The sequence below is a fragment of the Pseudonocardia sp. CA-107938 genome, assembly GCF_050936315.1.
Classification (GTDB): Bacteria; Actinomycetota; Actinomycetes; order Mycobacteriales; family Pseudonocardiaceae; genus Pseudonocardia.
Window position 1 is genome coordinate 438083 of sequence record NZ_JBNJNA010000002.1, and the last position, 57671, is coordinate 495753.

Consider the following 57671-nt stretch of genomic DNA (forward strand, 5'->3'; position numbering starts at 1 on the left):
CTGGTTGGACAGGTACCAGATCGTGGCCTCGCCGGCCTTGGCCTGGCCGGGGCCTGCGGTCCCGCACGCGGCCAGCGCGCTCAACCCGACGGGCGCAGCGGCGGCCATCGCCAGGAAGGACCGACGGGAAACTCGACGCTGAGTCACATCTCTCTCCGTTTCGCCCGCAGCCGCGACGGGGCGCGCGGCTTTCGAAAAGTTTCGAAAGAACTGGGTTGTGCTGACCCTATGAGCGCTGTCACAGGGACGTCAAGGTTCCGTCTTTCGGGTGGCCTGATGATCGAAACTTCTCGACATCGGCGCCGCCGCGACGTGGCAGGCTACGCTCGAACGCAGGTCCAGCGGAGGAGGCGCCCTGTCCGGATCGGGACGGCCCGCCGGGGTGCGGCGGCCGGCATCTGTCACCCTCGCCCACATCGCGGCTTCGGCCGGGGTGTCGGTGCCGACCGTCTCGAAGGTGGTCAACGGTCGCGGCGACGTCGCGCCCGACACGCGCGCCCTCATCGAGGACCTGCTGCGCCAGCACCAGTACGTGCCGCGCTCGACGCGGCGGGCGCTCAGCACGTCGACCGTCGAGCTGCTGATCCGCGGCGTGTTCGGCGGGTACGTCACCGCCGTCATCGAGGGCGCCGTGCACGCTGCGGCCGAGACCGGGGTGTCAGTGGTGGTCAACTCGCTCGACGCCCAGCGCACGGACGACCCGACGCCCACCGAGTGGGCCAACCGGTTCACCGTCACGGGCCGCACCGGGGTCGTCGTGGTGAGCGGTGACCTGACCCGCGCGCACATCGACGCGATGACCCGAGCCGCGGTGCCGCTCGTGCTGATCGACCCGTTGAACACGCCCGGTGCCGAGGTACCGAGCGTCGGGTCGACGAACTTCGCCGGCGGGATGAGCGCCACCCAGCACCTCGTCGAGCTCGGCCACCGGCGCATCGCCTACATCGGCGGCCCGGCGACGTCCGGGTGCAACCAGGCCCGCGCGCACGGCTACCGCGCCGCGCTCGAGAGCGCCGGCATCCCCAACCGCCCCGAGTACGTGCTCAACGACGACTTCCACTACGACGTCGGGCGCCGGCACGGCGGCCACCTGCTGGACCTGCCCGAGCCGCCGACCGCCATCGTCGGCGGCTGCGACACGATCGCCATCGGGATCATGGAGGCCGCGCGCGTCCGTGGCCTGCGGATCCCCGAGGACCTCAGCATCACCGGCTTCGACGACGTCGAGGTCGCCACGGTCGCGTCGCCCCCGCTCACCGTCATCCGGCAGCCGCTGCGGGAGATGGGCCGCGTCGCGCTGCGCTCGGTGCTGCAACTGGCGGCCGGCGCCACGCTGGACTCGCACCACGTCGAGCTGGCCACCGAGCTGGTCGTGCGCGGCACGACCGCGCCACCCAGCCGTCCCTAGCCCTGCAGCGCGGCGCGCAGCTCCGTGGCGAGCTGTGCCGCGACGTCGCGCAGCCGCTCCACGAACTCCTCGACCGGGGCCTCGGGGCGCGTGACGACGCCGACGCGCCGGACGGCGGCGGGATGGTCGATGCGCGCCACGGCCACGCCGCCGGGCAGGCCGGCCAGCGCCAGGCCGGGCACCGTGGTGATGCCGTGCCCGGCGGCCACGAGCCCGAGCTTCGCGGTCCAGTCCCGCACCACGTGCGCGACGACCGGGCGCGCGGCCCACGCCCCGAGCAGCGAGCTGTGCGGCTCGGTGCTGCCGACGACCCAGCGCTCACCGGCGAGCTCGCGGGGATGGACGCTGCGCCTGCGCCCCAGCGGGTGCTCGCGGGGGAACGCCACCAGCAGCGGGTCGTCGAGCAGCGGCTCGCCGAGGTCGCCGCTCACCACCGCCACGTCCAGGCGGCCGCGGGCGACCCGGTCGGCCAACCGCTCGGACAGGCCCTCGTGCAACCGGACGTCGGCGTCGCCGAGCGCGCGGGGGACGAGCGCGGCCAGCGCGCTGGAGAACGCGCCCACGCGCAGCCGGGTCGGCGCTCGGGTGGGCAGCTCCCGCAGCTCGTGCCGGGCCGCCTGCACCTCGCCGAGCACGGTCTCGGCGCGGCGGGCCAGCAGGTCGCCGGCCGCGGTGAGCCGCACGCCGCGCGCGTGCCGCTCGAACAGCCGCCTCCCGACGGCCTGCTCGACGATCGCGACCTGCCGGGACACGGCCGACTGCGTGTAGCCCAACCGCTCGGCCGCGGCCGAGAACGAACCGTGCACCGCGACCTCGCGGACCACGGACAACCCCAGCAGCGACAGCTCGGCCATGCGTCCACCTTATGCCTGCCATGAGAGATCTTCGCTGGTCGCATGGCTGGGTCGCTCGTACCGTCGACGGCATGGAACTGCACACCGAAGCCGCGACGTTCGTCCAGGACGTGTTCGACCGGGTCGCCGTGGGCGACGTTCCGGCGCTCAGCGCGGCCATGTCCGACGACGTGCGTTGGGTCTTCCCCGGCACGTGGAGCTGGTCGGGCACCTGGTCGGGCCGCGAGCAGGTCGTCCACGGCCTGCTGCGCCCGCTGATGACCCAGTTCGCGAGCTACCGGCTGGACGGGCAGGTCGTGCTCGCCGAGGGGGACCGGGTCGCCGTCCGCGCCCAGGCCACGGCCACGACCGTGACCGGCCAGGACTACCCGCAGCTCTACCTGCTGCTCATCACGGTGCGCGACCGGCAGATCGTCGAGATCGTGGAGCACTGCGACACCGGGCTGGTGGAGCGGGTGCTGGAGCCGATGGTCCCGCCCGCGGCGGCGTGAGCGGGACACCCCCCGTCCGGTCGCTGCACGTCAGCGAGCGGTGCCGGTGCGTGACCGAATCGCCCGTTCGGGTAGTAGGGTCGATCGTGATCACACGAAGCACAAACCTTGGGGGGTTCGTGTCCGACGCTCTCGCGCCCGACTGGTCACGGGTCGGCGACCTGCCGGCCGACTACTTCGACGTGCCGTCGCCGGCACGCGTCTGGAACTACTGGCTGGGCGGCAAGGACCACTACGACCCGGACAAGGAGGTCGGTGACGTCGTCGCCGGCATCTACCCGGGCATCCGCACGATGGCGATCCAGTCGCGCGGGTTCCTCATGCGCACCGTGCGCCACCTGGCGCAGGAGGCCGGGATCCGGCAGTTCCTCGACCTGGGCGCCGGCCTGCCCGAGCCGCGCGGCCACAACACCCACACCGTCGCGCAGAGCGTGGCGCCCGACGCGAAGGTCGTCTACGTCGACAGCGACCCGGTGGTGCTGGCGCACGCGCGGGTCCTGCTGTCGAGCAGCACCCCGGACGGGGTCGCCGACTTCGTCGACCGCGACTACCGCGACACCGACGGGGTGATGGAGCACGCCGGGAAGGTGCTCGACCTGTCCCAGCCGGTGTCGGTGATGTTCATGGGGGTGTTCGGCTACCTCCCGCCCTACGACGAGCTGCGCGCGATCGTCGACCGCACGATGGCCGCCGTCCCGTCCGGCAGCTACCTCACGTTCTGGGACGGCACCGACACCAGCGACGCCATCCGCGAGTCGCACAAGCTGCAGGCCCGGATGGGCCACCCGTACACGCTGCGCACGGTCGAGGAGATCGAGCAGGTCTTCACCGGCCTGGAGCTCGTCGACCCGGGCGTGGTGCAGCTGTCGCAGTGGCGGATGACCGACAACGACATCGCCCGCCGGGCCCCGGAGAAGGTCGACGCCTACGGCGGCGTCGCCCGCAAGCCCTGAACCTGCGCACCGGTCGACCGGGCCACAGTCGGCTGCGGCCCGGTCGACCGGGTTCCCCTCCCGGCCGCGACCTGCGTCAACCCGGCGGCGCCGGAGGGCGCGACCGCGCCTCCAGCGCCGTCTGCAGTGCCGCGGCGAGCTCGACCCATCCGGAGAACCGCCAGCGCCGGGTGCCGTCGCCCAGCCAGCCGCTGATCGGTCGGCTGTCCGAATCGACGTCCAGGGTGAGGCGGGTGGCGGGGTCGGCCGGCGGGCCTGTCATGGGTCGAGCATGAGCTTTCCGGCGCCGCGTCGACACCCGGCGGCACCGCAGGATCGACCGAAGAGTTAGGCGAGCGCCGACCCGGCGTTCGCTGCTGGCAGGGCGTCGGTGCCGGTGGAGGCGCGGCGGCGGATGCGGTGGCTGATGCTGCGCAGCTTGGTCGCGGTGCGTGTCAGCTCGTCACTGGCGTCGATCATCACGCTGCTCGGCGACATCCTCGGCTCGGCCGGCGGCCTCGGCATCCAGCTGGAGATCCGCTCCGCGAGCTTCGACGCGGCCGGGCGTGGGGGCTGCCGCTCGTCGTGGGGGCGATGGGTCGCCGACGTCCGGAGGCCGACTTGGCGGCAGCTGAAATATTGGATATCGTGTGCTGCATGCCAGTACCTTCCCGTGCGGCGGGCGCGGAGCGTGCACTGCTGCGTGACCAGGCGTTCCGGGCGCTGCGCGCCGCCATCGTCGACGGCACGCTGCAACCGGGGGAGCGGCTCGTCGACGCCGAGCTCTGCGAGTGGCTCGGCGTCTCCCGCACTCCGGTGCGGGAGGCGATCGCCCGGCTGGAGCAGATCGGCCTGGTGCAGGTGCGCGCCGCGAGCTCGACGACGGTCAGCCCGCTCGACGTCCGCGCCACCGCCGAGGCGCAGGCCGTCGCGGCGGCGATGCACGAGCTGGCCGCCCGCGAGGCCGTCCCCGCGCTGGTCGCGGGGGACCTCGACACGATGACGGCCGCCAACACCACCTTCGCCGCGGCTCTCGCCGCCGGCGACGTGGACGCGGCGATCGCCGCCGACGACGCGTTCCACGGTGTGTTCGTGCGGGTCTGCGGCAACCGCAGGCTGAGCGGTCTGCTGGAGGACGTCACCCCGCTGCTGCGCCGGGCGGAACGCGCCCGGTTCGGCTCGCTCACCGGCCGGGCGTCGGTGGCGCAGCACGCCCGCATCGTCGAGCTCGCCCGCGCCGGTGACGCCGAGGGCGCGGCCCGCGCCAACCGCGAGAACTGGCTGACCCTCCGACCCTAGGAGCCCCATGTCCCTGGACGACTTCGAGCGCTACCCGCTGCTCTTCGGCCCGAGTCCCGTGCACCCGCTGGAACGGCTGACGGCGCACCTCGGTGGCGCGTCGATCTGGGCCAAGCGCGAGGACTGCAACTCGGGCCTGGCCTACGGCGGCAACAAGACCCGCAAGCTGGAGTACATCGTCCCGGACGCGCTGGCGTCCGGCGCCGACACGCTGGTGTCGATCGGCGGCTACCAGTCCAACCACACGCGCCAGGTCGCCGCCGTCGCCGCCAAGCTCGGGCTGAAGGCGCGACTCGTGCAGGAGAAGTGGGTCGACTGGCCCGACTCCGTCAACGACAAGGTCGGCAACATCCTGCTGTCCCGGATCATGGGCGCGGACGTGCGGCTCGACCCGGCCGGCTTCGACATCGGCGTCCGCGACTCGTGGGAGCGCGCGATGGAGGACGTCCGCGCCGCGGGCGGCGTGCCGTACGGGATCCCGGCCGGCGCCTCCGAGCACCCCCTCGGCGGTCTCGGGTTCGCCAACTGGGCCCGCGAGGTGGCGCAGCAGGAGGCCGAGCTGGGGGTCTTCTTCGACACGATCGTCGTCTGCACCGTCACCGGCTCGACGCACGCCGGCATGATCGCCGGGTTCGCCGCGCAGGACCGGCCGCGGCGCGTCATCGGCATCGACGCGTCCGCCACCCTGGACAAGACCCGCGAGCAGGTGGCCCGCATCGCGAAGAACACGGCCGCGCTCATCGGGCTCGGCCGCGACCTGCGCGACGACGAGATCACCGTGCTGGAGGGCTGGGCCGGCGACCGGTACGGCATCCCCGTGCAGTCGACGATCGACGCGATCCGGCTGACCGGCAGCCTCGAGGGCGTCATCCTCGACACCGTCTACGAGGGCAAGTCGATGGCCGGGCTGATCGACCTGGTGCGCTCCGGCGAGATCGCACCCGACTCCACCGTCCTCTACGCGCACCTGGGCGGGCAGCCCGCGCTCAACGCGTACTCCGGCGCGTTCGCCTGACTCAGGCCGCCCGGACGCGTACGGCCAGCTCGGCGGCCTCGGCGCGGACGGCGTCGAGGTCGTGGCCGACGAGCCGGCCGTCGCGCTTGACGACGTGCCCGTCGACCAGGACGGTGCGCACCTGCGCCGGCCCGGCGGTGGCGACCACGGCCCCGGCCGCGGTGCCCGGTTCGACGTGCGAGAGCCCGTCGACCAGCAGGAGATCGGCGCGCTTGCCAGGGGCGATCGTGCCGATCCGGTCGGCCATCCCGAGCGCGGCGGCCCCGTGCTCGGTGGCCGCCGCGAGCAGGGACGCGGCCGGCACCATCCGGCCCGTGCGGACGCGTTCGGCGCGCAGGACGTCGCGCATCGGCTCGAACAGGTCGGGTGCGGCGTTGATGACGACGTCGACGGCGAGCGCGACGCGTCCGCCGGCGTCGGTGAACCGGCCGTACGGGGCGGTGCCGTGGCCCATCAGCGGCTCCACGCACGGGCTCACCGCGACGCCCACCCCGGCCGCGACCAGCAGCTGCACGTCCTCGTCGGTGGCGGCGTTCAGGTGCACGAGCAGCAGGTCGGGCCCGAGGAGGCCGGCGGCGTGCAGCCGCGGGACGACCGGGTCGGCGCCGCCGCCCTGGGCATGGATCGTGACCGGCACACCGAGCTCGCGGGCGAGCTCGATGTCGTGCACGGCCTGCTCCCACGTGCCCCACTCCGGGCCGAGCGACGCGACGGCGCCGGTGACCAGTCCGGTGCGGGCGGCCAGCCGGCGGACGTCGTCCTCGTCGCCGGGGGCGGTGTGCCCGACGACGGCGCGGATGCCGGCGGCCGTGAGCCCGGCGACGACGGCGTCGGTGTGCTCGGGTGTCTTCGTGGGCTCCGCCCAGTCGAGGACGGTGGTGATGCCGGCGTCGAGGCTCTCCAGCGCGCCGAGCAGGGTCGCGAGCCGCACGTCCTGCGGCCGGTACGCGGGCAGGTAGCGGCCGATCACGGTGTCGAGGTAGGCGGGCAGCGTGAGATCGGCACCCGTGCCGCGCAGGGGTGCCTGCGCGACGTGGTGGTGGGTGTCCACGAGGCCGGGCACGACGACCAGGCCGGTCGCATCGATCACCTCCCCCGCGCTGCCCGTCGCCGCGCCCGCCCCGACGGCGACGATCACGCCGTCCTCCACCAGCACGTCGGCCGCGGGGAGCTCGGGCGCGCCCGCGCCAGGGACGACGTGACCGTTGGTGATCGCAACCTGCATGGTGCCCTCCTGGAAAGCTTTTCATAAAGCTATACGGAAAGCTTTTCGCGGCGCAAGGGGCGACTAGGATCGGCGCGGTGGGCAGGGACACGGTGGACGCCATCAGCGCAGCGTGGGCGCACGAGCTCCCCGGCGTCGTCGGCGCGGAGCTGGCGCTCGGCAAGCGCGCCGCCCGACTCTCGGGGATGCTCGCCGCGCGCGTCGACGCCGAGCTGGCGCGGCTCGGCCTGACCAAGGCCGAGTACGAGATGCTCGCGACCCTGCGCGCATCCGGCGCCCCCTACCGGCTGCGCCCCACCGACCTCGCCGCCCGTCTGCTGCTGACCTCCGGCGGCACCAGCAACGTGCTGCGGCGGCTCACGGACTCCGGGCTCGTCGAGCGCGACGCCGACCCGTCGGACGCCCGCAGCTCGTGGGTGCGGCTGAGCAAGCGCGGCATCGAGGTCGCGGAGGACGCCGTCCGCGCGGCCAGCACAGCCCAGGCTGCGCTGCTGCGCGGCGTCCCTGCGGACGCCGTCGACGCGGCCGTCGACGCGCTGCGGCGGATGCTCGTCGCGCTCGGCGACACGCCGTAGCGCCGATCCCGGCACACGGGTCTACCGGGTCGCGCCCGGGCGCGTTGGCGCGTGCCGGCCTGTCGGCGTGCCGCCGGTTCGGTGATCAAGGGGCCAAGGTCGCTGCCCATGAGCGACCTTGGACCCTTGATCCCCCCAGTCCGGGCCGGCCGGCGTCAGTCGAGGTCGACCGAGCGGAACGAGCGCGGGCAACAGCCCGACGCGGACCGCACGCAACGCAGCTTGCGCTCCTCGCTGGTCTCGCTCGCCTCCTCGACGACCTCCAGGTCCAGATCCAGGTCCAGTTCGGCAGGGGCGGCGACAGGGCTCATGTGCCCATGGGAGCACGCACGGTGAGAGTGCCCGCAGATGTTTCCGGGATCGTGGAACTGTCCGCGCGGCGGGCGGCGCAGGCGCCGATCATGGCGGGGTGCTGCGCGCCCTTCCCGCGGCCGTGCTGCGGATGTCCGCGTTGCCCGCCGACCGGGCAAGGCTGACGTGGCGCGACCTCGATCTCGCCGATCTCGACGTCGTCGCCGTCACCGCGTACCTGACGGAGACCGCCGCGGACCCGCAGGTCCGGGAGGCGATCGCGGTCTCCAGCCCGTCTCTGACCCACACCCTCGACGCCGTGCTCGCGGGACGGCCCGTCGAGCGGAAGAAGCTGCGGCGGGCCGCGCTCGCCGTGACCCGGTACGTGCTGCGGGCCACGACCCGTGCCACCCCGTTCGGGACGCTGGCCGGCGTGGCACCCGTCGCGTTCGGCGATGCCACGCAGGTGCGGGTGGGCGCGGCGCACCGCAAGGTGGTGCGCCCGGACGCCGGGTGGCTCGCCGAGCTCGTCCGCCGCCGGGAGCGCGATCTCGATGTGCTGGTGCGGCTGCGGGTCGTGCGCAACGCGCTCGCCGTCGACCGCGGTGACCGGGTGGTGCTGCGCTACGTGCCGTCCGCGGCAGACGGGACCGACCGCGCGGCGCGCGAGGTGTCGGTGCGCCGTTCCGCCGTCGTCGCGACCGCGCTGGAGCTGGCCGGCCGGCCGATCGTCGTCGCGGACCTGGTGGCGGCGCTCGCCGAGCGCTTCCCGGCCGCACCTGCTGCGCTGCAGAAGCTGGTGGCCGGGCTCGTCGAGCAGCGGTTGCTGCTCACGGAGCTGGCTCCGCCGCCGAGCGCGCCGGACCCGCTGGCGCACGTGCTCGCGCTGCTGCCCGGCGATCCCGAGCTGATCGAGGCCGGGATCGCGATGGCCGACTACGCCGAGGCCGCGCCCGACGAGGCCATGGCGCGGTGGCGGGTCGCGGCCCGCGGCGACCGGCACGATCCCCACGTCGACCTCGCTGTGGACGCCGAGGTGACGCTGCCCCGCGAGGTCGCCGCCGAGCTGGAGCGGGCGGTTGCGGCGCTGGTGCGGATGACGCCGGCCGACACGGTCACCGCCAACCTGCACCACTACCGCCTGGACTTCCTCGAGCGCTACGGCGACGCGCAGCTCGTCCCGCTCCTGGAGCTCCTCGACCCGATGCGGGGCCTGGACGCGCCCGCGGGGTACACGGTGCCGCGCAGCACCCGGGAGGTGCAGCGGGAGGCGCGGGTGCGGCGCAACGTCGAGCACGACCGGCTGCGCGGGGCACTGGCGCAGCAGGCCCTGCTGGACGGGTCGGGCGAGGTGGTGCTCGACGACGCCGTCGTCGACCGACTCGCCCTCGACGACGACGTGCCGCCGCCCGCCATCGACCTGGGCGTCGAGGTGCAGGCGCGGTCGGTCGCCGCGCTCGATCGCGGCGACTTCCGGCTGGTCATGTGGTCGTCGCTGATGGCGGTGCAGGCCGGGGCGCTGTCCGGACGGTTCGCGCACCTCGTCGGGGGCACCGCCGGGCCGGTGCCGGAGGGGGCGATCGCGGCCCAGCTGGAGTTCACGCCGGCGTTCTCCCGCTCGGCGAACCTGTCGCGGGTGCCGCGGCTCCTGGAGCACCGCATCCCCGTCGGGCTGTTCGCGGACGGGGACGACCCGGGCGTGATCGGTCTGGACGACCTCGCGGTCGGTGCGGACCGGTACGGCCTCTACCTGTGGTCGCTGCGCCACGACACCGAGGTCGTGCCGCAGGCGCTGCACATGCTGGACATGCGCACGCAGGCCCCGAACGTCGTGCGGTTCCTGTGCGCGATCGCGGCCACCCGCCAGCGCGGGGTCCGGCCGTGGGACTGGGGTGCGGCCGGTGACCAGCTCGCCCACCTCCCGCGGGTGCGCTACGGGCGCACGGTCCTCAGCGCCGCGAGCTGGCGGGTGGATCGCGGTCTGGCCGCGGAGCCGGCAGCGTTCGACGAACGGCTGGACGCGTGGCGGAAGCTGTGGCGGGTGCCGGACCAGGTCGCGCTCGCCATCGCCGACAGCCGGGTCGGCGTCGACCTCGACCGGCCGCTGCACCGCGCCCTGCTGCGCCACGAGCTGGGCCGCGGCGAGGAGACGTTCCTCGTGGAGCGCTCGCCGGAGGACACCGGCTGGCTGGACGGGCACGCGGCGGAGCTGGTCGTGTCCCTGCGTTCCGGCGGGTCGGCAGTGGGTGTGCGGCAACGGCCGGAGCTGCGGCCGCCGCGGCTGCGGTACCCGCCGGGCAGCGAGTGGGTCTACGTGAAGGTGTACGCGCCGGAGGAGCGGCACCGCCGGCTCGTCACGGAGGCGCTGGAGGATCTGCGCAGCCGACTGCCCGCCGCCGTCGACCGCTGGTTCTTCCTCCGCTACGCCGACCCGCTGCCGCACCTGCGCGTCCGCGTGCACGGGCCGGCCCGCGAGCTGGTGGAGGAGTGGGCCGACGCGCTGTGCGCAGGCGATCTCGCGCAGACGTTCGTGCTCGACACCTACGAGCCCGAGGTCGCCCGCTACGGCGGGATCGAGCTGCTGGAGGCGGCCGAGCGCGCGTTCCACGCCGACAGCGAGGCCGCGGTCGCGCAGCTCCGGCTCGCGCCGGACCTGCCGTCGGACCTGCTCGTCGCCGCCAACCTCGCGGACGTCGCGGCCGCGTTCGGCGGCCCCGGCTGGCGGGAGTGGTTCCTCGCGGCGGTCGACCGGGACCGCCGCGACGCGTTCCGCGCCGTGCGCGAGCGCGCGGTCGCCGTCATCGCCGACGGGCAGGTCGACCCCCGGCTCCGGGAGATCTGGGCGGCGCGGGAGCCCGCGGTGCGGGCGTACGGCGACGCGGTGCGCGCCCGCGGCGTCCGCACGCCGCTGGGCGGCCTGCTGCACATGACGCACATCCGCCTGGCCGGCATCTCCCCGCCGGCGGAGGAGCGGGCCAACGCGATCGCCCGCGGCGCGGTCGAGGTGGCGGTGCAACGGGAGCGGCACCGGCCCCGGTGACGGACAGCTTGCCCGCCCTAAATAGAACCTGTTCTACTGTGACGCCACACTCTGTCGATCGTGGAGTCACCGTTGACGACCAGCAGCTACCAGCTTCCCCACCTGCGCACGCTGGAGGCGGAGTCGGTGCACGTGTTCCGCGAGGTGGCGGCCACGTTCGAACGTCCGGTGCTGCTGTTCTCGGGCGGCAAGGACTCGGTGGTGATGCTGGACCTGGCGCTGCGCGCGTTCTGGCCGGCGCCGCTGCCGTTCCCGGTGCTCCACGTGGACACCGGCCACAACTTCGACGAGGTGCTGGAGTTCCGCGACCGCACGGTGGCCGAGCACGGTGTCCGGCTCGAGGTGGCGTCGGTGCAGGACGACATCGACGCCGGCCGCGTCGTCGACGAACCGAGCCGCAACCGGCTGCAGACCACGACCCTGCTGCGTGCGATCGCCGAGCACCGCTTCGACGCCGTGTTCGGCGGTGCCCGCCGCGACGAGGAGAAGGCCCGCGCGAAGGAGCGGGTGTTCAGCTTCCGCGACGAGTTCGGCCAGTGGGACCCGCGCAACCAGCGGCCCGAGCTGTGGCAGCTCTACAACGGCCGGCACCGCCGGGGCGAGCACATCCGGGTCTTCCCGCTGTCCAACTGGACCGAGCTGGACGTGTGGCAGTTCGTCCTCGACGAAGGCATCGAGCTGCCGTCGCTGTACTACGCGCACCGGCGCGAGGTCTTCCAGCGCGACGGCATGGTGCTCGCCGTCAACCCGTACCTGACGCCGGCGCCCGACGAGGAGGTGTACCCGGCCACCGTCCGGTTCCGCACGATCGGCGACGCCACCTGCACCGGCTGCGTGGAATCGACGGCGGACGGCCCCGCTGCCGTCGTCGCCGAGGTCGCGGCCAGCCGGATCACCGAGCGCGGCGCCACCCGTGCCGACGACCGGATCTCGGAGGCGGGCATGGAGGACCGGAAGCGGGAGGGGTACTTCTGATGGCTCCGGAAACGAACACCGAGTTGCTCCGGATCGCCACCGCAGGCAGCGTCGACGACGGCAAGTCCACGCTGATCGGCCGTCTGCTCTACGACTCCAAGAGCCTGTTCTCCGACCAGTTGGCGGCGGTCGAGCGGGCCAGCCGCGACCGCGGTGAGCCGTACCCGAACCTCGCGCTGCTCACCGACGGGCTTCGCGCCGAGCGCGAGCAGGGCATCACGATCGACGTGGCGCACCGCTACTTCGCCACGCCGCGGCGGAAGTTCATCATCGCCGACACCCCGGGCCACGTGCAGTACACGCGCAACATGGTCACCGGCGCGTCCACCGCCGACCTCGCGCTGATCCTCGTCGACGCCAGCAAGGGGCTGCTGGAGCAGTCGCGCCGGCACGCGTTCCTCGCGTCCCTGCTCGGCGTGCCGCACCTGGTGCTGTGCGTGAACAAGATGGACCTGGTCGGGTTCTCCCAGGAACGGTTCGAGGAGATCCGCACCGAGTTCACCCGGTTCGCCGCCCGGCTCGACGTGCGCGACCTGAGCTTCGTCCCGATGTCCGCGCTGACCGGCGACAACGTGGTGCACCGCGGCGACGGGATGCCGTGGTACTCGGGCAGCTCGCTGCTGCATCAGCTGGAGGAGGTGCACGTCGCGTCGGACCGCAACCTGATCGACGCGCGCCTGCCCGTCCAGTACGTGATCCGCACGCCGAAGGAGGGCGGGTACTTCCGCGGCTACGCCGGCACGGTCGCGGGCGGGGTGTTCAAGCCGGGCGACGAGGTGCTCGTGCTCCCGTCGCGGGCGCGCACCACGATATTGGCCATCACCGGCCCCGGCGGCACGCCGCTGGCCGAGGCGTTCCCGCCGCAGGCCGTCACCGTGCAGCTCGACGGCGAGCACGACGTCGGCCGCGGCGACCTGATCTGCCGGCCGCGCAACCAGCCCCGCGCCGTCCGCGAGCTCGACGCGATGGTGTGCTGGCTGACCGACCGCAGCGAGCTCACCGTGAGCGCCCGGTACCTGTTGCTGCACACCACGCGGGCGACCAGGGCGCTGGTGCGGTCGGTGGAGTACCGCCTCGACATCAACACGCTGCACCGCGACGAGCAGGCGGCCGGGTTGGCGCTCAACGAGATCGGCCGGGTGAGCCTGCAGACGCAGGACGCGCTGTTCGTCGACGAGTACCGCCGCAACCGCGTGACCGGCGGGTTCATCCTGGTCGACGAGCAGACGAACAACACCGTGGCCGCCGGCACGGTGCTGGCCGAGCCGGCCAGGGCGGAGGTGGTCTGGCACGCCACCGCGGTGCGCCGCAGCGAGCGGATCTCGCACGGCGGCACCGTGTGGTTGACCGGGCTGTCCGGCTCCGGCAAGTCCAGCATCGCCGTCGAGCTGGAGCGGATGCTGATCGCGGCGGGCCGCCCCGCCTACCTGCTCGACGGCGACAACCTGCGCCACGGCATCAACGCCGGCCTCGGGTTCGACGCGGCCGCCCGCGCGGAGAACGTGCGGCGGGCCGGCGAGGTGGCCAAGTTGTTCGCCGACGCCGGCCTCGTCGCCGTGGTGTCGCTGATCAGCCCGTACGCGGCCGACCGGGCGAAGGTCCGGGCCGCGCACGACCTCGCCGGCCTGCCGTTCGTCGAGGTCTTCGTCGACACCCCGCTCCAGGTGTGCGAGGCCCGCGACCCGAAGGGCATGTACGCCAAGGCCCGCGCGGGCGAGATCACCGGCTTCACCGGCATCGACGACCCGTACGAGGCCCCCGAGTCACCGGAGCTGGTGCTGCGCCCCGAGGACGGCGACCCCGCGGCGATGGCCGCGCTGGTGCTGAGGTTGCTCGGCGGTCAGTAGGGGTCGCGGACGGCGATCAGCTCGCCCTTGCCGACGGTGGCGATCGTGGTGGTGACGCCCGGTTCGGCGCGGAGCAGCGCGGCGAAGGGGGCGATCTCGTCGGGGTGGGAGGTGGCGTTGTCGGCGACGAGGAGGCCGCCGGGGCGCAGGACGCGCAGGGGGTGCGGCCACCAGCCGGGGTACTCGGTGCGCTCCGCGTCGAGGAACAGCAGGTCGATCGCGGCGTCGGGCATCCTGGCCAGGTACGAGCCGCCGTCGACCGCCGTGAACGTGACGTGGTCGGCGAGGCCCGCCCGCGCCACGTTCTCGGCGGCCGCCGCCTGCGCCGCGGCGTCCGGGTCGAGGCTCACGACCCGGCCGCCGGTGGCGCGGACGGCGTCGGCGAGCCACAGCGTCGACACCCCGCGCGAGGTGCCCACCTCGACGACCTCATGGGCCCCGGTCGCCCGCACCAGCACGGCGAGGAGCTGCCCGGCGTCCTCCTCCAGCACCCGCCAGCGCAGCAGCCGGTCCGCGATGCCCGCATCGTGCTGCGCCGCGGCGGTCGCCACCTCGTCCAGCACCGCCCGTACCCGGGTGTCCATGCGGTGGATCAGATCAGTACCTCGCGATGGCCGCGTCGCGCAGCACCGTGTTCTCCATCTCCATCTCGGCCACCCGGTGCTTGACCAGGTCACCGATGCTGACGACCCCGATGAGCTTGCCGTTGTCCAGCACGGGCAGGTGGCGGTGGCGCAGCTTCGTCATCATGGCCATGGCCTTGGCCACGGTCACGTCCGGTCCCACGGTGGTGACGTTGCGGGTCATCACCTCGCTGACCGGCACCGACATCAGGTCCGTGCTGTGCGAACGCAGCGCCCGGACGATGTCGCGTTCCGACACGATGCCGCGGATCTCCCCGGCACGGCCCATCACGATGAGCGCACCGGTTCCGGTCGCCCCCAGCTCCTCCACGACGTCCCTGATCGTCTGCCATTCGAGCACCGAGTAGACCGTGTGACCCTTGCGGTTGAGGATGTCTGCGATCTGCATGGCAGGTGTCCTTCCGGCGCGCTCGTTCGGAAGCACCATGGTGGGCCGACGCGTGCCGGCGCGCCAGACGTGCGTGGCGGTGCGACCGGCTTGCCCCATTGATCCCACCGGTAGGCGGAACGGACGCCGGCGACGGTTCGTTCGGTCAATCGGCGGGCAGCGCGATCTTCACGTCCAGCACGGGCGTGCCGTCGAGCGCCTCCAGGTCCTGCACCCGCAGCCGGAGCCCGTCCACCGCGACGACGTGCACGCGGTGCAGGCCGACGGGGTTCGGCCGATCCGGTGAGCGGGTGGCGAACACCCCGGTCAGCGGTTGTGCGGGGTCGTCGCGGGGGTGGACGGCGAGCACATCGCGGCGCGCCCGGTCGAGCCAGGTGAGCAGCACGAGGTCGGCACCGGCGTGGACGTCGGCGACCGCGCGGGCGTACTCGGCGGCGATCACCACCGTGGCCTCCGGTGCGCCTTCGGTGCCCTGCTTGGGCGCGGTCGCCGCGTCGGTCAGCGGCGACTCGACGTGCCCGACGGGGGTCAGCTCGATCATCGATGCCTCCGGTCGTCTGCTCGTCCATCGTCCACCCGGGGGAGGGGCGCTGGGGCGCGGTCACGATCGCACGTGTTCGGGTCGGTGTCCGCGTGAACGCGGCCGGGTCGATGGCACAGTTCACGAACCACTTGAACTTAGGCTTGCCTCATAGAAGGCTAGCCACACATTCGCAAACGGTTCGGGAAGGGACACATGTCTCAGGCGTGGGTGGGACCGGTGCACGACCTCGTCGGGATCGGGTTCGGGCCGTCGAACCTCGGTCTGGCGATCGCGCTGGAGGAGCAGGCGGCACCGCTCTCGGTCCGGTTCGTCGAGCGGCAGGAGGCCTTCGGCTGGCATCGCGGGATGCTCCTCGAGGACGCGACGATGCAGATCTCGTTCCTCAAGGACCTGGTCACGCTGCGCGACCCCACCAGCTCGTTCAGCTTCCTGTCCTACCTGAAGGACCGGGGCCGGCTGGTCGACTTCATCAACTACGGCAGCGCCTTCCCGACCCGGCTGGAGTTCCACGACTACCTGGAGTGGTCCGCAGCGCGGTTCGCCGACCGCGTCGACTACGCGACGTCCGTCGAGCGCGTCGCCGCCGTGCCGGACGACCCGTCGGTCGTCGACGTGCACACCTCCGCGGGCACCGTGCTGCGCACCCGCAACGTCGTGCTCGCCACCGGCCTGCAGCCGCACCTGCCCGACGGCGTGCGGACGGGGGAGCGCGTGTGGCACAGCCGCGACCTGCTCACCCGCATCGGCAGCGTCACCGACCCGCGCCGGGTGATCGTCGTCGGTGCCGGGCAGAGCGCGGCCGAGACCGTCGACCACCTGCATCGGACGTTCCCCGACGCCGAGGTCTGCGCCGTCTTCAGCCGCTACGGCTACAGCCCCGCCGACGACAGCTCGTTCGCCAACCGGGTCTTCGATCCCGACGCCGTCGACGACTTCTTCGACGCGCCGGCCGACGTCAAGGACCTGATCCTCGGCTACCACGCCAACACCAACTACTCGGTGGTCGACCCGGAGCTGATCGAGTCGCTGTACCGCCGGCACTACCACGAGAAGGTCAGCGGGCACGAGCGGCTGCGCTTCCTCAACGTCAGCCGCGTCGCCGACGCGGTGCCGGTGGGCGACGCGACCGGCGAGCCGGTCGTCGACCTGGTGATCGAGTCGCTGCTCGACGGACGCCGCGAAGTGGTGACCGCCGATCTCGTCGTCTACGCCACCGGCTACCGGCCGTCGGACCCGCGGCAGCTGCTCGGCGGGCTGGTTGACAGCTGCGTCCGCGACGAGGCCGGCCGGCTCGACATCGGCCGCGACTACCGCGTCCGCACCGCGGCGGAGCTGACCGCCGGCATCTACCTGCAGGGACCGACCGAGCGCACGCACGGGCTCTCCTCGACGCTGCTGTCCAACGTCGCCGTCCGCGCGGGCGAGATCGCCGCGTCGATCGTCGCCCGTTCCGGGGCGGCTGCGGCGCGCCCGGCCTCGCTCGTCTGAGCACCTCACCTCCGGATCAGGGAGACGACTGTGTCCACCAACCCCTTCGACGACCCCGACGGCGAGTTCCACGCGCTCGTCAACGACGAGGGCCAGTACTCGCTGTGGCCCACGTTCGTGCCCGTCCCCGCGGGCTGGACGGTGACCCACGGGCCGGCCGGCCGGCAGGAGTGCCTCGACCACATCGAGGCCAACTGGACCGACATGCGGCCGCGGAGCCTCGTCGAGGCGATGGAGCGCGGGTGATCTTCATCGGGGACGGCTCGCTGCTCTGGCGGGCCGTCCACCACGCCAGGGACGCCGGCTTCGCGGTCGACCTGGTCTGCACGGGCGGGCGCACGCCGGTCCCGCCGGCGGAGCAGGTCCCCGTCCGGTTGGTGACCCGAGCCGACGTCCCGGGTGCTGAGCTGCGCGCTCTCGCCACCGACGGGGTGGTCTGGTCGATCGACAACCCGTTCATCCTCGATGCGCCGCTGCTGCGCTCCGGGCTGCGCGTCTACAACATCCACGGCGGCCCGCTGCCCGCGTACCGCGGCATCCCGATGGCCACCGTCGCCTACGCCATCCTCAACGGCGAGACCGAGTTCGCCGCCACGCTGCACGAGGTCGACGAGCGGATCGACACCGGCCCGGTGCTGGCCGAGCGGCGGTTCCCCATCGGGCCGGACGACGTCTTCGAGGACGTCATGGTCGAGCTCGTCGAGGCCTGCCACCAGCTCTTCGTCGAGCACCTCGAGGCCGCGGTCGCCGGGACGCTGACCGGCCGTCCCCAGCCGGCGGAGCCGAGCGGCTACTACGGCGCTGCGGCCATGCGCGGCCTCAGCGCGCACCGCGACCACCCGCGCTACGCGCGCGCCACCGATCTCGGCCTCTTCGAGGACTTCTACCCCGACCTGGCCGAGGCGTGGAGCTGAGTCCCCCGTTCGTTCCCCCGAGGAGTGCTGTGTGAGAACCCCAACGTCGATCCCCGTCAGACGTCGATGGCTCGTCGCGGCGGCTGCCGCGCTGGCCTTGGCCACCGCGTGCGGCGCCCCCGCGCCGGCCCCGGCCGCCCCACCGCAGGGGGGCGCGGGCACCGGGTTCCCGGTCACGATCGAGCACGCCCTCGGCTCCACGACGATCAACGCGGCGCCGCAGCGCGTCGTCACGGTCGGGTGGAGCGACCAGGACGCCGTCCTGGCGCTGGGGGTGCAGCCGGTCGGCACGACCGAGTGGTTCAACGCGCAGCCGGGCGCGATCTTCCCCTGGGCGAAGTCGGCGGCGACGGGCCAGACCCCGGAGATCGTCTCGAACGCCGGTGAGATCAACTTCGAGAAGGTCGCCGCGCTCAAGCCGGACCTGATCCTCGCGCTCTACGAGGGCCTCGACCGCTCCGAGTACGACAAGCTCTCGGCGATCGCCCCGACCGTCGCGCACTCGGCGAAGTACGACCCGTTCGGCGCCCCGTGGCAGGACATGACCCTGACCACCGGGAAGGCGCTGGGCCGTGAGCAGCAGGCCAAGGACCTGGTGGCCGGGGTGGAGCAGAAGCTCGCCGCGGTCAAGACCGCCCACCCGCAGTGGCACGACAAGACCCTGCTGGTGATGGCCTCCGCCACCAGCGGCACGTACCAGGTCTTCTCCCCGCAGGACCCGAAGCCGCGCTTCTTCGCCGCGCTCGGGTTCACGACGCAGCCGCCGTGGATCGGGGAGCGGGTGAAGGAGAACGTCGCGACGGTCAGCGCCGAGGAGGTCCGCTTGCTCGACGTCGACCGGCTGGCCTGGACCTCCGACCCCGACACGCTGAAGGTCCTGCAGGCCGACCAGCTCTACAACCGGCTGGGCGTCGTCAGCTCCGGCCGGGTCGGCTACTTCGACTACACGACGGCGCCGTTCCCGGGTGCCGCGATCACCTTCAACACCGTGCTGAGCATCCCGTACGCCCTGGACCTGGTCGTGCCCGAACTGGAGAGGATGGACGCGGCCAAGTGACCGCACTGAGCATCGACGAGCTGACGCCGTGGGCCCGCACTCCGGTGCGGGTGGTCGAGGAGCAGCCCTGGTCCCGCCTGTTCGAGGCCCGGGCCGCGGAGCGACCGGCGGCGACCGCCGTGATCTGCGAGGACGACTCGCTGAGCTACCAGGAGCTCGACGAGCGCGCCAACCGGATGGCCCGGCTGCTGCGGGCGCGCGGGGTGGGGGCCGAGGACGTCGTCGGCCTCGCGCTGCCCCGCGCACCCGAGCTGGTGGTGATGGTGCTCGCGGTGCTCAAGGCGGGAGCTGCGTTCCTCCCGCTCGATCTGGACCACCCGGCCGAGCGGATCGGCTACCTGCTGGCCGACTCCGGCGCCGGGCTGGTGATCAGCACGGCCGAGCTGGCCGGTGAGCTGCCGGCGTCCACGACCACGCTGGTCGTGGACGCCGCGGCGACCGTGGCCGAGCTGGCCGCCCTGCCCGGCACGACCCTCGACGACGCCGAGGTCGGCGGCCCGATCACGCTCGACCGGGCCGCCTACCTCATCTACACGTCCGGCTCGACGGGCCGGCCGAAGGGTGCGGTGCTCACCCACGAGGGCATCGGCAGCCTCGTCGCGACGGCGGTCGACCGGCTCGGGGTGCACGCCGGCAGCCGGGTCGCGCAGTTCGCGTCCATCGGGTTCGACGTCGCGGTCTGGGACCTCACCATGTCGCTGTGCGTCGGCGGGACGGTCGTGCTGGTGCCCGCGCACCGGCGGGTGGCCGGGCCCGACCTCACCGAGTACCTGGTCGAACACCAGGTCACGCACATGATCCTGCCGCCGTCGCTGGTGGCGGCCCTGCCGGCGGACGCGCGGCTGCCCGACGGCGCGGTGCTGGTGGTGGGCACCGAGACGGTGCCGCCGGAGGTGCTGCGGCGCTGGACCGGCCCGCTGCGGGTGGTGACCGCGTACGGCCTCACCGAGGCCACGGTGAACTCCACGCTGTGGACGGCCGAGCCCGGCTGGACGCGGCCGGCGCCGATCGGTCGGCCCGACCCCAACACGCACGCCTACGTGCTCGACGATGCGTTGCGCCCGGTCGGCGTCGACGAGGTCGGCGAGCTGTACATCGCCGGTCGCGGGCTGGCCCGCGGCTACCGCGGGCGGCACGCGCTGACGGCGTCCCGCTTCATCGCGGACCCGTTCGCCGGGGACGGCGCCCGGATGTACCGCACCGGCGACCGCGTCCGGTGGCGCGCCGACGGCACCCTGGACTTCCTCGGCCGCGCCGACCAGCAGGTGAAGCTGCGCGGCTACCGGATCGAGCCGGGGGAGATCGAGGCCGCCCTGCTGGTGCAGCCCGGCGTCACGCAGGCCGCGGTCGTGGTCCGCGAGGACGAACCGGGCCGGAAGATGCTGGTCGGGTACGTGGTGCTCGACGGGACGGGCCCCGAGTCCGCGCAAGTGCCGGCGCAGGTGCGCGACGCGCTGGCCGGCACGCTGCCCGACTACATGGTCCCGACCGTGCTGGTGCCGCTGGCCACGCTGCCGATGACGCCGAACGGGAAGCTGGACCGGGCGGCGCTGCCCGCCCCGGTGATCGCGGCCGGCGGCGGCCGGGCACCCGCGACCGACGCGGAGCGGCTGTGGTGCCGGCGGCTCGCCGAGGTGCTCGACCTGCCCGAGGTGGGGGCGGAGGACGATTTCTTCGCCCTGGGCGGCGACAGCATCTCGGCGGTGCAGGTGATCCGCGCCGTGCGCAAGGACGGGCTGCGGGTGCGGGTGCGCGAGCTGATGGAGCTGCGCACCCCGGAGGCGCTGGCCGCCCGGTTCCCCGCGGCCGAACCGGAGGAGGCTTCCGAGGTCGCCGCCGTCCCGCTGGTCGATCCGAAGGTCGCGGAGCAGGTCGCCGCCCGCTACGGCGTGGCGCCCGACGCCGTCCTCCCGGCGACGCCCCTGCAGGCCGGGATGTACGTCCAGTCGGTCTTCGACGGGGACGCTGATCCCTACACCGGCCAGCACACGTTCGAGCTGGACCATCCGCTCGACGCGGCGCGGCTGCGCCGGGCGTGCGCGACGCTGCTGGAGCGGCACCCCGTCCTGCGCGCCGGGCTGGTCGGCGACGGCACCCCGTACCCGGTGCAGGTCGTGCACCCGGTGGCCGAGGTGCCGATCGAGGAGGTCACCCTCGATTCGCCCGACCGGCTGGCCGAGCTGTGCGCGGAGCAGCGCGCCCGCCGCTTCGACCTCGCCGCCCCGCCGCGGTTCCGGCTGCTCGTCGCGCACCTGCCGGGCGAGCGGACGCGGCTGGTGCTCACCCAGCACCTGACGGCGTGGGACGGCTGGTCGCAGGCCGTCGTCCTGGAGGAGCTGTTCACGTTCCTCGCGCACGACGGGGCCGATCCGGGCCTGCCCGCCCCGCCGTCGCACCTCGACCACGCGCGCTGGCTGGCCGGGCGCGACCGGGAGGCCGACCTCGCCGCGTGGCGCGACGCGCTGGCGGGGCTCGACGGGGGCACGCTGGTCGCCGGCTCGCAGCAGAGCGCCCCGGTCCTGCCGTCGGCCGCCCGGCTGGAGCTCTCGGCCGAGGCCGACGCGGCGCTGCACGCTGGCGTCCGCGCGCTCGGGGTCACCGTCAACACCGTGCTGAACGCCGCCTGGGCGATCACGCTGGGCGCCCTGGCCGGGCGCACCGACGTGGTGTTCGGCACCACCGTGGCCGGCCGCCCGCCGGACCTGCCGGGCAGCGACCGGGCGATCGGCATGTTCCTGAACACGGTGCCGGCCAGGGTCCGCCTCGACCACACCGAGACCGTGGCCGCCCTGCTGCGCCGCATCCAGCAGGAGCGGGCCGCGGTGGTCGAGCACGACCACGTCGGGCTGGCCGAGATCCAGCGCGTCGCCGGGGGCGACACGCTGTTCGACACGCTGTTCGCGCTGCAGACGTTCCCGAAGCTGGATCCGGCGGTGCTCACCGCCGTCAGGGCGCGCTACGTCGACTACGACGACGCCACGCACTTCCCGCTGATCCTCGTGGTCAACCCCGAGCCGACGATGCACGTCACGCTGCAGTACCGGCCGGACGTGCTGGAGCCCGCCACAGCGACCGCCGTGCTCGACCGGTTCGCGGCGACCGTCGAGCGCCTGCTCGCCGCGCCGGACGAGCTGGTCGGCCGGCTGGACGTGCTCGCCGGCGACGAGGCCGCGGCGCTGCGGGCCGGCTGGTCGGCGGCCGAGCGCGAGCTGGCCGACACCACGGTGGCCGAGCAACTCGCGGACCTCGCCCTGACGGCCCCGGACGACACCGCTCTCGTCTGCGGGGACGAGCGGCTCACCTTCGGCGAGCTGGACGCGCGGATCGACCGGATCGCCCGGCTGCTGCGCGCGCGCGGCGCCGGCCCGGAGCAGGTCGTCGCGCTGGCCCTGCCGCGCACGGCCGACCTCGTGGCGGCCCTGTTCGCGGTGCTGCGCACCGGCGCCGCGTACCTGCCGCTGGACCTGGAGCTGCCGGCCGCGCGGCTGGCGGCGATGGTCGCCGACGCCCGCCCGGTCTGCGTCGTGGCGCTCGCCGATCCGGACCTCGGTGTGCCGGTGGTCCACCCCGACGACCCTGCGCCGTCGGACGCCGTGCCGCCGCGCACCACCGGGCTGGACCACCCGGCCTACCTGATGTACACGTCCGGCTCGACCGGCACGCCGAAGGGCGTGCTGACCCCGTACCGCGGCCTCACCAACATGCTCGCGCACTACCGCGCCGAGATCATCTCCCGCGCGGTGGACGCCGTCGGCGGCCGGCGCCTGCGCGTCGCGCACACCACGTCGTTCTCCTTCGACATGTCGTGGGACGAGCTGCTGTGGATGGTGGCCGGCCACGAGCTGCACCTGTGCGACGAGGAGCTGCGCCGCGACGCGCACCGGCTCGTCGAGCACTGCCGTGTCCAGCGCGTCGACGTGATCAACGTGACGCCCACCTACGCCCGTGCCCTGCTCGACGGGGGGCTCCTCGACGGCGAGCACGTGCCCGCGTTCGTGGTGCTCGGCGGCGAGGCCGTCACCGACTCGATCTGGGCCGCGCTGCGCACCGCGCCGCGCACCGACGGCCACAACCTGTACGGGCCCACCGAGTTCACGATCAACGCGCTGGGCGCCGGCGTCACCGACAGCGTCACCCCCACCGTCGGCCGGCCGGTGCACAACACCCGCGTCTACCTCCTGGACACCGCGCTGCGCCCGGTGCTCGACGGTGCCCCGGGTGAGCTGTACCTGGCCGGCGCGGGGCTGGCGCGCGGCTACCACGGCCGGCCCGACCTGACCGCGGAGCGGTTCGTCGCCGACCCGTTCGTCGCGGGTGGGCGCATGTACCGCACCGGCGACCTGGCCCGGCGCCGGCCCGACGGGAGCATCGACTTCCTGGGCCGCACCGACCACCAGGTGAAGGTCCGCGGCTACCGGATCGAGCTGGGCGAGATCGTGGCGGCGCTGGAGGCGCACCCGTTGGTCACGCAGGCCGCCGTCGTCGTCGACACGGAAGGCGTGACCCGGCTGGCCGCCTACGTGGTGCCTGCCGACCCCGACGCCGGGGCCCCGGTCGCCGCGCTGCGCAGCCACCTCGCCACCGTCCTGCCGGCGCACATGGTCCCGTCCGCGATCGCCGCGGTGCCCGAGCTGCCGCTCACCGTGAACGGCAAGCTGGACACCGGTGCGCTCCCGGCGCCCGTCTACACCGGCGGGGGGAGTCGCAGCCCGCGCACCGAGCCCGAGCGGGTGCTCTGCGCCCTGTTCACCGAGCTGCTCGGGGCCACCGACATCGGCATCGACGACGACTTCTTCCTGCTCGGCGGCGACAGCATCAGCTCCGTCACGCTCGTCGGCCGCGCGCGCGAGCGTGGGCTGGTGCTGACCCCGCGGCAGGTGTTCACCAGCCGTACCCCGGAGGCGCTCGCCCTGGTCGCCGGGGTCGACGACCGGGGACCGGCCCGGCCACCGGTGGCGCCGTTCGAGCTGGTCGAGCTCGACCCGGCCACGGTGCGAGAGCGCTTCGGCGACGTCGAGGACGTCTGGCCACTGTCGCCGCTGCAGTCCGGCCTGTACTTCCAGTCCGTCTTCGACGACAGTGGCGCGCTCGACCTCTACACCGGGCAGACCGCGTTCGAGCTGGACCACCGGGCCGACGCGGCTCGCCTGCGCGCCGCGGTGCACACCCTGCAGCTGCGGCACCCCACGCTGCGGTGCGCGTTCGTCGACGTCGGGGACGGCTCGGTCTGCCAGGTCGTGCGGTCCGCCGCAGCCGATCCCGTGACCGAGCACGACCTCTCCGGCCTGGCGCCGGACGCGGCCGCCGAGCGGGCCGCCGCGATCGCGCACGCCGACCGGACCCGCCGGTTCGACCTCACCGACCCGCCCCTGTTCCGCGTGTCGCTGCTGCGCCTGCCGGACGGCACCGACCGGCTGCTGGTCACGTACCACCTGCTCGCCTGGGACGGCTGGTCGCACAGCACGCTGTTCGGCCAGCTCTTCGACCTCTACGCGGGAACGGCGCCGGAGGCGCTGCCGCCCGCCGGCAGCTACCCGGAGTACCTGCGCTGGCTGGCCGAGCGCGACGCCGACGCGGCCCGCGAGGCGTGGGCCGGCGCCCTCGCCGGTCTGGACGGTCCGACGCTCGTCGGGGGCACCCGCTCCACCGTGGTGCCGGAGCGCACGGCGATCACGCTGCCGGCAGCGGTCAGCGAGGCGGTGCGCGACGGCGCGCGCCGCTGCGGCGTCACGCTGAACACGGTGCTGAACGCGGCCTGGGCGCTCGTGCTGGGCGGCCTCACCGGCCGCGACGAGGTGGTGTTCGGCACCACCGTCGCCGGCCGGCCGCCGGAGCTCGCCGGTGCCGAGCACGTCGTCGGGCAGTTCCTCAACACCGTGCCGACGCCAGTGCGCACCGACCCGGCCGAGGCCGTCGGAGCGTTCCTGCGCAGGCTGCAGGACGAGCGGCTCGCGCTGGGCGAGCACGAGTTCCTCGGGCTCGGTGCGATCCAGCGCGCGGCGGGCCAGCCGGTCCTGTTCGACACGCTGTTCGTGCTGCAGAACTTCGCCGACATCCCGGCCGCGACGATGGCCGCCGCGGGTGTGGTCGGGCGGCGCCACGTCGACGCCACCCACTACCCGCTGGTGATCATCGCGACGCCGGGCGAGCAGCTCGGGCTCACGCTGGAGCACGCGATGCCCGACGCGGACGCCGTCGCGCTGCTGGAGCGGACGGCCGCGGTCGCGGCGGCGCTGGCCGCCGACCCGGACCGGCTGCTCAGCCGGCTCGACCTGCTCGCGCCCGGGGAGCGCGCCGCGCTGGAGCGGGACTGGGCGTCGGCGGAGCGGCCACTGGACACCGCGTCGGTGGCGGAGACGCTGGCCGACGGCACCACCTTGGTCTGCGGTGCCGAGCGCCTCACGGCCACCGAGCTCGACGAGCGGATCAACCGGATGGCCCGCCTGCTGCTGGCGCGCGGGGCCGGGCCGGAGCGCGTGGTCGGGCTCGCCCTGCCGCGCGGCATCGACATGGTGGTCGCGCTGTTCGCGACGCTGCGCACCGGCGCCGCCTACCTGCCCCTGGACCTGGAGTACCCGGCGCAGCGGCTGGCGGTGATGCTGGCCGACGCCGAGCCCGTCTGCGTGCTGTCGACCGGCGCCGATCTCCCGCCGGACGCGCCCGTGGTGCGGCTGGACGACCCCGCGGTCCGCGCCGAGCTGGCCGCGGCCCCGGCCGGGCCGCTCGCCGACGCGGAGCGGCCCGGGTTCGCCGCGACCGACCCGCACCGGCTGGAGCACCCGGCGTACCTGATCTACACCTCGGGTTCCACCGGGCTGCCCAAGGGCGTGCTCACCCCGTACCGCGGCCTGACGAACATGCTGGCCAACCACCGCGCGGAGATCTTCGGCCCGGTCGTGGCCAGCGCAAGATCCACCGGTGCCGGGCGGCGGCTGCGGATCGCGCACACGGTGTCGTTCTCGTTCGACATGTCGTGGGAGGAGCTGCTCTGGCTCGTCGAGGGCCACGAGGTGCACGTGTGCGACGAGGAGCTGCGCCGCGACGCGCGCAAGCTCGTCGAGTACTGCCGTGACCAGCGGATCGACGTGATCAACGTGACGCCCACGTTCGCGCGGGCGCTGCTCGACGAGGGCCTGCTGGAGGGGGAGCACCGGCCGGCGCTGGTGCTGCTCGGCGGCGAGGCCGTCACCGACTCCGTGTGGGCCGCGCTGCGCGACGCCGACGGGGTGCTCGGCTACAACCTGTACGGGCCCACCGAGTACACGATCAACACCCTCGGCGGCGGCACCGCCGACAGCGCCACGCCGACGGTGGGGCGGCCGATCCACAACACCCGCGGCTACGTGCTGGACCGGGCGCTGCGCCCCGTCCCCGTCGGCTGCCCGGGCGAGCTGTACATCGCCGGCACCGGGCTGGCCCGCGGCTACCACCGGCGGGCCGCGCTGACGGCGGAGCGGTTCGTCGCGGATCCCTTCACGGGCGGGCGGATGTACCGCACCGGCGACCTCGTCCGGCAGCGGGCCGACGGGAACATCGACTTCCTCGGCCGCACCGACGACCAGGTGAAGATCCGCGGCTTCCGCATCGAGCCGGGCGAGATCGTCGCCGCGCTGGAGGCGCTCGACGAGGTCACCCAGGCCGCCGTTGTCGTGCACACCCACCAGCCGTCCGGCCTCAAGCGGCTGGCCGGGTACCTGGTGCCCGTCGGGAACCCCGACGTCGCTGCTGTGCGCGCGCAGCTCGCCGAGCGGCTCCCGGCGCACATGGTGCCCGCGGCGTTGATCCCGGTGCCCGAGCTGCCGCTGACCGTGAACGGCAAGCTCGACACCGCCGCGCTGCCCGCGCCGGAGTTCACCTCCAACCGGCCGCGGCGGGCCCCGCGCACGGACCGCGAGCGGGTGCTCTGTGCACTGTTCGAGCAGGTGCTGGGCGTGGCCGAGGTCGGCGTCGACGACGACTTCTTCGAGCTCGGCGGCGACAGCATCATCTCCATCGGCCTGGTCGGCCAGGCGCGGCGGCGCGGCATCGGGATCAGCCCGCGGCTGGTGTTCGAGCGGCGCACGCCCGAGGCGCTGGCGCTGGCCGCCGAGATCGCCCCGGTCGCCGAGCGGGCCCCCGACTCCGGGATCGGCCGGGTGCTCCCCGTACCGATCCTCGCCGGGCTGCGGGACGAGTCCGTCGGCATCACCGGGTTCTTCCAGTCGCTGTGCCTGCAGACTCCCGCCGGCATCGACCGGGCTGCGCTCGTCGAGCTGCTGCAGGCACTGCTGGACCGGCACGACCTGCTGCGGGCCCGGCTCGACCGGGCCGACGGCTGGGCGCTGCACGTGCCCGAGCCGGGCACGGTCGCGGCGGCGGACCTGCTGACCGTCGTCGCTGCCGAGGACGACCTGGCGGCGCTGCTCGGCACCTGCGAGGACGCGGCGGTGCGCCGGCTCGACCCCGACGCCGGGGTGATGGTGCAGGCGGTGTTCGTCGACGCCGGACCGGCGCGGCGGGGGCGGCTGCTGCTCGTGGCCCACCACATCGTGGTCGACGGGGTGGCGTGGCGGATCCTCGGCGAGGACCTCGCCGAGATGTGGCGGGACGGGCGGCCGCCCGCCCCCGTGCCCACCTCCTTCCGTCGCTGGACGGAGGCGCTGCACGAGGAAGCCGAGCAGCGGCTCGCCGAGCTGCCCCGCTGGCGGGCCGAGCTGGCGCCACAAGGCCTGTGCCCGATCGGGGAGCGGCCGCTGGACCCGGCGCGCGACACCATCGGCACCACCCGTTCGCACACGGTGACGGTGCCGGCCGCGGTCACCGCCCGGCTGCTCGGCGCCGTGCCGGCCGCGTTCGGCGGCACCGTGAACGACGTCCTGCTCACCGCGCTCGCACTCGCGCTGCGCGGCGACCGGGACGGCGCCGTGCTCGTCGATCTGGAGGGCCACGGTCGGGAGAGCGCCGCGGTCGACGAGGCGCTGGACCTGTCGCGCACGGTGGGCTGGTTCACCACCATCGCCCCGGTGCGGCTCGACCCCGGGCCCGTCGCGTGGGCCGACTTCCTGGCCGGCGGTGCCGCGATGGCCGCCGTCGCGAAGCGGGTGCGCACCCAGATCGAGTCGCGGCCCGACCGCGGCATCGGCTACGCGGCGCTGCGCCGGCTGCACCCCGACCGGGCCACCGCCTGGACGGGTACCGCCGTGCCGCCCGTGCTGTTCAACTACCTGGGCCGGTTCGGCATCGGGGACACCCAGGACTGGGCGCCGGCCCCGGAACGGCCCGAACTGGGCGAGCGGGCCGACCCGGAGACCGCCGCCGGGTACCCACTGGAGATCAACGCCGGGGTCGCCGGAGACGCGCTCTCGGCCACGTTCAGCTGGCCCGCCGCGGTGCTGGCCGAGGCCGAGGTGGCGGGCATCGCCGACCGCTGGGTGGCCGCGCTGGCGGCGCTGGCGGCGCACGCCCCCGAACCGGGTGCGTGGGGCCCGTCGCCCGTCGACTTCCCGCTGGTCACACTGACCCAGCAGGACGTCGACGCGCTGGAGGTGCCCGGCGGGCTGGCCGACGTCTGGCCGCTGACCCCGCTGCAGCAGGGCATGTACTTCCACTCCCGCTACCACGCGCACACCGCCGCCGACCCCGACGGCTACATCGTGCAGTACGTGCTGGAGCTGGAGGGGCCGCTGACGGCGGAGCAGCTGCGCCCCGCGCTGGCCGCGCTCACCGCGCGGCACCCGGCGCTGCGCGCGTCGTTCCACGAGACCGCCGACGGCGGGCTCGTGCAGGCGGTGGCGCGCACCGTCGACGTGCCGCTGCGGGTGCTGCCCGCCGGTGACGCGGAGCGGGTTGCCCGTGAGGAGCGCGCGCGGGCGTTCGACCTGGAACGGGCCCCGCTGCTGCGCCTCGCGCTGCTCACCGGTGGGCAGCCCGACCGGCACTGCCTGATCGTCACGCTGCACCACCTCGTGGCCGACGGGTGGTCGCTGCCGGTGCTGTTCGACGACCTGCTCGCGCTGGTGGAGGCGCAGCGCACCGGGCGGGAACTGGCGCCGCTGCCGTCCTACCGGGAGTACCTGCGCTGGCTCACCGCCCAGGACACCGCCCGCACTCGGGCGGCCTGGCAGCAGGCGCTGGCCGGGCTCGCCGAACCCACGATGCTCGGCACCGCCCTGCCGGACGAGGCCGCCCCGGTGGCCCCGGCCGCGATCACGGGCACGGTGTCCGAGGAGCTGACCGGTGCGCTGGCCGCGGCCGCCCGCGACCGGGGGCTGACGCTGAACACGCTGGTCAGCGGCGCGTGGGCGGTCGCGCTCGGCGCCATGACCGGGCGCGACGACGTGGTGTTCGGGGCGGTGGTGTCGGGCCGTGACGCCGACGTGCCCGGCATCGACGCGCAGGTCGGGCTGTTCATCAACACGGTGCCGGTGCGGGTGCGCTGGTCACCGGCCGACCGGGCGGCCGACGCGCTGCTGCGGCACCAGGGGGAGCAGGCCGAGCTGCTCGGCCACCAGTACCTCGGCCTGGCCGAGGTGCAGTCCCTGGCCGGGGCCGAGCAGCTGTTCGACGTGCTCTTCGTGTTCGAGAACTTCCCGCCGGGCGCAGGCGAGGAAGGCGCCCTGCGGATCACCGGCACGGGCGAGTCGGTGGAGGCGCGCACGCACTTCGCCGCGTCCCTGCAGGTCTTCCCCGGCGAGCAGCTCGCGCTGCGGCTGCAGTACGACGACCGGCGGGTCAGCCCCGAGCGCGCGGAGCGGCTGCACGAGGTCTTCCTGTCCGTCCTGCGCCAGCTCGCGGCCGACCCGGACCGGCCGGTCGGCCGGCTCGAGCTGATCGGGGCCGCGGACCGGGCGGCGCTGGAGGCCGGCTGGGCGGGCACCACGTGCCCGGTGCCGCCGCTGACGGTGGCCGAGCTGCTCGCGGAGCGGGCCGCGGCGCAGCCCGACGTCGTCGCGCTGGTCTGCGACGGCGAGCAGCTCACGTTCGCCGAGTTCGACGCCCGGATCAACCAGCTTGCCCGGCTGTTGCTGGCGCACGGGGCCGGACCGGAGCGGATCGTCGCGCTGGCCCTGCCGCGGTCGCTGGACATGGTGGTGGCGCTGTTCGCGGTGCTGCGCACCGGCGCCGCGTACCTGCCGCTGGACCTCGACCACCCGGCCGAGCGCTGGTCGGTGATGCTCGCCGACGCGCGCCCGGTGTGCGTGGTGGCCGCCGGACCCGCACTGGACCGGCTGCCCGCCGACGTCGTCACGCCGGCGGAGGCGGCCACGTACCCGTCGGGGCCGCTGAGCGCCGCCGAGCTGGGTCGCTTCGCCCCCGGCACGCCGGGACGACTGGAGCACCCGGCGTACCTGATCTACACCTCGGGCTCCACCGGGCTGCCCAAGGGCGTGGTCACCCCGTACCGCGGGTTGACGAACATGCTGGTCAACCACCGGTCGGAGATCTTCGAGCCGACCCTTTCTCGGACCGGCGGGCGCCGCCTGCGGATCGCGCACACGGTGTCGTTCTCGTTCGACATGTCGTGGGAGGAGCTGCTCTGGCTCGTCGAGGGCCACGAGGTGCACGTGTGCGACGAGGAGCTGCGCCGCGACGCCCAGCAGCTCGTCGCGTACTGCGCCGAGCAACGCATCGACGTGGTCAACGTGACGCCCACCTACGCGCGGACCCTGCTGGACGGCGGCCTGCTCGACGGCGGGCTGCCGCTGGTGCTGCTGGGCGGTGAGGCGGTGAGCGAGTCGGTGTGGTCGCAGCTGGCCGGCACCGAGGGCGTGGTCGGCTACAACCTGTACGGGCCCACCGAGTACACGATCAACACCCTGGGCGGGGGCACGGAGGACAGCGCCACCCCGACCGTCGGCACGGCGATCACCAACACCCGCGCGTACATCCTCGACACCGCGCTGCGGCCGGTGCCCGTCGGCTCGCCGGGGGAGCTGTACATCGCCGGGACCGGGCTGGCGCGGGGCTACCACCGCCGCGCTGCGCTCACCGCGGAGCGGTTCGTCGCGGACCCGTTCGCGGCAGGGCGGATGTACCGCACCGGCGACCTCGTCGTGCAGCGGCCGGACGGGAACATCGACTTCCTGGGCCGCACCGACGACCAGGTGAAGATCCGCGGGTACCGGGTGGAGCCGGGCGAGATCGTCGCGACCCTGGAACGGCACCCGGCGGTGGCGCAGGCCGCGGTCACCGTGCACCGGCGCGGCGAGGCCGGGGTCGCGCACCTGGCCGGGTACCTGGTGCCGGCGGTCGACCTGGAGCCGGTGGAGCTGGTCGCCACGGTCCGGGCCGGCTTGGCCGAGCAGCTGCCGCCGCACATGATCCCCACCACGCTCGACGTGCTGGCGGAGCTGCCGCTGAACGTCAACGGCAAGCTCGACACGGCGGCGCTGCCCGCCCCGGCGCTGACGGGGCAGCGGGAGCACCGCCCCGCCCGGACGGACGCGGAGCGCACGCTGTGCGCGGTGGTCGGCAGGCTGCTCGGGGTGGCCGAGGTCGGCATCGACGACGACTTCTTCGAGTTGGGCGGCGACAGCATCAGCTCGATCGCGCTCGTCTCGCAGGCCCGCCGGCACGGCATCCAGTTCCGGCCGCGCGACGTGCGCGCCGCCCGCACCGTCGAGGCGCTGGCGGCGCTGGGCTCCGGCCCCGCCGACGCGCCGCAGCAGGACCGCGACGGGATCGGGCGGCTGCCCGCCACGCCGATCATCGGCTGGCTCGCCGAGCTCACGGACGAGATCGGCGCGTTCCACCAGGCGGTGACCGTGCAGACCCCGGCCGACGCCGCCGCCCTGCTCCCGCTGCTCCAGGCAGTGCTCGACCACCACGACCTGCTGCGCGCCCGGCTGCACCGGGGATCGCAGTGGGAGCTGGAGGTGCCCGAGCCCGGCGCGGTGCGGGCCGACGACCTGCTGACCGTGGTCCCGGCCGGCGCGGACGCGGCGGAGGTCGTCAACGAGCAGCGGATCCAGGCCGCGCAGCGCCTCGACCCGGACCGTGGCGTCATGCTGCAGGCGGTGCTGCTCGACCCCGGCATCCTGCTGCTCGTGGCGCACCACCTCGTGGTCGACGGGGTGTCCTGGCGAATCCTCGTCGACGACCTGGCCGAGGCGTGGGCCCAGCAGCAGGCGGGCGAGCCGATCGCGCTGCCCGCCGTCGGGACGTCGTTCCGCACCTGGTCCCGGGCGCTGGCCGAGGCCGGGCGGACCGGGGCCAGGACGTCGGAGCTGCCGGCCTGGCGGGCCACGGCCCGGGCTGCCGCGGGCCGGTTCGCCCGCGACCCGCTCGACCCGGTCCGCGACACCGCGGCCACGGTCCGCGAGCACGCGCTGGTGCTGCCGGCCGAGTGGGGCGGTCCACTGCTGTCGTCGGTGCCCGCCGCGCTCGGCGCGACGATCAACGACGTCCTGCTGGGCGGGCTGGCGCTGGCCGCGGCGGAGTGGCGCCGGCGCAGCGGGCGCGACCCGGGCGACGGCACGCTCGTGGCGCTGGAGGGGCACGGCCGGGAGGAGCACGTCGGGGATGTGGATCTGACGCGCACCGTCGGCTGGTTCACCACCGCGTTCCCGGTGCACCTGCCCGGCGGTGCGTGGTCCGACCTCGCCGATCCCGACGCGGTGCGCCGGCTCACCGCCGGCGTCGGCGAGCGGTTGTGCGCGGTGGCCGACGGCGGGCTGGGCTACGGGGTGCTGCGCCACCTCGACCCGGCGGCGCGCGCCGAGCTGGCGACCGTCCCGCCCGAGCTGCAGTTCAACTACCTCGGCCGGTACGGCGACGGCGAGACCGGCGGCGACTGGCAGACACCACCCGGGCTCAGCCCGCTGTACGGCGGGCGGGGCGACAGCATGCCCGTTGGCTACCCGCTGGTGGTCGACGTGCTCGCGGTGGACGACGAGCTGCACGCCTCGTGGGAGTGGCCGTCCGCGATGTTCGCCGAGGAGGAGGTGGCGGCGCTGGCCGAGCTGTGGTTCGAGGCCCTGCGGGGCATGGTGATGGCTACTCGAGCCACTCGGTGACGAAGTGGTCGTTCTCGTGGATGTGCACGGCCTCGTACACGTCGGGGCCGAGGACGGCGAACTTGTGCGGCGTGTTCGCCGGCACCACCAGCACGTCGCCGCCGGTGCCCTCGCGCTGCTCGTCGCCGATCGTGAACAGCGCCCGGCCGCGGATGATCACGAAGGTCTCGACGTAGGGGTGCTGGTGCAGGCGCGGGCCGGCGCCGACGACGTCGGTGCTCTCCCGGATGACCGACACGCCCGAGCCGACGTCGCGGCCCTCGAAGCTGGAGTCACTCATGCCTCGCGAAGCTACTGGCCCGCAGACCAGGGTGACCACAGCGGCGGCGTGCGGGGCGGCGGCGGTGATCATGGGCAGAACGTGGCTCTCGGAGATCAACTGACCGCGTTCTGCCCATGATCGACGGGCAGACCCGCCGGCTGCGCCGGGGCCGACGGACCGCTGCTCGGTCCGGGGTCGGCGGGCGGGGGCGGGGCGACGGTCGGGCCTCCACCGCCGGCCGGGGGCGGGGGTTCGTTCCCGGAGCCACCGGCGTTCGGCGGGTCGGCGGGTGGCGCGACGGTCGGCGCGGGAGACGCGACGCTCGGGGGCGCGCTGGTCGGCGCGGCGGCAGTGGTCGGCGCGACGGTGCGGGCCGCCGGCTTCGGCGCGCCGCCCACGCGCGGGGCGACCACGGCGCGGCGGACCGGGGCCGCGGCGTGCACGGGTTCGGGCGCGGCCGCGGGCGGGTCGGCAGGCGGCGCGACCTCCGGGACCACGGCCGGCGCAGCCGGTGCCGGCTCGACCAGCGCCGCCGGCACCTCGCCCGACAGGAGCGTCGGGTCCAGCGTGTACGCGGTCGCCGCGGCGGCGAGCGCGATGCCGGTGGTCGCCACAGCCGCGACGAGCACGCCGCGGAAGCGGGCGGACCGGCGACGGGCCGGTGGCCAGACCGGGGCAGCGCTGCGGAGGGTCGGGACGGCGGGCCGGTCCGGGGGTTGCAGCGCCGCCGGCGCCGCGACGACGGTGGCCCGCCGGTGCGCGGAGATCGCGGCGCCGCGGGCGGCGGTGGTGCACGGGTCCGCGTCGACGGTGACCGGCCGGCCGAGCCCGGCCGACACCATCTGCGGGACGAGCGGGATCCGCGCCGACCCGCCGACCAGCAGCACCGTGTCCGGGCTGGTCGAGAGCGCCTGCTGCAGCGCCGCGACGGTCGCGGCGACGTCGGGGCGGATGCGGTCCTCGAAGTCGGCCCGCCCGATCCGCACGCGGGTGTGCAGCTCGGGCAGCATCACCGTGACGGTGGCGTCGACGTCGGCGGAGAGCGCCTGCTTGGCCTCGGCGCAGTCGCGCCGCAGCGCCGCCACCGCGGCCAGCACGGAGGGATCGGCGGCGTCTAGGGCGTCCCAGGCGGTGCCGAGTGCGTCCCGAACGTGGTCGAGCACGTGCTCGTCGAATCCGCGGCCGCCGATGCCGGGGAGCCGGACGGGCTCGCCCACCAGCGCCGGGGTGCCGTCCGTGCAGCTGAGGACGGAGGCGGTGCACGAGTCGCCGCCCAGGTCGTAGACGGCGACCGTGCCCGTCGAGGCTCCGTGGCCCAGCGCGGCGGCGACCGGCTCGGCCACCAGGTGCAGGTCGACGATGCCGCGCGTCGCCAGCGCGCTGAGCAGCGTGGCCCGGCGGTGCGCACCCCATCCGACGGGGTGGGTCAGCGCGATGCTCGCCGGCGCGGCTCCCTCCCGGGCGGTGACGAGCTCGACGACGGAGCCGACGAAGCGCGCCGCGATGTCGGCGGCGGGCACCACCTCGTCGCCGAGGACGAGCGGGATGTCGTCCCCGATGCGCTGGGTGAAGCCGCGGGCAACCCGGTGCGGCTCTGTCGCCGCGCGGCGCTGCGCCGCTTCGCCGACGAGCAGCTCACCGTCGGCGGTGCGGAGGGCCACGGTGGGGATGCTGATGCCCGACGCGCCCAGCGTGACCGGCTCGGGTCGGCCGCCGCGGCAGACCGCGGCGGTCGTGCACGTCGAGCCCAGGTCGATACCGAGGTGGTACCGCTCGTGTGACGCCTCCATACCGCATCGATCGGGGCCATCTGGACCCTCGTTAGCGTCCGATCGGAGGAGCACTCCCTCGGGTGAACCGCGCAGTGGCCCGGTTGACGGAGAGCGATCGCCGGCCGGGCGGGTCTCACCGCAACGGTCGAACCCGCGGGTCGTCAGTGGCTGTCGCGCGGGATCCCCATCTGCTGGGCGACCCGCTGGTAGGCGACGGCGGGACGCAGCACCATCCCGTCGCCGAGCTGGTCGACCATGCCGCGCTGGATCTCCTGCCACGGTGTCTGCGACGGCGGCGACGGGTAGCCGCCGGCCGCCTCCAGCTCCGCGCGGCGACGTTCCAGCTCGTCGTCGGGCACCAGCATGTCGGCGGTGGCGTTGGTGAGGTCGATGCGCACCCGGTCGCCGGTGCGCAGCAGCGCCAGCCCGCCGCCTGCGGCCGCCTCCGGGGAGGCGTTGAGGATCGACGGTGACCCGGACGTGCCGGACTGCCGCCCGTCACCGATGCACGGCAGCGTGTGCACGCCCTTCTTGATCAGGGCGGCGGGCGGTTGCATGTTCACGACCTCGGCGCTGCCCGGGTAGCCGAGCGGGCCGGCGCCGCGGATGAACAGCAGGCAGTCCTCGTCGATGTTCAGGTCGGGGTCGTCGATGCGCTTGTGGTAGTCCTCCGGGCCGTCGAAGACGATGGCGCGGCCCTCGAACGCGTTCGGGTCGGCGGGATCGGACAGGTAGCGCTCCCGGAACTCCGCCGAGATCACGCTGGTCTTCATGATCGCGTTGTCGAACAGGTTGCCGGAGAGCACGACGAAACCGGCCTCCTGCTGCAGCGCGTCCGCGAAGGGGCGGATCACGTCCGGGTCCGTGGAAGGGTGGGCGCGGCAGTTCTCGCCGATCGTGGCGCCGTTGACGGTGCGGGCGTCCTCGTGGATCAGGCCGTGCTGCATCAGCTCGTGGACGATGGCGGGCACCCCGCCTGCGCGGTGGAACTCCTCGCCCAGGTACTTCCCGGCCGGCTGCATGTCGAGCACCAGCGGCACGTGCAGGCCGAGGCGCTGCCAGTCCATCAGCGGCAGGTCGACGCCCATGTGCCGGGCGATGGCCGTGATGTGCACGGGCGCGTTGGTGGAGCCGCCGATCGCCGAGTTGACGACGATCGCGTTCTCGAACGCCTCGCGCGTGAGGATGTCGGACGGCTTCAGGTCCTCGTGCACCATCTCGACGATCCGCCGGCCGGTCAGGTAGGCCATGCGGGCGCGGTCGCGGTGCGGTGCGGGGATCGCGGCGCAGCCGGGCAGGCTCATGCCGAGCGCCTCGGCCAGCGCGTTCATCGTCGACGCGGTGCCCATCACGTTGCAGTGGCCCGGCGACGGCGCCGCCGATGCCACCAGCTCGACGAACTCGGCCTCGTCGATCTCGCCGGCCGCGAGCAGCTCCCTGGCCTGCCACACGATGGTGCCCGACCCGGTGCGCTCGCCGTTGTACCAGCCGTTCAGCATCGGGCCGCCGGACAGCACGATCGCCGGGATGTTCACCGTCGCGGCCGCCATGAGGCAGGCGGGCGTGGTCTTGTCGCAGCCCGTGGTGAGCACGACCCCGTCGAGCGGGTAGCCGTGCAGCACCTCGACCAGGCCCAGGTAGGCGAGGTTGCGGTCGAGTGCGGCGGTCGGCCGCTTGCCCGTCTCCTGGATCGGGTGCACCGGGAACTCCAGCGCCAGCCCACCGTTCTCGCGGATGCCCTCGCGGACCCGTTCGGCCAGCTGGAGGTGGTGCCGGTTGCACGGCGACAGGTCGGAGCCGGTCTGGGCGATGCCGATGATCGGCCGCCCCGACTGCAGCTCCTCCCTGGTCAGCCCCCAGTTCATGTAGCGCTCGATGTAGAGCGCGGTCATCCCGGGGTTCTCGGGGTTCGAGAACCAGCTCTGGCTGCGCAACACGCGATGTGTCCCCTCGGTGGTGGTGCCTCGATCACACCACGAACCAGGCTCAGCCGGCAGCCGCGTCCACGGGGTAGGACGCCTGGCGAACCCGGAGCCGGCTCAGCCCTCTCGCCTCCGCGACGTGCATCGCCTCCGCATCGAGCGCGTCCGCCGGCGGGCGGGTGCTGCCCGGGAAGTGCGACACCACCAGCTCGTCGTCGCTGATCTCCCACACGCCGGCGATCCGGCCGTCCACCACGACGACGGGTGAGATCCAGCCGGACGCACGGCTCACCGCAGCGCGATGGGGTGCCGGGAGCAGCGCGTCGTCGTTGGTGCCGGGGCCGAGCACGTACTGGTCGAAGCCGCCGAGCAGCCGGACCCCGCTGGCTGGAGGCGTTGCGATCAGCTCCTCGACGTGCTCGGCGAGCATCCATGCTCGGCGCCCGTCGACGTCGACCTCGCTCAGCTGGTCGCCCATGTCGGCGAACCATCGACGCAGCCTGAGCCGGCTCGTGGCGTTGAGCGACAGCCACCGGTCGAAGGCCTCGGGGGTCGCCGGTCCATATGCCCCGAGGTACGCCGCGATGACCACGGGTGCCGCGGCGTCGGCCGTCGGGATCGGCTCCCAGGTGGGGAACCGGCTCGCCGGCCGGGTGAACGTGATCGCGTTGTCCTGGTCCGGCCCGTGGCACAGGACGCCCCGCCAGGCCAGGGGCTTGAGCACCTGGCCCCATCCCGATCGCAACGGTCCTTCGATGGCGGCGAACCGTCCGTCGGCGACGAGCTCCGTGACGAGCTGGTCCCGTGTGCGGACGACGCCGTCGAGGATCGACGCAACCGCTTCGGTCAGCTCGTCGATCTGTCGTGGGGTGACCCCGGAGACCCGCTGCCACGACGGGCGCAGCCAGAAGCCCGTGGTCTGCATGAGGGCCAGGTAGGCGCCTGCCTCGTGCGGGGGCAGCAGGTGCAGTGTGCCGCGCATCGCCCAGGTCTTCATCAGCGAGAGGTCGGCGAGGCCGTCGTCGACCGCGCCCGGAGCGGCAGGCGACCGCCGGAGGGCGACGGCCAGGTCCGCGGCACTGCGGACCTGAGCCTGCACGCCGCAGAGCCGGCTCGCGACCTGGGCCGCCGTGCGCGTGGTCCGCGGGTCGAGATGCTGCCGTCGCAACCGCCAGGCAGCGACCTGTCCCCATGCGAGCTCCGGTGGCGACGTCATGACTCCGGCGCCCGTCTGGCCCGTCGGGCGCGCAGCTTGTGCCGGTTCCCGCAGCGCTCCATCGCGCACCAGCGCCGGGCCCCGGGGCGGGACGAGTCGACGAACACCATCGGGCAGGTGTCGCTCGCGCACTCGCGGATGCGCCCGGCCCATGGCCCGGACAGCAGCTCGATCATCTCCCGCGCCATGCTCGACAACGCCTGCGTGGCGCGCACCGGCGGCACCCAGACGGCGGTGGCGCCGTCGTCCGCGAGCCCCGGCAGCAGCGGCGGCTTCGCTGCGGCCCGGTTGATGGCCGCGATCCCGTCGAGGGGGAGGGGGCGGCCCGCGGCCCTGGCGTGCGCCACCTCCCAGATCGCCTGGCGCAGGGTCTTCGCCGCCGCCAAGTCGCCGGCCGACACGGGCACCGTCGGCGCCGCGCCCAGCGAGGGGTGGGCCAGCCACTCGGCCAGGTCGGCGGGTTCGTGGAGGCTCTCGAACACGGCATAGCGGTCTTCGCCGCCCGTGTGCGCGAAGTCCAGGCATACGGCGCCCGCGTCGAACCAGAACGACCCGCCCCTGGGGTCGACGAGCATCCGCCCGGTTGCGCCGCTTCGCATGACACCACTATAACTGGTGTCGCAACACTCCTCATACCGGTTCCGCGGAGGCCGCCTCATGCCCGTGCGCCACATCAACCCGGAAGGGCTGCACCGCAGCCCCGCGTTCAGCCAGGCCGTCGTGGTCGAGCAGCCGGCGAAGACGATCTACATCGGCGGCCAGAACGGCGTCGACGCCGACGGGAAGGTCGTCGGCCCCACCGTCGGCGAACAGTCCCGGCAGGCGTTCGCCAACATCGCCACCATCCTGGCCGGCGAAGGCGCGACCCTCGCCGACGTCGTGCACTGGCGGATCGCCACCGTCGAAGGCACCTCGTTCGACGAGGGAGTGGCCGCGTTCCAGGAGGTGTGGAACCGCGCCGACCCGCCGCCGGCGATCACCGTCCACGTCGTCTCCGCGCTGGGCCCCGGTCTGCTCGTCGAGATCGACGCCGTCGCCGCGGTCTGAGGCGATCCACGTTAGGTCGTCGAACTCGCCGGCCAGGACGCGCCCCGCACCCGCGCGCCTCGGCGGGGGGTTTGGCAGGTGATCAAGGGCAGAATGTCGCTGTTTGATCTTGGCCAGCGACCTTTTGCCCTTGATCACGGCTGTGCGGCCGGCTGCCCGGTGGTGGGGCTGCCGTGCGGGAAGCGGTGGGGGTTCGAGTGGTGATCATGGGCAAACCGTCGCTGTTCGATCTTGGTCGACGACGTTTTGCCCATGATCACCTCAACCCCCGGCCGGCCGCGGCCGCAGAGATTCCGTCGCCCCGGGGTGTGGCGGGGTCCGGGCGGCGATCAAGGGCAGAATGTCGCTGTTTGATCTTGACCAGCGACGTTTTGCCCTTGATCACCGCTACCCGACCTGCTGCCCGACCCGCTGCTCGGCGGCGGGCCGTCGCGCCGGACGCGGCGAGGGTCTCGACCGACTGTCCGCCCGAAGAGCCCGCGCTGGACTGTCCGGCCAGTCCCGCTACAGCAACGTGCGGAGGAACGCCGCTGTGTCCTCGGGAGACATGGCCTTCTCCCGAAGTCGCTCATGGGTGACCTGGTACATGCTCACTTCGCGCAGTCCCTCGCGATAGAGCGAGGTCACGAGCGAGTCCAGGTAGACGACGCGGGGATCGTCCTCGTCTGCGAATTCGAGCAGGGTGAACGAGCCGTTGGTGGCCGGGTGGGCGCCTGCCGAGAACGGCAGCAGGCGGATCGTGACGTTCGGTAGACGAGCCATGGCGAGAAGGCGTTCGAGCTGCTCCCGCATGACGCCGTCGTCACCGATCCTCCGCCGAACGACGGCTTCGTTGATCACCGCATCGAACTCCAGCGGCGGCCTTTCCCCGGACAGGCGAGCCTGCCGAGCCACCCGCAACCGCGCGGCCTGCTGGATCTCGTAGGGCATCACGGTCACGGGGTGCTGGCCCAGAACCTCGCGCGCGTAGGCATCGGTCTGCAACAGGCCCGGCACGACCTCGCTCTCGTAGGTCAAGATCCGCGACGCATCGGACTCCAGGCTGAGGAACCGCGCGAAGTTCTGGGGCAACACATCGGAGTACTGCCGCCACCACGCCGGCTGCTGATCCTCCATGGCCAGCTTGACCAGACCCGCGACCTCGTCGGACGCGGCGCCGTACAGCTCCAGCAAGGTGCGGACGTCGTCCGGGGTGACGGACGTGGCGGCCGTCTCGATGCGGCTGACCTTGGCCTGGGACCAGCCGAGCGCGGCGGCCGCGCTGTCGGCGCTGTGACCCGCTTCCTCACGGAGACGCCGGAGCGCTGCTCCGACCGCGTGGGGGACGTCGATGAATGAGTTCTCGCAGCTCCTGGCCGGCCTGCCGGGAGTGGTGGAGACCCTGCTGCAGCTGCACCGCCCCGACGATCAGGGCCGGTGCCGTGCCTGCACGAAGGCGGGCACCGGCCTGCCCGAGAAGGCCTGGCCCTGCGCGCTGTACTGGTTCGCCGACGGTGCGACGCCTGCCTCGCCCCGGTCGAGTTCTCGGTGACCCGCCGCGACTACCGCCACCGGCAGCCGACCACCTGCACCGGCATCGACGGCATCGTGCTGGGTGTCCTCGCCTCGACGTGGGCGGAGGCCGGGACCGTCACGCCACCACCCGGAGGGCCTGCTTCCCCGGCCGCGGGAAGGTGACGGTGGCGCCGACGCCGGGTCCGTGGAGCGCCCACGGTTCGGTCCGCCCGGTGCGGTAGTTGCAGTAGAACGTGACGCCGCCGCCGTACGCCTCGATGATCTTCGCGAGGGCGGCGTCGTCGGGGTGGGCGAAGTTGTCGCCGTTGGTGGAGACGAGGAAGCGGCGGCAGTCGATCAGGTCCAGCAGTGCCGTGGAGATGTTGGCGTTGCTGCCGTGGTGGGCGAGTTTGACCAGGTCGAAGCGGGGTCGCGGCTCGCCGACGCGCGCCGCGTAGCGCTGCAGCCCCCCAGCCAGGACGGGTGCGTGCGCGTCGGCGCCCATGAGCACCCGCTTGCCGCCGTGCTCGACGACGAACGCGATGGACGAGCCGTTCGCCTCCGAGCTGTCGGCGGCGTTCTTCGCGGCGAGGCAGGTGATCGCGGCGTGGTCGAGCGGGTTCGGCAGCGGCGGGACGTGCTTGACGTGCGGTCGCGGGCTGCCGGTGTGCCCGGGCGCGCCGGCACCGGCGACGAGGTGGGCCGCGACGACGACCCGTTGCCACACGGGGGCGAGCCGCTTCAGCTGCGCGCCGGTGGGGGAGAGCAGGACGGCGCAGGCGCCGCCGGGCAGGTTCACGGCGGGCAGCGGGCCGTTCCGCGGCACCCCGACCGGCCCGCCCACCCCGGCGGACGCGCGCGGCGTGAAGCCCTCGTTCCAGTGGAAGCCGCCGGTGACGATGCGCCGGGTGAGCTGCTCGCCGTTGACCGGGCCGAGCACGTTGCCGCCCGACGCGCAGTGCACGTAGCCGTTGAACCACACGTGGTCGACGCGGTGGCGCAGATCCGGGTCGTCGAGGAGGGCGAGCGCGCCGCCGATGTGGTCCTCGTCGACGTGCGTGATCACGAAGACCTCGTAGCGATCGTTGCGCCGCCGCAGCAGCTCGGCGCGCACCCCGTCCCAGGCGTGGAACGTGCCGGCGTCGACGAGGATCCGGTGCGGGTCGGCCGCGGTCCCGTACTCGACGACGAGCGCGTCGCCGTGCCCCGCCGGCAGCATCTCGACGGCCAGCATCAGGTGACCACGGTGGTGTCCAGCTCGCCGTGGGCGACGAGCACGAGGCCGATCGGGCTGCCCGCGGCGAGCAGTGAGCGGCGGGCCGCGGCCACGACGTCGCCGACGGTCGCGTCACTGCCGGCGAGGCCGTGCATCGCCTGCAGGAGGTGGTTGGCCGCGGCGGCGCCCTGCGGGCCGACGATCTTCGACAGCGTCGCGACGACGGCTCCCGCCCCGCGGGCGGTGAGTGTGCCGGGCAGGGTGCCGAACGCGTCGCCCACCGTCGCGGTCGCGCACGCGACGAGCAGGACGAGCGGTCGCGGTGCCCCGGCGGCGCGGAGCTCCGACGCGGAGATGCGGAACCGGGAGAGCGTGGACTGCCGCCCGATGTACAGGTGGGTGTCGCCGTTCTCGGTCAGCGTGTGGCCGAGCACGACGAGCACGTTCGGCCGGTCCGATCGCACCACGCGCCGCCACGCCGTCCAGCTCGTCACGCGGGTGACCGGCCAGAAGAGCTGCCTCGCCGTGGCCGGCACGGAGTCGCTGGGCAGCGGGTCCGCGGCGCCCTCGTCGGCGAGCTCCGTCGCGGCGAACAGCACCCGCGCGGCGGGGAGCGACGTGATCCACGGCTGGGTGTCCTTGGCGCGGCCCTCCCGCCACGCGATCGTCCGGGCGATCGAGCGGTGCAACCCCCAGAACGCGTACGGGCACACCCGCTTCCGGGACGCCTTCGTGCAGGCCGTGCCGCGTGCCGGCGGCCCGTCCGTGACGTGCACGCAGAAGCGGGCGTCCCGGTCCGGCACGGGCCCGGCGTAGGCCAGCTCGAGGGGCAGCACCGGGCTGACGTCGTTGACGAGCAGGTTGATGCTGCCGGCGTCGCCGATGCGTAGCGGGGCGAGGTGGTCGACGAGCGCCGCCCCCATGGCGGCCAGTGCGATGACCAACTCGCGCACGCCGGCGTCGCGGCGACCGGCCGGGTCGACGAACACGTCCGGGGCGCCCGTGACCCCGAGCACCCGCGAGACGCGGTCGTCGATGGTGTCGAGCATGGCGTGCACCTGGTCGAGCGGCACCACGGCGTCGACGCCGTGCCGGCGCAGCTCGGTGCCGCGGCCGTCGAGGGTGACGTCGACGGGGCGGAGGTTCGGCGTCGGCTCGTCCGGCCCGGACAGCACGTAGGTGGTGAGGGTGGGCCGTTCGTCGGGGAGCGCGCGCTCGCGGACGGTGGCCACGAACCGCGCGGCCTGCAGCGGTTTGCCCCGGTAGGACACGGTGATGTCGAGCTCGACGACCTGCCCGGCGGCCGGGGTCGTGAACGGGAAGACGGCCCAGGTGCTCGGCTGCGCCGCCCGCACGCGGGACAGGGAGATCGTCTGCGCCGGCGGTGGGCGGTCCCAGACGTCGCCGCTGACCGTCACCTCCAGCTCGGCCGTGGGACCGGGGGCCGGCGGCACGGCCAGTGCCGGCCCGTCGGCGGCGACGTCCTCGCGTTCGGGGATCGCGACGCGCACGGCGAGCTGCACCTCCCGGGCCGGCGGCAGGACCGAGGTGAGCACGCCGTCGTCGGCGAAGACGCGTGCCACCAGCCGGCGCGACACGGCCTCTTCCTCGGGCTCCTCGACCGCTGCGGTGGGACCCGGCAACACGATGACCGTGGGGTCCTCGCCCTCGGCCCGCAGCAGCAGGACCTCGCGGGACGCGCGCCGCGTGCCGCCGCTCTCGTAGCGCCAGTCCCAGCCCGCGTACTGCTCCAGCAGCGGGGTGAGCTGCGGGAAGTCGGGGGCGACGGCGGCGAACCAGTGGGCGGCCGCGGTGACGTCCATGCCGCGCAGCGGACCGGCTGTCAGCGCGTCGACGCCGTGGTCGCGGACGACGCGCTCGACCGCGACGTCGACGGGCTCGTCGTGCGCCAGCTCGTGGAAGAACGTCCGCCACCAGCGCTCCGGCGGCGCGTCGACCGCGATGGCGATCGTGGGGCCGACGATGCCCTGCAGCTCGTCGAGCACCTGGTCGGCCGGCCGGAAACCGGCTGCGATGACGCACGTGGTGGCGCGCAGCTGGTCGAGGGTGCCGGGCGGGAGCACGCCCAGCCCGAACGCGTCGACGAGGGCGATGTCGTACGCCTGCCCGGGCAGGAGTCGGTCGGCGTCGAAGGCGTGGCCGTGGTGCTCGCTGCGCTGCGCGACGGCCAGCCACGGCTCCACGAACGGCCCGGAGACCACACCCAGGCGAAACGGCCAGCGCCACCGGACCGGGCCGGTGCTGCGCGGGTCGAGCGACGGCACGATGGTCAGCCCGTCGAGTCCGCCGAGGCTGCGCAGGTGCCGGACGTCGGCTGGCCCGTCGACCCGGAGGCGCAGGTAGCCGTCGTGCAGGGGAACGGCGGCCGCCCACGCTTCGGCCAGCCGCGCGGCCGCCTCAGGCCCGACGTAGCCCGGCGCCACCCAGCGCGCCAGCTCGTCCCCGTGCGCGGCGCCGCCCCGCAGCTCGGGCGGCAGGTGCGCGGGCCGCCACACCGTCGACGCGTTCAGGGCTCGTCGCAGTTCCCTGACGAGCCCGGCGTCGTCGAGGGTCGCCGGGTCGGCGTGCAGGATCCCCGCGGCCACCTCGGCCCGCGCCTGGGCTGCGCCGTCCATGGCGACCTCCTCGTCAGAGCGCCGCCGAGAGCGGAGCCGGCTGATCCGTGCTGGTCGGAGGCACCGCGAGCAGGGCGCGCAGCACGTCGTGCGTCCGCGGCCCGAGGTCCAGCACGGCTCGCACGTGGGTGGCGACGTCGTCGGGTCCGGTGGCCTCCGGGTAGTCGAAGTAGCGGCCGTGCGCGACGCCCCACGCGCGCCGGCCGGGCAGGTTGCCCGTGACGGCCACGTCCCGGACGCCGGGGCCGTACAGCTGCTGCAGCGGGCCGCCGAACCAGTCGCCGCGCAGCCCGTCGACCGGGAACCAGAGGTTCGTCCAGCGGGTCGCCGCGAACGGCGCCGCCGAGTCGAGCACCTGCCGGCCGTCGCGGAACCAGCCGTAGCGCGGCGCGCCCGCCGGCGGCGGCCCGTCCACCGTCGCGGTGCGGCTGCGTGGCGGGCAGGTGGGGAGCTCGGCCCGGCCGACCAGCCGGTCGAACGCGGCCCGGTCACGGGTCAGCAGCAGGTCGGCGAACGCCATCGGGGTGCCGATCGTCAGCAGGTCGGTGACGAGCCACGGGCAGCCCTGCCGGCGCAGCCCCTGCCACAGCGCGAACTGGGCGCGCTGGAACTCGGCGACCGACGCCGTCCCGGCGGTCCGGCGCGCAGCCGCGCGCTCCAGTGAACGCAGCCCGACGAGCGGGGTGGCGCGCTGCCGGGGCCCGGCCGTCCGCGCGGCCACCTCCGTCCAGAACGACGTGAGCCCGTCGTAGGCGATGAACGCGCCCAGGCTGTGCGCGACGACGACGATGCGCGAGTAGCCGCCGTCGGCGTGCAGGGCGCGCAGCAGGTCGACCATCCCGGCGCGGATGTCCCGGCGGGCCGCGTAGGAGCGCGGCGAGGTGTCGAGGTAGCGCACCACGTCGACGAACGACGTGGTCACGCGTCCTGCCGCGAACCGCAGGACGGCACCGGCCACGACGGCCACCACCGGGACGGCGAGGACGGCGGCCAGCGCCCCGACGAGCCCCGTCGCCCAGAGCACCACCGCCAGCACCACGGCCAGCGCGGCGACCCCCCACGCCATCCACCACACGCCCTGCAGCCCGGCCGGCACTGCGGCCGGTCGGCGCACGAGCAGCCGCAGCGTCGTCGGGACGAGGTCACCGAGCCGGTTGCCCGTCATCAGGTACGACCAGTGGTACTCGAAGACCTCCGTCTGCACCCTGGCCGGCGCGTCCGCCGTCCCGAGCCGGACCGCGAGGTGCCGGCGGGCCTCGTACGAGCCCGTCAGCAGCGCCGGCCGTGAGTAGTAGACGCGCTCGCCGGCGACCGGGTCGCGGGCGAGCGCGGTGTCGGTGAAGCGGTCGAGGGTCTCCCGGGGCCGTTGCTCGCCCATCCCGTGCACGACGACGACGGCGACGCGGACCTTCCTGCGTTCCGGTGGCATGGCCGACCTCCGGTCAGGCACTCGCTCACCGTTACGGCGGTGTTACGGCGTGCGAGGTCGCAGCACGCGCAGGACGGCCGCGGTGGTGGCCAGGGTGACCGCGGCCGCGACGAGCGCGCTCACCCCGAACCCCGCGGTGAACGCGGCGCGGGCCGCTGTGAGCAGGGCGGCGCCGGCGTCCGGCGGCAGGGCGGCCGCTGCGGCGACGGCGTGGGCGAGCGTGTCACCCGCCGGGCCCGCGGTGTCCACGCCCGACCGGTAGGTGAGCGTGATGACGCTGCCGAGGACCGCGATGCCGAGCCCGCCGCCCAGCTGCGGTGCCGTCGAGGCGATCGCCGACGCGGCACCGGCCCGGTCGGGCGGCGCGCTGCCGACGACGAGGTCGGTGGCCAGCGCCATCATCGGTCCCAACCCCGCCGACACCACGACCGTGCCGGTGACGAGCACGCCGAGCGGGGTGGCCGGACCGATCGAGGCCAGGACGCCGAACCCCGCCGTCGCGACGAGCAGGCCGCCGCCGATGATCCGGCCCGCGGGCACCCGGCGGGCGAGCCGGGTCGCGCCCAGCGAGCCGGCGATCACCCCGAACGCCGACGGCGCGGTCCACAACCCGGCAGCCAGCGGCGTCAGCCCGGCCACGAGCTGCAGGTACTGGGCGACCGCGTAGTTCGTGCCCCAGAGCACGAAGATGCCCAGCACCAGGGTCAGCGTCGCCGTGGTGAGTGCCGGCGAGGCGAACAGCCGCAGGTCGATCATCGGGTCGGCGAGCCGCTGCTGGCGCCGCACGAAGGCCCACCCGGCGCCCAGCCCGAGCAAGACGGCCGCGGCCGCCGCGACGTCCGGCCCGTCCGCCGCCACCTGCTTCAGCCCGTAGACCACCGGCAGGACGGTGAGGATCGACACCGCCGCGCTCGGCAGGTCCAGCCCGCGGCGGCCCGGGGCGCGGTGCTCCGGCAGCGTCATCGGGCCGACGACGAGCAGGGCGAGCATCAGCGGGATCGGCAGCAGGAACGCAGAGCCCCACCAGAAGTGGTCGAGCAGCCAGCCGCCGACGAGCGGCCCGATCGCCGTACCGGCGGAGACGGCGGCGACGACGATGCCGACGGCCTGGGTGCGCTGCCGCGCATCGGGGAACATCGCGACCGCGAGCGCCAGCACGGACGGCATGAGGGTCGCACCGGCCACGCCGAGCAGGGCGCGGACCGCGACGAGCACCTCCGGGTTCGGCGCGACCGCCGCCACCGCGGACAGGACGCTGAACGCGAGCGCTCCCGTGAGCAGCAGCCGGCGCCGGCCGATGCGGTCGCCGAGCGTCCCGAGCACGGCGAGCGTGCCGGCCAGCGTGAACGCGTAGCCGTCGACGATCCACAGCAGCTGCGTGCTGGACGCGTCCAGGTCACGGCCGATCGCGGGTAGCGCGAGGTGGGTGACGGTCAGCTCGAGGGACGCCAGCAGAGCCGGCAGGACGAGCACGGCGAGGCCGAGCCACTCCCGGCGGCCGGCGAGGGTGGTGTCACTGGTCATGCCGCCGATCCTCAAACCTCGGCTTAACCTGAGGTCAAGCCGTACACTCGCGCAGGTGGTGGACCCGCACGTCGAGCTGACCGTCGGTCAACTCGCCCGCCGATCCGGCGTCACCGTCACGGCGCTGCACTTCTACGAGGAGCGCGGCCTGCTCGCCAGCCGCCGCACCGCGGGCAACCAGCGCCGCTACCCGCGCCACGCGCTGCGGCGGATCGCGTTCATCCGGGTCGCGCAGCGCGTCGGCATCCCGCTGCGCGAGATCGGCGCTGCGCTGGCCGAGCTGCCGGCCGACCGGGCGCCGACCCAGGAGGACTGGGAGCGGCTCTCGGCCCGCTGGCAGGACGACCTGGACCTGCGGATCGCGCAGCTCGTCCGGCTGCGGGACAAGCTCGCCGACTGCATCGGCTGCGGCTGCCTGTCGCTGGAACGCTGCCTGCTGCGCAACCGGGACGACCGGCTCGGCGCCGCCGGCGCCGGCCCCCGCCGGCTCTGGATCGAGCGGTGAGCCGCAAATGTCCGCTTAGGATCTCTTCGTGGGGGACTACACGAAGCTGGACCTGGGGGAGATCAGCGGAGGCGAGACGACGATCGTGCCGCACCTGGGGGCGAGCCTGCTCTCGATCGTCGCGGACGCGCTCGGCGGCCGGCCGCAAGGGGTGAACCCGTCGTGGCGGCGGTCGGTGCGGTCCGCCGTGCCCGCGGGGAGCAGCCGGCTGATGCATCCGCTGGTGGGGCCCGGCATCGCGCTCATGCCCGACTGCCTGACGCTCACCTCGTCGATGACCGCCGAGTCGGTCACCGACCAGTTGGAGGAGATGCGCGAGACCGCGCCCACCCGCCTCGTCGAGGAGGTCGAGACCGACTTCGACGGCGCACCGCCCGAGCCGTGGTGGCCCGTCCTGCGCGATCCCGACGGGTTCGTCTCCTCGTACGCCGACGTGCTGGGCTCTGCATGGCGGGTGCTGGCGCCCGTCATGCGGCGGGCCGAGCCGCTCTTCGAACGGGAGGAGCGGCGCATCCGGCTGGCCGGCCGCGAGATCGCCGCCGCGCTCGCGGTCGCGGCCCCGCGGCTGCGCGGCAACGGCACCTGGCTGCACGTGCCGGACCCGTTCCCGCTGGTGTGCGCCCGCGGCGACCGGCCGCTCGTGCTGGTGCCGCTCGTGTCCGGGTCGAGCGCGTCGATCTACAGCGTCGACCGCAGCGACGTCGTGTGGGTCGGCTACCCGCTGCCGGGGCTGGCCGGCTTCGCGGCCGGGACGCCCATCGCGCTCGACCCGCCGGACCCCCTGCAGACCGTGCTCGGCGCCACTCGCGCCGCGGTCCTGCGCGCCGCGGCCGGCCAGCCGCTCGGCGTGCTCGCCCGCGCATGCGGATGCAGCCTCGCCACCCTCACCCACCACTGCGACCACCTCGAGCGGGCCGGTCTCGTCGTGCGGGAACGGGTCGGCCAGCGCGTCCTGCTCCACCGCACCGCGCGCGGGGACGGGCTGATCGAGCTGCTCAGCGACTGAGGGTCAGTTGCTGCTGCTGTCGTCCCCGCCGCCGTTGGCGCTGGCGTCGGCGGTGCTGGTGTCGGTGTTGCTGGTGTCGGTGGCGCTGCTGTCGTCGCCGCCGTGCTTCTTCATCCACTCGCGGACGCCGCCGGCTCCGTAGATCGGGCCGTCGTACTTCATGCCGCGCGCGGGCAGCACCTTCGACGCGTTGACGACCTGGACCTGGTCGCCGTTCTTCAGGGCCGTGAACCAGGCGACGGCGTCCTCGTGGGAGAGGTGGACGCAACCGCCGGACGGGTTCTCCGGGTCGCCCTCGTGGAAGGCGATGCCGCCGGCCTCGAAGAACACCGAGTACGGCATCGGGTCGGGCACGCCGTTGGTGAACGACTCGTTGCTGGCGTGGTCCTTGTCCTTCAGGTAGACCGGCATGTTCCACCCGGGCGGGGTGGGCTCGGTCTTGCTGCCGGTCGCGACGTCGACGGGGCCGCGGACGATCTTGCCCTTGCCGTCGAGGAGCCAGGCGCGCTGCGAGTCGAGGTCGACGCACGACTTGACCGTGATCGTGCACGGGGTGCCCGCGGCGAGCGGCTGCGAGGCCGCGACCTTCGCCGGGTCGACCTTCGGGGCGGCCGGCTTGGCGCTCGCGACGGCCTTCGGGTCGGTCTCGGCCGGGGCGGCCCCGGGCTCCACCGCGGCGGCCGGGAGCGCCGCGGCCGGCGCCGTCGTCGACACCCGGGTGCCCTGCGAGCCACATCCCTGCACGGCCAGCACGGCGCCGACGACCGCCAGGGCGACGCCGAGCCTGCGCCACTGTTTGCGTCCCATGCTGACCGTCTTGCTCCTCTACTGCGCACACGTCGGCCGGGGGGAGCGGCCTACACAGTGGGAGACGTCCATGGGGCGGCAAGGTTGCGCCCGTACGGACCCGAGGACGTCACACAGCGCGCGGCCGCCGCACACAGCGCCCAACCTGTGTGACGTGGCCACGCGCTGTGTGACGTCAGCTTGGCGGGTACGGGGCGCCGGCCAGCAGGCGGGCCAGGTGCGCGGCGTTCGTCGCCAGAGTGGCCGTGGTCGTCGCGACGGCTTCGGGGGTCTCGTCGAGGTCCTTGTAGTCCACGCCCGACATGGCCTCGCCGTTCCAGTAGACGCCGCCCTGCGCGGGGATCGTGAACCCGACGTCGTCCAGCGCCTGGAAGAGGTCCGCGGTGACCTTGTGGGCGCCGTCCTCGTTGCCGACGACCACGACGACGGCGACCTTGCCGAACATCGTCGGCCGCCCCTCGTCGTCGGTCTCGGAGATCTCGGCGTCGAGCCGTTCCAGCACGCGCTGGGCGACGCTGCTGGGATGGCCCAGCCACGTCGGGGAGCCCAGGACCAGGATGTCGGCCGCCAGGATCTGCTCGCGGATCACGGGCCAGTCGTCGCCGTCGCCCATGTCGGTCTCGACGCCGGGCCGTACGTCGAGGTCGACGACGCGGACCGTGTCTCCCTTCACGCCGTGCCCGTCGAGGGCGGCGAGGACCTGGTCGATCAGCAGCTGCGTGCTCGACTCCGCCGGCGCCGGGCTGAGGGTGCAGTTGAGGGCGAGCGCGGTGAGTGCCATGCCCGCGGCGTACCCGGGACGGGGCAGGTCAACCGCCGGGCATGAGACGCCCGTCACTGGGTACCCGACCCGCGCACCTGGAAGGGGGAACCGTGACACGCAGAACCGTGGACGAGCTGCTGGACCGGGCAGGTCGCACGTACGCCGCGGATGCCGGGATCCGGATGGCCGACACGCCGGCACCGCTCTACCGGCTGCTGGTGATGTCCGTGCTGCTCTCGGCGCCGATCTCGGCCGACATCGCGGTGGCCGCGACCGCCGAGCTCGTGCGCAGCGGCATGGGCACCCCGGCCCGGATGCGCGCGGCGAGCTGGCAGCAGCGCGTCGACGCGCTGGGCCGGGCGCGCTACCGCCGCTACGACGAGAGCACCGCGACCGCGCTGGGCGAGGGGGCCGAGCTGCTGCACGACCGGTACGGCGACGACCTGCGCCGGCTGCGCGACCGAACCGACGGCGATCCGGCGAGGATCCGGGAGCTCCTCACCGAGTTCCCGCGGGTGGGCCCGACCGGCGCGGAGATCTTCTGCCGCGAGGCGCAGGTGGTGTGGCCGCAGCTGCGCCCCGCTCTGGACCGCAAGGCCCTCGACGGGGCGCGCGCGATCGGCCTGCCCACCGACGTCGACGAGCTGGCCGGGCTCGTGCGCGCGGACCGGGTCGGGGTGCTGGCGGCCGCGCTGGTCAGGGTGTCGCTGGACGGCGGGCTCGCGCAGGAGGTGCGGGCCGCATGAGCGCGGACGGGCCGCGCTTCGTCATCCACCGCCACGACGCGTCCAGCCTGCACTTCGACGTGCGGCTGGAGATCGGGGGAGTGCTGGTGTCGTGGGCGGTGCCGAAGGGCCCGTCGACCGACCCGCGGCAACGCCGCCTCGCCGAGCGCACCGACGACCACCCGCTCGACTACGCCGACTACGAGGGACGCATCGAGGAGGGTCGGTACGGCGCCGGCACCGTGATCGTCTGGGACACGGGCACCTACGACAACCTCTCCGAGGAACCGGTCGCCGACGCGCTCGCCGACGGGCACGTGAAGGTGTGGCTGCACGGCCGGAAGCTCGACGGGGGCTACCTGCTGCAGCGCACCCGCCTCGGCGGCGACGAGCGGTCCTGGCTCATGGTGAAGCTCGACGACGAGGGCGCCGACCGCCGCCGCAACCCGGCCGTCACGGAGCCCGGGTCGGTGCTGTCGGGCCGGCGGAACGAGGACCTGTGACCGGTCCGCTCGACCGCCTCACCCCCGACGAGCGCGCGCAGCTGCGGCCCGCGCGAGCCGGGTTCGTCGCGCCGATGCTGGCCACCCTCACCGAGGAACGGTTCAGCGACCCGGCGTGGGTGTACGAGCGCAAGCTCGACGGCGTCCGCGTCGTCGCCGCCCGCGACGGGCGCGGCGCCCACCTGTGGTCGCGGTCCCAGCAGCCGCTCGACGACACCTACCCCGAGCTCGTCGACGCCGTCGCCGCGCAGGTGGCGCCCGGCACCGTCCTCGACGGGGAGATCGTGGCGTTCGACGGGGGCCGGACCAGCTTCGAGCGGCTGCAGGGGCGCAGCGGCCTGCACGACCGGCGCGCGGCTCTGGCCAGCGGCATCCCGGTGTTCCTCTACGCGTTCGACGTCCCCGTCGTCGACGGGCACGACGTGACCGCGCTGCCGCTGCGCACCCGCAAGCGGCTGCTGCGGGTGGCCGTGCGCACCGGCGACCCGCTGCGCGTCGCCCAGCACCGCAACGCCGACGGGGAGGCGTACCTGCGCGAGGCGTGCGCGCGTGGCTGGGAAGGGCTGATCGCGAAGCGCGCCGACGCCCCGTACCGGGTGGGGCGGCGGTCGCCGGACTGGCTGAAGCTCAAGTGCCTGCACGCCCAGGAGCTGGTGATCGGCGGGTGGACCGATCCCGAGGGCTCCCGCACCGGGTTCGGCGCGCTGCTCGTCGGGTACCACGAGGACGGCCGGCTGCGGTACGCGGGCAAGGTCGGCACCGGGTTCGACCGGCGCGTCCTCGACGACCTGGGAGCCCGCATGCGCCGCCTCGACACCGCGGAGGCCCCGTTCGCCGACCCGGTGCGGGCGCGCGGCGTGCACTGGGTGCGGCCGGAGCTGGTCGCCCAGATCGGCTTCAGCGAGTGGACCCGCGACGGCAGGCTGCGCCATCCCCGGTACCTGGGGCTGCGCGAGGACAAGGCACCCGAGGACGTGGTGCGCGAGGAGGCGAGCAGCAGGTGACCGCCCATCAGGAGATCTCCCGACCGGACAAGGTGCTCTACCCCGAGCCCGGCTGGACCAAGGCCGACATCGCCGAGCACTACGAGCACGTCGCGGAGGCGATGCTGCCCCACCTGGAAGCGCGCCCCCTCGTCACGCACCGCTTCCCCGACGGTGTGGACGACGCAGGCTTCTACCAGAAGCAGGCGCCTGCCGACCCGCCCGTCGACACGGTGACGGTGCCGTCGGGCAACCAGCGCGGAGAGGTCGAGCACCTCGTCGTCGACGACGTCGAGGGCCTGCGCTACCTGGCCAACCAGGCCGCGGTGGAGCTGCACCGCTGGCTCTCCCGCGCCGACGGGCCCGGCGTCGACCACCCCGACCTGCTGGTGATCGACCTCGACCCGCCGGCCGACGTCGACGTCGCCGCGCTGCGCGCCACCGCCCGCGCCGCTCGCGAGCTCTTCGACGCGGTCGGGCTCACCCCGTACCTGATGGCGACCGGCAGCCGCGGCTACCACGTGCTCGCGCCGCTGGACCGCTCCGCAGGCTTCGACGAGGCCCGCGCCCTCGCGCGCGCGATCGCCGACCGGCTGGTCGCCGCCGACCCCGACGGTGTCACCACCGAGCAGCGCATCGCGAAGCGCGGCGACCGGATCTTCCTCGACACCAACCGCAACGCCTACGGGCAGACCGTCGTCGTCCCGTACTCGCCGCGGGCCCGCGCCGGCGCCCCCGTCGCCGTGCCGATCGCGTGGGACGAGCTGGGCCGGGTGGCCCCGGACGGCTACGACATCGCGTCGGTCCGCCGCCGGTTGGCCCAGCAGCGCACCGACCCGTGGGCGGACCTGGCCCGGCACGCCGCTACCGTCGGCGATGTGCGGAAGGACCTGGACGCGCTGGGCTGACCTCATCGGGTGGATTGCGGTAATCTGTAGTGAGCATTGGAGATTACCGCAGGAGGTTCGTCGTGCCGCGAGGCCAGGATCGGGACGGGCGCGGGCTCGGGCGGCTCGACGACCAGGACTACCCGGTGGCGACGATGGGGCAGGCGGCGGACCTGCTCTCGGTGCAGCCGGCGTTCCTCCGCAGCCTGGACGCGGCCGGCGTGCTGGAACCGCACCGCTCGGAGGGCGGGCACCGCCGCTACTCGCGGCGTCAGCTGGCCGTGGCGGAACGCATGCGCGAGCTGTTCGACGAGGGCCTGACGCTGGACGCGGCGGCCCGGATCGTCGCGCTGCAGGACGAGCTGGCCGCGGCGCACGCGCGCGTCGCCGAGCTGGAGCGCGAGCTGGCCCGGCGCGACGACGAGCGGCGCTGAGTGGGGCGCTGAGCTGGCGCGCTCCTGTGGCTCGCGTTCCTCCGCGATCTCACCGTGCTGGCAGGTCGGTGCGCGCTGCACCCGCTGAGCGCGGCGAGATGCCGGCTCCGACATGATCGTGGCCCGCTGCCGGGCTCTGGTTCGAACCGCGGCAGCGGGCCGTGGGTGGGATGGTCCGGGTCGGCGGGGAACGTCCGACCCCGAGGGCCGGATGGTGTGCGCCGGGCGGGCGCTGGTGCTGCGGGCGCATCGGTTCGGGGCGCCGCTGGGAGCACCTGGGTGGTGCGGGGGCCGCGGAGCGGATGCCCACCCGCCGGATCTCGGACGTCAGATGATGATCAACTTCCGGATCTGCGATGAATCACCTCCGTTCCCACCGACGCCTCGTCGTCGGCAGTGGGCCGGCCGTGCCGGCCCGGCCGGGCGTAGCGCTCCGGCCGTGCCGGCGGGCGATCCGGGGTGCCCCGGGCGGTCGGCCGTGGTCGTGCAGAGCCTGAGGCTCAGGCGTTGATCTCCTTGCGGTCGGAGCCGGCGCTGATCGAGATCTTGCGCGGCTTTGCCCGCTCCGCGATGGGGATGCGCAGGGTCAGCACACCGGCGTCGTAGTGCGCGTCGATGTGGTCGGTGTCGAGGGTGTCGCCCAGGAACAGCTGGCGGGAGAACACGCCCAGTGGCCGTTCCGCGACCTGCATCTCGACCTGCTCGCCCGACGAGACCGGCCGGCGCTCGGCCTTCACGGTGAGCACGTTGCGCTCCACGTCGAGCTCGATGCCCTCGGGGTCGACGCCCGGCAGGTCGAACGCGACCACGAACTGGTCACCGTCGCGGTAGGCGTCCATCGGCATCGCGGTGGGGCGTGACCACGTGCCGGTCGTGCCGAACACCTGCTGGGTCAGGCGGTCGAGCTCGCGGAACGGGTCGGTGCGCATCAGCATCGCTGTTCAACTCCTTTCATCGACATCACAGCGAGTCCAACACGGCGTCCAGGTCCGACCGGAGGTCTCCCGGTCGAATAGCTGCAATGGTAGCTACAGATTTCTTGGTGTGCAAGCAGCGATTGCTGAGAAGTTGCCACTGCAGTGTCGGGCGCCGGGGATGGCACTGGCCGCGGCGGGGTAGTGATCGGTCATGGCCGTGCAGGTGTTCGCCGTCGCGATGGTGATCGCGGTCGGGCTGCTCGTCGGCAGGTTCGTGGCCAACCGGACGGGCATCCCCGACGCCACCGTCTACGTGGCGCTGGGCGTCGGCGCCGGCTTCCTGCCCGGCGTGGCGGAGCTGCGCCTGTCCCCGGACGCCGTGCTGCTGCTCTTCCTGCCCCCGCTGATCTACTACGCGGCGTTCTTCTCCGACCCCCGCGAGTCGCTGCGCAACCTCGTCGCCGTGCTCGGGCAGTCGGTGGGCCTCGTCGTGGCCACCGCCGGCGTCGTGGCCGGCGCCCTGCTCGTGGTCTTCCCCGACGTGGGGTGGGCGGCCGCCCTCGCGCTGGGCGCCGCGGTCGCGCCGCCCGACCCCGTCGCCGCCGGGTCGGTGCTGCAGCGGCTCGGCGCGCCCCGCCGGCTCGTCCGGGTGCTGGAGACCGAGGGCCTCATCAACGACGGCGTCGCGCTGACCGTCTTCGCCGTGGCCGTCGGCGCCGTCGGCGCCGGCCTGACGGTGGGTGACGTCCTGGCCCGGCTGGGCATCGAGGTGCTCGGCGGCATCGGGTTCGGCCTGGTCGTCGGCGTGCTGGCGGCGCGGCTGCGCGGCCGCGTGCGGGACGTGCCGAGCCAGGTCGTCCTCTCCCTCGTGCTGCCCTACCTGGCGTTCGTGCCGGCGCAGCTCGTCCACGCGTCCGGGGTGCTGGCCACCGTGACGACCGCGGTGTGGCTCGGCACCCGCGGCCGCGGGCTCGTGGCGCCCGAGGCGCGGCTGCAGACCGAGACGTTCTGGCGCGCCCTCAACACCCTCCTCGTCGGGGTGCTGTTCGTGCTGCTCGGCGTGCAGGCGCCTGCCGTGCTCGGCGCCGTCGCCGGGTACCCCGTCGGCGAGGTGGTGGTGGCGTCCGTGGCGGTGGTGCTCGCCACCGTCGCCGTCCGGATCGGGTGGGTGCTGCTGGTCGCGCCGCTGCTGCAACGACTCCCCATCCGCGAGGAACTCGCCGCCCACATGCCGTGGCAGGAACGGATCGTGCTGGCCTGGTGCGGCCCCCGCGGCGCCGTGTCCCTCGCCGTCGCCCTCTCCATCCCGCTCCTCACCGCGGCCGGGGAGCCGTTCCCGCGGCGCGACCTCCTCCTGTTCCTGACGATGGTCGTCGTGCTCGCCACCGTCGTCGGCCAGACCCTCCCGCTGCCGTGGCTCCTCGCCCTCGTCGGCCTCCGCCCGCACGAGCACGAACTCACCGAAGGCGCCCGCGCCCGCCGCGCCGCCGTCGACGCCGCGCTGCGCGAACTCGACAACCTCCCCTCCTCGTCCGGCGCCGAAGCGCTGCGGCAGGTCCTCGAACTGCGCCGCGACCACCTGCGCGAGCAACTCGGCTCGTCGTCCACCTCGTCCTCCGATACCGGTGAACTGCGGCTCCGGTTGATCGAGGTCGAGCGCGAGGAGCTGCGGCGGATGTACGACGAGGGGGAGATCTCGCGGGGGACGATGGTGGAGATCAGTCAGGAACTGGATCTGGACGAGACGAACGTGCGGGCGCGGAGGTCGGGGTAGGGGGTCGGTTTCTCCCGTTTGTTGGGGTCTCCGGATTCGGTTTTCGGGCTCCGCCCCGGGCCCCGGCCCTCCCTCCGGTGGAGCTGTTACGTGCCGGCTCCACCGTCACTCGGTCGCCCTTCGGGATGCCACACCGGTGCTCGGGTGGCAAACGAAACGCGTGTTTGCCACCCGAGCACCGGCGCGGCCTTGCTGTGCACGCCCGACCGACGGTGGAGCCTTTTGACTCGCGCCAAACGGCACCTGACCTGCGGTAATCGGTGTCAATTCGAACCTGTGTTCGGGTATCATTGGGGCATGACCGAGAACCCACTCGCACAGGCCGTGAGCCTGATCGAGCAGGCGTTCACGGCCATCTCCGACAGCCCCGACCCTCTTGCCGCGCTCCTGATTCTCGAGGGGGTGTCGCGGCAAGCGGACCGGGCCAAGGTGGCCGCGATCGCGGCTGTCGAACGCGACGGCGTGCTGGCGGAGAAGGGCTACCGCAACACCGCGGCCGGGTTGAAGGATCTGCTCGGCTGGGACCACGACACCGCCCGCCGGCATGTCACGGCGGCCGAACACGTTGGGCCGCGGGTCGCGTTGGATGGTGCCCCGTTGGAGCCGGTGCTGCCCGCGACCGCGGCGGCGTTCGCTGACGGTGCGGCCACGATGCGGCACGTTGAGATCATCGCCGCGTTGATGAACTCCCGCCCGGCCGCGCGGATCAGCCTGGCCGACCGGATCGCGATCGAGACCAGCCTCGGTGAAGCGGCGCGTACCCTCACCCCGCACGAAGTCCGTGCCATGGGGCTGGAGCTGCTCGCCGCGGCCGACCTCGACGGGCCCGAACCCGATGAGCGGCCCGGCCGCAACGAACTGCAGATGG

The 57671-nt window shown here is 74.1% G+C and carries 46 protein-coding genes and 2 pseudogenes (2 of these 48 running past the window's edge); 25 read left to right on the forward strand and 23 right to left on the reverse strand.

Annotated elements, in window-relative coordinates; translation table 11 throughout:
- A protein-coding gene (locus ACQEVB_RS35055; protein ID WP_432982103.1) for an extracellular solute-binding protein crosses the window boundary here: on the reverse strand, positions 1 to 108 show its start. 1179 nt of this gene lie to the left of the window's left edge; only the first 108 of its 1287 coding nucleotides appear in the window; its start codon is at positions 106 to 108; the stop codon falls past the left edge of the window.
- A 274-nt stretch (positions 109 to 382) separates the two neighbouring features.
- On the opposite strand from ACQEVB_RS35055, the gene ACQEVB_RS35060 reads away from it, so the two are divergent.
- Complete coding sequence (locus ACQEVB_RS35060; protein WP_432982106.1) at positions 383 to 1408, forward strand: LacI family DNA-binding transcriptional regulator; 1026 nt, start codon at positions 383 to 385, stop codon at positions 1406 to 1408.
- Here ACQEVB_RS35060 and ACQEVB_RS35065 read toward each other — a convergent pair.
- On the reverse strand, positions 1405 to 2262 hold the full coding sequence (locus ACQEVB_RS35065; RefSeq protein ID WP_432982109.1) for a LysR family transcriptional regulator: 858 nt from the start codon (positions 2260 to 2262) through the stop codon (positions 1405 to 1407). The genes ACQEVB_RS35060 and ACQEVB_RS35065 overlap by 4 nt on opposite strands.
- A 71-nt stretch (positions 2263 to 2333) precedes the next feature.
- Here ACQEVB_RS35065 and ACQEVB_RS35070 point away from each other — a divergent pair, with 71 nt between their 5' ends.
- The gene (locus ACQEVB_RS35070) at positions 2334 to 2753 is read left to right on the forward strand and encodes a nuclear transport factor 2 family protein (protein WP_432982112.1); all 420 of its coding nucleotides are present in this window, start codon (positions 2334 to 2336) and stop codon (positions 2751 to 2753) included.
- A gap of 119 nt (positions 2754 to 2872) precedes the next feature.
- Positions 2873 to 3706, forward strand: a complete 834-nt coding sequence (locus tag ACQEVB_RS35075) for an SAM-dependent methyltransferase (protein ID WP_432982115.1) — start codon at positions 2873 to 2875, stop codon at positions 3704 to 3706.
- A gap of 76 nt (positions 3707 to 3782) precedes the next feature.
- Here the strand turns inward: ACQEVB_RS35075 and ACQEVB_RS35080 are convergent, their stop codons facing one another.
- Positions 3783 to 3968, reverse strand: coding sequence for a hypothetical protein (locus ACQEVB_RS35080; protein ID WP_432982118.1), 186 nt, complete (start codon positions 3966 to 3968; stop codon positions 3783 to 3785).
- A gap of 65 nt (positions 3969 to 4033) precedes the next feature.
- Positions 4034 to 4165: a hypothetical protein gene (locus ACQEVB_RS35085; protein ID WP_432982121.1), complete on the reverse strand. Its 132-nt coding sequence runs from the start codon at positions 4163 to 4165 to the stop codon at positions 4034 to 4036.
- 177 nt (positions 4166 to 4342) lie between these two features.
- On the opposite strand from ACQEVB_RS35085, the gene ACQEVB_RS35090 reads away from it, so the two are divergent.
- Positions 4343 to 4984: a GntR family transcriptional regulator gene (locus ACQEVB_RS35090; protein ID WP_432982124.1), complete on the forward strand. Its 642-nt coding sequence runs from the start codon at positions 4343 to 4345 to the stop codon at positions 4982 to 4984.
- 7 nt (positions 4985 to 4991) lie between these two features.
- Positions 4992 to 5999, forward strand: coding sequence for a 1-aminocyclopropane-1-carboxylate deaminase (locus ACQEVB_RS35095; protein WP_432982127.1), 1008 nt, complete (start codon positions 4992 to 4994; stop codon positions 5997 to 5999).
- A 1-nt stretch (position 6000) separates the two neighbouring features.
- On the opposite strand, the gene ACQEVB_RS35100 is transcribed toward ACQEVB_RS35095, so the two are convergent.
- On the reverse strand, positions 6001 to 7224 hold the full coding sequence (locus ACQEVB_RS35100; RefSeq protein WP_432982130.1) for an amidohydrolase family protein: 1224 nt from the start codon (positions 7222 to 7224) through the stop codon (positions 6001 to 6003).
- A 77-nt stretch (positions 7225 to 7301) separates the two neighbouring features.
- On the opposite strand from ACQEVB_RS35100, the gene ACQEVB_RS35105 reads away from it, so the two are divergent.
- Positions 7302 to 7799, forward strand: coding sequence for a MarR family winged helix-turn-helix transcriptional regulator (locus tag ACQEVB_RS35105; RefSeq protein WP_432982133.1), 498 nt, complete (start codon positions 7302 to 7304; stop codon positions 7797 to 7799).
- A gap of 155 nt (positions 7800 to 7954) precedes the next feature.
- Here the strand turns inward: ACQEVB_RS35105 and ACQEVB_RS35110 are convergent, their stop codons facing one another.
- Positions 7955 to 8110 (reverse strand): hypothetical protein, encoded by a 156-nt coding sequence (locus ACQEVB_RS35110; protein ID WP_432982136.1) that lies wholly within the window; start codon positions 8108 to 8110, stop codon positions 7955 to 7957.
- A gap of 98 nt (positions 8111 to 8208) precedes the next feature.
- On the opposite strand from ACQEVB_RS35110, the gene ACQEVB_RS35115 reads away from it, so the two are divergent.
- Genes ACQEVB_RS35115 through cysC form a run of 3 tightly spaced genes read left to right on the forward strand, consistent with a single transcriptional unit; the run spans position 8209 to position 13952 of the window.
- Entirely contained in the window at positions 8209 to 11130 is a 2922-nt protein-coding gene (locus ACQEVB_RS35115; RefSeq protein ID WP_432982139.1) for a lantibiotic dehydratase, read from the forward strand.
- Positions 11131 to 11190: 60 nt separating this feature from the next.
- On the forward strand, positions 11191 to 12105 hold the full coding sequence (cysD, locus tag ACQEVB_RS35120) for a sulfate adenylyltransferase subunit CysD (RefSeq protein WP_432982142.1): 915 nt from the start codon (positions 11191 to 11193) through the stop codon (positions 12103 to 12105).
- The gene (gene cysC, locus ACQEVB_RS35125; RefSeq protein ID WP_432982145.1) at positions 12105 to 13952 is read left to right on the forward strand and encodes an adenylyl-sulfate kinase; all 1848 of its coding nucleotides are present in this window, start codon (positions 12105 to 12107) and stop codon (positions 13950 to 13952) included. Before cysD ends, cysC begins: the two co-directional genes overlap by 1 nt.
- Here the strand turns inward: cysC and ACQEVB_RS35130 are convergent.
- The 3 genes from ACQEVB_RS35130 to tsaA all read right to left on the reverse strand — a co-directional run bounded on the left by ACQEVB_RS35130 (position 13946) and on the right by tsaA (position 15525).
- The gene (locus ACQEVB_RS35130; protein ID WP_432982148.1) at positions 13946 to 14536 is read right to left on the reverse strand and encodes an O-methyltransferase; all 591 of its coding nucleotides are present in this window, start codon (positions 14534 to 14536) and stop codon (positions 13946 to 13948) included. The two genes, cysC and ACQEVB_RS35130, sit on opposite strands and share 7 nt — an antisense overlap.
- 13 nt (positions 14537 to 14549) lie before the next feature.
- A complete protein-coding gene (locus tag ACQEVB_RS35135) occupies positions 14550 to 14984 on the reverse strand; it encodes a CBS domain-containing protein (protein ID WP_432982151.1) in 435 nt (144 codons plus the stop codon).
- A gap of 145 nt (positions 14985 to 15129) precedes the next feature.
- On the reverse strand, positions 15130 to 15525 hold the full coding sequence (tsaA, locus tag ACQEVB_RS35140) for a tRNA (N6-threonylcarbamoyladenosine(37)-N6)-methyltransferase TrmO (RefSeq protein ID WP_432982154.1): 396 nt from the start codon (positions 15523 to 15525) through the stop codon (positions 15130 to 15132).
- Positions 15526 to 15720: 195 nt separating this feature from the next.
- Here tsaA and ACQEVB_RS35145 point away from each other — a divergent pair, with 195 nt between their 5' ends.
- From ACQEVB_RS35145 to ACQEVB_RS35165, 5 genes and pseudogenes are all read left to right on the forward strand, one after another.
- Positions 15721 to 17016, forward strand: coding sequence for a lysine N(6)-hydroxylase/L-ornithine N(5)-oxygenase family protein (locus ACQEVB_RS35145; protein WP_432982157.1), 1296 nt, complete (start codon positions 15721 to 15723; stop codon positions 17014 to 17016).
- A gap of 30 nt (positions 17017 to 17046) precedes the next feature.
- Positions 17047 to 17262, forward strand: a complete 216-nt coding sequence (locus ACQEVB_RS35150) for an MbtH family protein (RefSeq protein ID WP_432982160.1) — start codon at positions 17047 to 17049, stop codon at positions 17260 to 17262.
- A complete protein-coding gene (locus ACQEVB_RS35155) occupies positions 17259 to 17930 on the forward strand; it encodes a formyltransferase family protein (RefSeq protein WP_432982163.1) in 672 nt (223 codons plus the stop codon). The genes ACQEVB_RS35150 and ACQEVB_RS35155 overlap by 4 nt, the downstream gene beginning before the upstream one ends.
- A gap of 31 nt (positions 17931 to 17961) precedes the next feature.
- On the forward strand, positions 17962 to 18987 hold the full coding sequence (locus ACQEVB_RS35160; RefSeq protein WP_432982166.1) for an iron-siderophore ABC transporter substrate-binding protein: 1026 nt from the start codon (positions 17962 to 17964) through the stop codon (positions 18985 to 18987).
- Positions 18984 to 32981 (forward strand): annotated as a pseudogene (locus tag ACQEVB_RS35165) (amino acid adenylation domain-containing protein); the annotation flags it as partial. The gene ACQEVB_RS35160 and the pseudogene ACQEVB_RS35165, both read left to right, overlap by 4 nt.
- On the opposite strand, the gene ACQEVB_RS35170 reads toward ACQEVB_RS35165, so the two are convergent.
- The 5 genes from ACQEVB_RS35170 to ACQEVB_RS35190 form a co-directional block, all read right to left on the reverse strand.
- Positions 32962 to 33261 carry a cupin domain-containing protein gene (locus ACQEVB_RS35170; RefSeq protein ID WP_432982169.1) on the reverse strand — a complete coding sequence of 100 codons (300 nt, stop codon included), beginning with the start codon at positions 33259 to 33261 and terminating at the stop codon, positions 32962 to 32964. The pseudogene ACQEVB_RS35165 and the gene ACQEVB_RS35170 sit on opposite strands and share 20 nt — an antisense overlap.
- Positions 33262 to 33356: 95 nt before the next feature.
- Complete coding sequence (locus ACQEVB_RS35175) at positions 33357 to 35033, reverse strand: Hsp70 family protein (protein WP_432982172.1); 1677 nt, start codon at positions 35031 to 35033, stop codon at positions 33357 to 33359.
- A 143-nt stretch (positions 35034 to 35176) separates the two neighbouring features.
- A complete protein-coding gene (locus ACQEVB_RS35180) occupies positions 35177 to 37012 on the reverse strand; it encodes an IlvD/Edd family dehydratase (RefSeq protein WP_432985454.1) in 1836 nt (611 codons plus the stop codon).
- Positions 37002 to 38153, reverse strand: coding sequence for a winged helix DNA-binding domain-containing protein (locus tag ACQEVB_RS35185; protein WP_432982175.1), 1152 nt, complete (start codon positions 38151 to 38153; stop codon positions 37002 to 37004). The genes ACQEVB_RS35180 and ACQEVB_RS35185 overlap by 11 nt, the downstream gene beginning before the upstream one ends.
- Positions 38150 to 38752, reverse strand: coding sequence for a CGNR zinc finger domain-containing protein (locus tag ACQEVB_RS35190; RefSeq protein WP_432982178.1), 603 nt, complete (start codon positions 38750 to 38752; stop codon positions 38150 to 38152). Before ACQEVB_RS35190 ends, ACQEVB_RS35185 begins: the two co-directional genes overlap by 4 nt.
- A gap of 58 nt (positions 38753 to 38810) precedes the next feature.
- On the opposite strand from ACQEVB_RS35190, the gene ACQEVB_RS35195 reads away from it, so the two are divergent.
- The gene (locus ACQEVB_RS35195; RefSeq protein ID WP_432982181.1) at positions 38811 to 39200 is read left to right on the forward strand and encodes a RidA family protein; all 390 of its coding nucleotides are present in this window, start codon (positions 38811 to 38813) and stop codon (positions 39198 to 39200) included.
- 504 nt (positions 39201 to 39704) lie between these two features.
- On the opposite strand, the gene ACQEVB_RS35200 is transcribed toward ACQEVB_RS35195, so the two are convergent.
- Both ACQEVB_RS35200 and ACQEVB_RS35205 read right to left on the reverse strand, forming a co-directional pair.
- Positions 39705 to 40373: a DUF5753 domain-containing protein gene (locus ACQEVB_RS35200; protein ID WP_432982184.1), complete on the reverse strand. Its 669-nt coding sequence runs from the start codon at positions 40371 to 40373 to the stop codon at positions 39705 to 39707.
- 21 nt (positions 40374 to 40394) lie between these two features.
- Positions 40395 to 40532 (reverse strand): annotated as a pseudogene (locus ACQEVB_RS35205) (helix-turn-helix domain-containing protein); the annotation flags it as partial.
- Here ACQEVB_RS35205 and ACQEVB_RS35210 point away from each other — a divergent pair.
- Entirely contained in the window at positions 40531 to 40731 is a 201-nt protein-coding gene (locus ACQEVB_RS35210) for a hypothetical protein (protein ID WP_432982187.1), read from the forward strand. The pseudogene ACQEVB_RS35205 and the gene ACQEVB_RS35210 sit on opposite strands and share 2 nt — an antisense overlap.
- A 99-nt stretch (positions 40732 to 40830) precedes the next feature.
- Here the strand turns inward: ACQEVB_RS35210 and ACQEVB_RS35215 are convergent, their stop codons facing one another.
- The 4 genes from ACQEVB_RS35215 to ACQEVB_RS35230 are packed head-to-tail and all read right to left on the reverse strand — an operon-like array spanning position 40831 to position 47499.
- Positions 40831 to 41928 (reverse strand): ComEC/Rec2 family competence protein, encoded by a 1098-nt coding sequence (locus tag ACQEVB_RS35215; RefSeq protein ID WP_432982190.1) that lies wholly within the window; start codon positions 41926 to 41928, stop codon positions 40831 to 40833.
- Complete coding sequence (locus tag ACQEVB_RS35220) at positions 41928 to 44546, reverse strand: hypothetical protein (RefSeq protein ID WP_432982193.1); 2619 nt, start codon at positions 44544 to 44546, stop codon at positions 41928 to 41930. The genes ACQEVB_RS35215 and ACQEVB_RS35220 overlap by 1 nt, the downstream gene beginning before the upstream one ends.
- 13 nt (positions 44547 to 44559) lie before the next feature.
- Entirely contained in the window at positions 44560 to 45996 is a 1437-nt protein-coding gene (locus tag ACQEVB_RS35225) for a hypothetical protein (protein ID WP_432982196.1), read from the reverse strand.
- 21 nt (positions 45997 to 46017) lie between these two features.
- Positions 46018 to 47499 (reverse strand): MFS transporter, encoded by a 1482-nt coding sequence (locus ACQEVB_RS35230; protein WP_432982198.1) that lies wholly within the window; start codon positions 47497 to 47499, stop codon positions 46018 to 46020.
- A gap of 55 nt (positions 47500 to 47554) precedes the next feature.
- Between ACQEVB_RS35230 and soxR the strand changes: the two genes are divergently transcribed.
- Together soxR and ACQEVB_RS35240 are read left to right on the forward strand one after the other, a co-directional pair.
- Entirely contained in the window at positions 47555 to 48004 is a 450-nt protein-coding gene (soxR, locus tag ACQEVB_RS35235) for a redox-sensitive transcriptional activator SoxR (RefSeq protein WP_432982201.1), read from the forward strand.
- Positions 48005 to 48032: 28 nt separating this feature from the next.
- A complete protein-coding gene (locus ACQEVB_RS35240; RefSeq protein ID WP_432982204.1) occupies positions 48033 to 49010 on the forward strand; it encodes an ArsR/SmtB family transcription factor in 978 nt (325 codons plus the stop codon).
- Positions 49011 to 49013: 3 nt separating this feature from the next.
- Here the strand turns inward: ACQEVB_RS35240 and ACQEVB_RS35245 are convergent, their stop codons facing one another.
- Positions 49014 to 49817, reverse strand: coding sequence for a L,D-transpeptidase (locus ACQEVB_RS35245; protein WP_432982207.1), 804 nt, complete (start codon positions 49815 to 49817; stop codon positions 49014 to 49016).
- Positions 49818 to 49992: 175 nt separating this feature from the next.
- Complete coding sequence (locus tag ACQEVB_RS35250) at positions 49993 to 50598, reverse strand: flavodoxin family protein (RefSeq protein ID WP_432982210.1); 606 nt, start codon at positions 50596 to 50598, stop codon at positions 49993 to 49995.
- A gap of 92 nt (positions 50599 to 50690) precedes the next feature.
- Between ACQEVB_RS35250 and ACQEVB_RS35255 the strand changes: the two genes are divergently transcribed.
- The 5 genes from ACQEVB_RS35255 (at position 50691) to ACQEVB_RS35275 (ending at position 54112) form a co-directional block, all read left to right on the forward strand.
- Positions 50691 to 51326, forward strand: a complete 636-nt coding sequence (locus ACQEVB_RS35255) for an endonuclease (protein WP_432982213.1) — start codon at positions 50691 to 50693, stop codon at positions 51324 to 51326.
- Positions 51323 to 51808 carry a DNA polymerase ligase N-terminal domain-containing protein gene (locus ACQEVB_RS35260; protein ID WP_432982216.1) on the forward strand — a complete coding sequence of 162 codons (486 nt, stop codon included), beginning with the start codon at positions 51323 to 51325 and terminating at the stop codon, positions 51806 to 51808. The genes ACQEVB_RS35255 and ACQEVB_RS35260 overlap by 4 nt, the downstream gene beginning before the upstream one ends.
- Positions 51805 to 52812 (forward strand): non-homologous end-joining DNA ligase, encoded by a 1008-nt coding sequence (gene ligD, locus ACQEVB_RS35265; RefSeq protein ID WP_432982219.1) that lies wholly within the window; start codon positions 51805 to 51807, stop codon positions 52810 to 52812. Before ACQEVB_RS35260 ends, ligD (ACQEVB_RS35265) begins: the two co-directional genes overlap by 4 nt.
- A complete protein-coding gene (ligD, locus tag ACQEVB_RS35270) occupies positions 52809 to 53699 on the forward strand; it encodes a non-homologous end-joining DNA ligase (protein ID WP_432982222.1) in 891 nt (296 codons plus the stop codon). The genes ligD (ACQEVB_RS35265) and ligD (ACQEVB_RS35270) overlap by 4 nt, the downstream gene beginning before the upstream one ends.
- 134 nt (positions 53700 to 53833) lie before the next feature.
- Positions 53834 to 54112 carry a helix-turn-helix domain-containing protein gene (locus ACQEVB_RS35275; protein ID WP_432985457.1) on the forward strand — a complete coding sequence of 93 codons (279 nt, stop codon included), beginning with the start codon at positions 53834 to 53836 and terminating at the stop codon, positions 54110 to 54112.
- Between the two features lie 500 nt (positions 54113 to 54612).
- On the opposite strand, the gene ACQEVB_RS35280 is transcribed toward ACQEVB_RS35275, so the two are convergent.
- Positions 54613 to 55047, reverse strand: a complete 435-nt coding sequence (locus tag ACQEVB_RS35280; RefSeq protein ID WP_432982225.1) for an Hsp20/alpha crystallin family protein — start codon at positions 55045 to 55047, stop codon at positions 54613 to 54615.
- Between the two features lie 193 nt (positions 55048 to 55240).
- Here ACQEVB_RS35280 and ACQEVB_RS35285 point away from each other — a divergent pair, with 193 nt between their 5' ends.
- Both ACQEVB_RS35285 and ACQEVB_RS35290 read left to right on the forward strand, forming a co-directional pair.
- Entirely contained in the window at positions 55241 to 56803 is a 1563-nt protein-coding gene (locus tag ACQEVB_RS35285) for a cation:proton antiporter (protein WP_432982228.1), read from the forward strand.
- Between the two features lie 144 nt (positions 56804 to 56947).
- Positions 56948 to 57671: the 5' portion of a DUF222 domain-containing protein gene (locus ACQEVB_RS35290; RefSeq protein ID WP_432982231.1), read on the forward strand. The gene runs 656 nt beyond the window's last position; only the first 724 of its 1380 coding nucleotides appear in the window; it begins with the start codon at positions 56948 to 56950; its stop codon lies beyond the right edge, outside the window.

Coding starts and splice junctions, on each gene's coding strand:
- ACQEVB_RS35065 (WP_432982109.1), bottom strand. CDS start 2,262: ATGGCCGAGCTGTCGCTGCTGGGGTTGTCCGTGGTCCGCGAGGTCGCG.
- ACQEVB_RS35070 (WP_432982112.1), top strand. CDS start 2,334: ATGGAACTGCACACCGAAGCCGCGACGTTCGTCCAGGACGTGTTCGAC.
- ACQEVB_RS35080 (WP_432982118.1), bottom strand. CDS start 3,968: ATGACAGGCCCGCCGGCCGACCCCGCCACCCGCCTCACCCTGGACGTC.
- ACQEVB_RS35085 (WP_432982121.1), bottom strand. CDS start 4,165: ATGATCGACGCCAGTGACGAGCTGACACGCACCGCGACCAAGCTGCGC.
- ACQEVB_RS35090 (WP_432982124.1), top strand. CDS start 4,343: ATGCCAGTACCTTCCCGTGCGGCGGGCGCGGAGCGTGCACTGCTGCGT.
- ACQEVB_RS35095 (WP_432982127.1), top strand. CDS start 4,992: ATGTCCCTGGACGACTTCGAGCGCTACCCGCTGCTCTTCGGCCCGAGT.
- ACQEVB_RS35100 (WP_432982130.1), bottom strand. CDS start 7,224: ATGCAGGTTGCGATCACCAACGGTCACGTCGTCCCTGGCGCGGGCGCG.
- ACQEVB_RS35110 (WP_432982136.1), bottom strand. CDS start 8,110: ATGAGCCCTGTCGCCGCCCCTGCCGAACTGGACCTGGATCTGGACCTG.
- cysC (WP_432982145.1), top strand. CDS start 12,105: ATGGCTCCGGAAACGAACACCGAGTTGCTCCGGATCGCCACCGCAGGC.
- ACQEVB_RS35130 (WP_432982148.1), bottom strand. CDS start 14,536: ATGGACACCCGGGTACGGGCGGTGCTGGACGAGGTGGCGACCGCCGCG.
- ACQEVB_RS35135 (WP_432982151.1), bottom strand. CDS start 14,984: ATGCAGATCGCAGACATCCTCAACCGCAAGGGTCACACGGTCTACTCG.
- tsaA (WP_432982154.1), bottom strand. CDS start 15,525: ATGATCGAGCTGACCCCCGTCGGGCACGTCGAGTCGCCGCTGACCGAC.
- ACQEVB_RS35145 (WP_432982157.1), top strand. CDS start 15,721: ATGTCTCAGGCGTGGGTGGGACCGGTGCACGACCTCGTCGGGATCGGG.
- ACQEVB_RS35170 (WP_432982169.1), bottom strand. CDS start 33,261: ATGAGTGACTCCAGCTTCGAGGGCCGCGACGTCGGCTCGGGCGTGTCG.
- ACQEVB_RS35175 (WP_432982172.1), bottom strand. CDS start 35,033: ATGGAGGCGTCACACGAGCGGTACCACCTCGGTATCGACCTGGGCTCG.
- ACQEVB_RS35185 (WP_432982175.1), bottom strand. CDS start 38,153: ATGACGTCGCCACCGGAGCTCGCATGGGGACAGGTCGCTGCCTGGCGG.
- ACQEVB_RS35190 (WP_432982178.1), bottom strand. CDS start 38,752: ATGCGAAGCGGCGCAACCGGGCGGATGCTCGTCGACCCCAGGGGCGGG.
- ACQEVB_RS35195 (WP_432982181.1), top strand. CDS start 38,811: ATGCCCGTGCGCCACATCAACCCGGAAGGGCTGCACCGCAGCCCCGCG.
- ACQEVB_RS35210 (WP_432982187.1), top strand. CDS start 40,531: ATGAATGAGTTCTCGCAGCTCCTGGCCGGCCTGCCGGGAGTGGTGGAG.
- ACQEVB_RS35215 (WP_432982190.1), bottom strand. CDS start 41,928: ATGCTGGCCGTCGAGATGCTGCCGGCGGGGCACGGCGACGCGCTCGTC.
- ACQEVB_RS35220 (WP_432982193.1), bottom strand. CDS start 44,546: ATGGACGGCGCAGCCCAGGCGCGGGCCGAGGTGGCCGCGGGGATCCTG.
- ACQEVB_RS35230 (WP_432982198.1), bottom strand. CDS start 47,499: ATGACCAGTGACACCACCCTCGCCGGCCGCCGGGAGTGGCTCGGCCTC.
- ACQEVB_RS35245 (WP_432982207.1), bottom strand. CDS start 49,817: ATGGGACGCAAACAGTGGCGCAGGCTCGGCGTCGCCCTGGCGGTCGTC.
- ACQEVB_RS35250 (WP_432982210.1), bottom strand. CDS start 50,598: ATGGCACTCACCGCGCTCGCCCTCAACTGCACCCTCAGCCCGGCGCCG.
- ACQEVB_RS35260 (WP_432982216.1), top strand. CDS start 51,323: ATGAGCGCGGACGGGCCGCGCTTCGTCATCCACCGCCACGACGCGTCC.
- ACQEVB_RS35275 (WP_432985457.1), top strand. CDS start 53,834: ATGGGGCAGGCGGCGGACCTGCTCTCGGTGCAGCCGGCGTTCCTCCGC.
- ACQEVB_RS35280 (WP_432982225.1), bottom strand. CDS start 55,047: ATGCTGATGCGCACCGACCCGTTCCGCGAGCTCGACCGCCTGACCCAG.
- ACQEVB_RS35285 (WP_432982228.1), top strand. CDS start 55,241: ATGGCCGTGCAGGTGTTCGCCGTCGCGATGGTGATCGCGGTCGGGCTG.